We start from the raw sequence: 56,402 nt of genomic DNA, 5'->3' as shown, positions 1-56,402 counted from the left end.
GTATTTTCAGGTGGATGTCGCGGTGCCGAATGAGTGTGTGGGTTACCTGCAGCGCTTAATGCCCCATAAGCCAGCCGGTGAGCTTTACGCGGCCATTGGTTTTTTTAAACATGGTAAAACCGAGTTCTTTCGCGCGCTTAATCAGCAGGTCGCCAAGCGCGAGGATGTGTTTATTATCGCCCCCGGCGTGCGTGGGATGGTGATGGCCGTGTTTGTACTGCCGAGTGCGCGTACGGTATTCAAGATCATTAAAGACACCTTTGACCCTGCCAAGGACGTGACACCTGATATCGTGCGCGAAAAGTATCATTTGGTGAAGCGCCACGACCGGGTAGGCCGCATGGCCGATACTCAGGAATTTTCTAACTTTACCGTGCATAACGACCATTTCGACCCGGAATGCTTGGCTCACCTGTTGGAAGTTGCCCCCTCTACCGTGTCGCTGAAAGGCGAGAAAGTCGTCATCAAACACTGCTATACCGAGCGCATGATGACGCCGCTGAATATCTACCTGGAGCAGTGTGACGATGAGGCGCAGTTAGCGGTGCTCAAGGACTATGGCGATGCCATAAAGCAGATGGCCGCCGCCAATATTTTCCCAGGCGATATGCTGCTCAAAAACTTTGGCGTTACGCGCCAGGGGCGGGTGATTTTTTACGACTACGATGAGGTGTGTTACCTCACTGAGTGCCACTTTCGCGCTATCCCGGCCTCGAGTGGTGACGATTACCTGAGCGGTGGAAATGAAAGCTTCTCCATTGGTCCGAACGATATCTTTCCCGAGGAGTTTGGCCCATTCATGTTTGCTAACCCGGAGCGGCTGCGGGTGTTTACACAGCTTCACCCGGAGCTGTTTGAGGTTAGCTACTGGCAGGGCCTACAGCAGGCCATTGTCGATGGCCGTATCATTGACGTGTACCCTTATGGAAACGAGCAGCGCTTTGTAGACGCTGAACAGTAACCGCGGTAAAGCAGCGAGGTAATCATGACGACAGCGCGCCATCTGGTGGTATTTACCGGCTCGGGGATCAGCGCCGAAAGTGGTATCAAGACATTCCGCGCAAGTGATGGCTTATGGGAAGACCACCCGGTTGAAGAGGTGGCAACGCCGCAAGGCTGGCAGCGCGACCCCCAACGCGTACTGACGTTTTATGATCAGCGCCGAGAGCAGATTCGCAGTGCCCAACCCAATGCCGCGCACAGGGCGCTGGCAAGCCTGGAGCAGGCGGGGTTCAAGGTCACCGTTATCACTCAAAATATTGATGACCTACATGAGCGGGCAGGTTCCAGCGATGTGATCCATTTGCATGGCGAAATTTTAAATGCCCGCTCCAGCGCGGATGAGTGCATGCGCTATCCGCTCGTTAAAGGCGGTATTGCGTTGGGTGATCTGTGCGATAAGGGCAGCCAGCTGCGCCCTGACGTGGTCTGGTTTGGCGAGGCCGTGCCGCTGTTTGAAGAGGCCTGCGAACTAGCCAGCCAAGCGGATTTTTTGCTGGTCGTCGGAACCTCGCTTGCGGTGATGCCCGCCGCCTCACTGCTCTCGTATATCGACTACGACACGCCCTGCGCACTGGTTGACCCGGATGCCGATGCCTTAAGCCCACCCGGTGTACTGGCGATTAATGCCACTGCCGGGGAAGGCGTGCCCGCGCTGGTAGAGCGCTGGAAAAGAGAAGGCGCGCTAACACTGCCTTAACGCTTTAGCCTGACAAGCGGGGTGACGATTTCAGAAACCAGGCCTTCATGACATCAGTAATGTGGGTTAGCTGCTGCTCAGAAGTAATATAGGCGGGCATGGTATATAGCCAGCGCCCAATCGGGCGTAGCCAAACACCCTGCTCGCGAGCAAATGTGGCAACGCCTGTTAACGCTGCTTCCGAGTGCGCTTCAATAACGGCCGTGGCGCCCAGTACGCGTACATCGGCAACCTCTGGGTGCGCCATGAGCGCTTGATCCTCCAGTAAGGCGCGGCACAGTAACCGGTTTAAGAGCGCTATTTTGCCAGGATAGTTTTCCTCTTCAAATACCGCCAGGCTTTCCAGCGCTACCCGGCACGCCAAGGGGTTGCCCATAAACGTTGGGCCGTGCATAAAAGCGTGCTGTGCGCTGTCACCGATAAAAGCGTCGTGAATGCGGTCGGTCGCAAGCGTGGCGGCGTGGCCCAAATAGCCGCCAGTTAGCCCTTTGGAAAGCACCATGATATCGGGGCTAACGTTGGCGTGATCGGCGGCAAATAGTTTGCCGGTGCGGCCAAACCCCGTGGCAACCTCATCAAAGATCAGCACCACGTTAAATGCGTCACACAGGGCCCGGGCGCCGCGCAAGTAGTTCGGGGAGGTCATGTTCAGCCCACCCGCAGCCTGCAGCAGCGGCTCCATCAGCAGCGCAGCAATGTCCTGATGGTGACGCTCAAGCACCTCGCCTAGCGCATCTAAATCGGCGGCGACCTGCGCTTGCGTTGCGTTAAAAGGAGCGGTTGGCGCAGGCGCAAAATGGTGCTGGGGCAGCAGGCTTGAAAACAAGCTGTGCATGCCTTCTTCTGGGTCGCACACGGCCATGCAGCCCGTGGTATCTCCGTGATAGGCCTTCATTAGCGAGAGCATTTTGCGCTTTTTGGGTTGTCCAGTAAGCACGTGGTACTGCAGCGCCATTTTCATCGCCACCTCCATGCCTACCGAGCCGCTGTCAGAGTAGAAGACGTGATTAAGCCCGTCGGGCGTGACGCGCACCAGCTCACGCGCCAACTGGTCGGCGGGGTCATGGGTGAGCCCGCCGAGCATCACATGGCAGAGTGTTTCCGCCTGCTCGCGAATGGCCGCCACCAGGCGCGGATGGCCGTAACCGTGAATCATGCACCACCAGGAGCAGGTAGCATCCAGCAGGCGCTCGCCGCTTTCCAACTCAAAATAGGCGCCGCTACCGCCGACCACCCGGGGGGCGGGCGGTTGGGTTTTAAGGTGTGCGTAGGGGTGCCAGACTGGCGAGTTCATAATGCCTCCAACGAGAGATAGCGGTGGGCGGTGGCCGCATCGGGCGTTGTCAAATGCGGCACAATGCCCAGGCAGGGCGCTGCCAGCCTGGCGTTAAGGTGGGCCATGTTGGCCGTGAAACGGGTAGTATCCGCCGCAAAGGCGGGGTCAATCACACTGCCTGCCCAGCCCGCAAGCGTCAGACCATCGGCGCGAATGGCGTCGGCCGCTAAGCGGGCATGGTTCAGGCAGCCGAGCTTTAAACCAGCCACCAGGATCACCGGCAGCCTCAGCGCGATGGCGATGTCGGCAAAATCCTCCTGTTCGTTGATCGGCACGCGCCAGCCGCCCGCACCCTCAATCAGAGTGAACGCCCTCGGCGTCTGGCCAAGGGTGTCACGCAGCCAGTGGGCAACCTCAGACACGCTTAGCATCTGGCCTGCCTCCTGTGCGGCCAGGTGAGGTGCTATCGCAGGCTCAAAGGCCATTGGGTTAACCGTGGCGTAGTCAACCGGCGGTTCACACTGCTGCTGCAGTGCCAGCGCATCGCCATTGCGCAGCCCTTTCGTCGTTAGTGAACTGCCAGAGGCGATGGGCTTAAGCCCTAAGGTGCTCAACTGCTGGCATCGGGCGGCATAAAGAAGCGCGCTCCCGACCAGCGTTTTTCCCGCATCGGTGTCGGTGCCGGTAACAAAAAAGCGCTTCATCGGGGTTTCTCCAGCTGCAGGTTCAGGCAGTGATAGCTGATCGGAAGCCCTTGGCGCTTACGAAGCTGCTCAAAGCGCGTGGCAGCCGCTGCCAGGTCCGCCCGGGTGAGCATGGCGTTGGGCCTGGCCACTTGTGCGCCAACCCCCTTGATGGAAGCCATAACGGCCTTGATGTCAGGATAAAAGAAGGTTTCCACGCGGGTCGCTTGGTGAGTGCAGCGCAGGCCGCTTTTGTGAATAGCACCGTTAACCAGGCGGTAGGAGGGCGTCGTTAACAGCGCGCTTGAGCGCTGCCAGGCGAAAGCCACTTCGGCCAACGTGCCGGGTAATAGCGTACTGATGTACGCCAGGCCGCCTGGCGCCAGCACTCGATACAGCGACTGCATAACGGCCAGAGTGTCGCGACACCACTGAATGGCCAGGTTGGAAAACACCAGGTCGAATAGGTAGCAAGGGATGGGCAACGACTCGGCACTGCCTGGCTGCCAGGCAATGTGGTCGCCGTGGCGCGAGCGAGCGTGCTCCAGCATGCCCGGCGCAATGTCCAGCCCCGTGACGTGTCCATGGGGGTAGCGTTCGGCTAGTCGCTGCGACCAATAGCCAGTACCGCAGCCCAGGTCGAGTATATGGCTAGCCTCAGATGGCAAGTCGTTCCATAGCGTTTCACCGATATGGCGTTGGGCGCTGGCCAGTGCATCGTATTGCGGTGCTGCCCGGGAGAAAGCGTGCGCCACTCGGGCCTGCCAGTCGGCGCTGGGCCGCCGTAACTGAGGGGGGATCGAACTCATGCCATTTCCCTGGCAGATAGCGCAGTGGCTTGAGCGGCGAGCAGTGACGCCAAACGCGCTGGTTGCGAGAGCATTGGGCAGTGGCCGCCGCGTTCAAGTGTTAGCGTCCGCTGGCACTCAATAGCGCTGATCAGCGGGTCATGCTCGCCCACGAGATGAACCACTGGGCATGGCGACGTGTTTAGGCGTCGACGATTATCCAGTGTGGCCAGCCAGTGAAGGCCTGCAGAAAGCGTGGTGCGGTCTGCCGGGGGCGTACTGCCAAGCAGGGCACGCAGCTGTGCGTGAACCTGATACGGAGCGGGCTCTCCTTGAGCCTGCCAGCGCAGAAAGTGACGCCACGCAGCATCGCCACGGTGCGCAAAGATGGCCTGGAAGTCGGCAAGCGCTGCTGACGTCGCGCTATCCGGCGTGCAGAACCTGGCACCTGCTCCCAGCAGTAGTAGCCCCTGGGGCGCAGGAAGATAATCAAGCAGCGCCGTCGCCAGCAGGCCGCCCAGCGACCATCCGACCCAAACCGCATCGCTGGGCAGACGGCTTGCCATGGCCGTGGCAAGCTCACTCAGGGAAGCGTTGGCAGGCAGTGCAGGAACCTCGCCGTAACCAGGCCAATCAACGGCGGCGACCTCGACGTTGGCGGGCCAGTAAGGGTGCAGCGGCCGCCAGATGCGCCGGTCAATTCCCCAGCCTGAAAGCAGTACCAAGCGCGTCATAATGCCTCCAAGTGGCAGGCCGCCAGCGTTTCGAGAAGCCGGTCGATATCACTACGCGAATGGCGAGCGCTGAGCGTAATGCGCAGGCGAGACTCATCTTTGGGCACGGTGGGTGGACGAATTGCGCCAACGTCAATTCCCGCTTGATACAGCTGTTCGGCCCACTGCAGCACGCGCGACTCGCCTCCCAGATACAGCGGTTGAATGGGCGTGCGCGATTCACCCAGCGGCAGGTTCAGCCGTAGAGCCTCTTCACGAAAGTAGTCTATATGACGCGCAAGGCGCAGGCGGTGCTCGGGCTCGCGCTGGACAATCGCAAGCGCTTCCAGCGTCGCGGCGCTAACGCCGGGCGGTTGTGCGGTGGTATAGATATAGCTTCTGGCGAACTGGGTCAGATGGTCGATCAACTGTGCATCGCCTGCAACAAACGCACCGGCCGTGCCCAGCGCTTTGCCCAGTGTACCGACCAGAATCGGCACCTGGTTACTTCCCCAGCGTGTGCCCACACAGCCGCTGCCGTTATTACCTATAACGCCAATACCGTGGGCATCATCAATCATTAGCCAGGCAGCATGCTGTTGGCTTACCCGCACCAGCGCTTCAATGTCGGCCACATCGCCATCCATGCTAAAGACACCGTCGCTAACCACTAGCTTGTGGGTACAGCGGCTGCGTGCCAGCAGGCGGCTCAAGTCGTCACTATCGTTATGGTGGTAGCGCCGCGAGCGGGCGCCGCTCAGCGCACTTCCATCCAGCAGTGAGGCGTGATTGAGCCGGTCGTGAAAAATGGCCGTGTGGGTATCGGCAAGCGCCTGTAGCACGCCCAGGTTTGCCATATAGCCGGTGGAGAACAGCACGGCTCGCTCGCGGCCTGTCCAAGCTGCCAGGGCGTCTTCCAGGGTATCGTGAATCGCGTGGTGGCCGTTCACCAGATGCGATGCGCCAGCCCCGGCGCCAAATCGGCGAGCGCCTTCGGCTTGGGCTGCCTGAACGCGAGGGTCGGTTGCCAGGCCAAGATAATCATTGTCTGCGAAGTTCACCAGGTGTGGCTGTCGGGTACGCCGAGTGCGCCACTGCTGGGCGTGCTGACGAACCGACCGCGCATTGGCCAGACGTTGATGCCACGCCTCAGACACTGGCATCCACCGCAAGCTCAGCGACGCGCTGGTTAAGCTGCTGCTGAGCCAAGCGCTCACTTTGCGCGGCCTCGCTTTCACAGGTTTCGCGCGTTTCTGGATGCAGGCCTAGCTTGGCAAACAGGGCCCGGTCTCGCGTGGCCTGGGGGTTGCTGGTCGTTAGCAGCTTGTCGCCGTAGAAGATGGAGTTGGCACCGGCCAGAAACGCCAGCGCTTGGGTGGATTCGCTCATCTGCTCGCGCCCGGCGGAAAGCCGTACATGGCTTTGGGGCATCATGATCCGCGCGACGGCAATGGCGCGGATAAACTCCAGCGGGTCGAGATCCTCCACGTTCTCAAGTGGCGTGCCGGGCACTTTGACCAACATGTTAATCGGCACCGATTCCGGGTGCGGGCTGAGTTTGGCCAGCTGTTGCAGCAGGGCGCTTCTATCCTGAGCACCTTCCCCCATGCCCAAAATGCCGCCGGAGCAGACCTTCATGCCCGCCTCACGAACAGTCGCCAGGGTTTCCAAGCGGTCACTGTAGGTGCGCGTGGTGATGATTTCGCCGTAGTAGTCGGGAGACGTGTCCAGGTTGTGGTTGTAGTAATCCAGCCCGGCGGTTGCCAAACGGGTAGCCTGTTGGTCGTTGACCATGCCCAACGTCATGCAGGTTTCAAGCCCCAGCGCCTTTACCTGGCGGACCATCTCTTCGACAACGAGCAGGTCCTTGTCCCGGGGGCTGCGCCAGGCTGCGCCCATGCAGAAACGGCTGGCGCCAGCTTGCTTAGCGGCCTGGGCCTGTTCCACCACTTTTTCGATTTCCAACAACTTCTCTTTTTCAAGCTGTGTGGTGTAGTGGCCCGATTGCGGGCAGTACTTACAGTCTTCGGGGCAGGCGCCGGTTTTAATCGACAGCAAGGTTGATACCTGGACCGCGTTAGGGTCGAAATGCGCTCGGTGTACCTGCTGAGCCTGGAACAGCAAATCGTTAAACGGCAGGGCAAACAGGGCGTTGATTTCTTCAAGCGTCCAGTCATTGCGTGGGGCAGCGGTCGCGATCATTGGTAAACCATTTTTATATAAAAAGTTGACGAGACTCTAGCGACGAAACGTTTGTTATGTCAACTATGAAAATTTAAAAGGTTTACGGTGGTGATGGATTCGTCAACGATCAAGCACTGCTTTATACTCTGCGCCCTTTTTCATCCTGTTGACGACCTTTGGAGCGCGGATGCCTGCCTCAACTGAATGTGATTCTGTCACTGGTCATCCTCGCCCACCACGTCGAGAGTTCAAGGCGCGGGGCAGTTTTGTCATACGCTGTGAGGGCTGTAATTTGCCCGCGCTAAACTGCCTTTGCCCGTACCAGGTGAAGGCTGAAAGCCATGCCCAGGTATGGCTGCTGACGCATCCGTTGGAGCACCATAAGCCGACCAATACGGGCCGCTTGATTGGCGACGTGCTGGCGCAAACGCAGGTATTTACCTGGTATCGGACAGCGCCGGATGCGCAGTTAACCGAGCTTTTGGCAGACCCGCGCTACGTGCCCTTTGTTATCTTCCCGGATGACCAGCCCGATTATGCCGACCGGGTGGTGGGAATGGACGCCGTACACAGCGCCAAACAGGAATCACGTATTCCTGTGTTTATCATTCTGGATGGTACATGGCGGCAGGCACGGCGCATGTTTCGCAAGAGTACGTACCTGGATGCGTTGCCGGTATTGCCGTTACATACCGAACGCGAAACCCGCTACCGGCTGCGTAAGCCCGCCTCGAAAGCGCATTTATGTACGGCAGAAGTGGCCATTGAGCTGTTGCGCCAAGGGGGCGACAACAACGCGGCGGCCGTGCTGGATGACTACTTCGATGTGTTTAACGATAGCTACGCCGCTAGCCGGTTCTACAAGAAAATTGCAGAACCCACTGAGGCAATGACGCGCCTTTTGGCACGCAAGGAAGGGCTAGAGGAGTTGTAACAGCGTCGTTAGCGGGCAGCGCCGGGTAGCCAGCGCAGGAGTATCTTGCGCACCCAGTACCAGCGGTTAATCAGCAGGGCGGTAAAAATTAGCCCGCAGCCGAGTAGCTGTAGCGGCGCCATGACTTCGCCAAACCACCAAGCGGCAAATAATGCGGTCCATACCGCTTCCAGCATCAATACCACCGAGGCGTGGCTTGGCGTGGTCATTCCCTGGGCGGTAATTTGCAGGAAAAACCGCAGGGCGCTTGCCAATAGAACACTGGCCATAAACCAGCCCAGAATAGACGTGTTAAGCGCCACGGGCTGGCGCTCAAACATAAAGGACACCAGGGTTAGTACGGTGCCCACGGATAACAGCTGAAGTGTGGTGAGCGGTAGGGCGGCTACGTTTCGCACGACGCGGGTATTAATATTGATGAGTAACGCAAAGCAGAGTGCTGCGCAGACCATCAAAAGCTGGCTGGTTTCTACCTTGAAACCAGCATTAAGGGAGAGCAACGCGAAGCCCAGCAGGGCAACGGGCAGGGCGATCCAGGTGGTGCGTGGAGGTCTATCGCCAAACAGCAGCTTGGCAACGATAGGCACCAGTAATATCCCCAGGCTATTGATAAACGCACTTTCGCCCAGGTGATTTGACGTTGCAAGCCCCATGATCCAGAAGCCAATGGCGCCGCTAAACAGAAAGCCCACAAAAATACCGCGCCGAATACGCCGTGCTGGCATGGCGCTTAAGGCGGGCCAGGCAAAGCCCAGCAGGATGAGCCCAGCCAGTAAAAAGCGTGTGCCGATAAACAGCATTGGCGGCATACCGGCAAGCGCTTCCTTGGAGAAAATCCATCCGGCTGCCGCCAGTATGGTTACCAGCAGTAGCAAGGCATCCGCCTGCCAGGGCGAACGTTTAAGCGTACTCACGCCGCGCCGCTACCAAACAAGGCACCTACAATTCGAAAGCCTGCGACCCAAGTGCCCACGGCTGAGCCGAGCGTGGCGAGGATAAACACCAGCAGCGTGCGCGACACCCGGTTTTTCCACCACCCTTTAAGGTGGGTGACATCCTGACGTAGCGAAGCGAAGTCGCGCACCTTGGGTTTGCGCATGTAAAGCTCCACCCCGGCGGCGACAAAACCGGCCCCAATCGTTGGGTTAAGCGAGGTAAGTGGTGCGGCAAAGAAAGTGGTAATAACGGTGACCGGGTGAGCAAGCGCAATAAGGGTCGCCCCGCCGGACAGAATCCCGTTGATCAAGAACCACTCCAGCACCAACTGCCAACCCAAATCGGTATTGCGTGAGAAGCCAATGGCAAAGCCGGTAATGACCAGCGTAGTAATCAGCCAAGGCAAGGCTTTCCAGAGTTTGGAGGGCGGCGGTGAAGCTTCCAGCGCTTCGCGTTCTACCGTTGGGTTCTCGGGTAATGGTGCTTCCAGGTGCTCAGCAGTGCCTTTCAGGTGGCCAGCACCCAGCACCACTAATACGTTCTTGAAGCGCCCAGGCGGCGCCTGTTCGGCAAGGCGTAGCACCATGTAGCGGTCGCGCTCGCGAATCAGCGGGGTGTAAAGGGCTTCCGATTCAGCGGCAAACTCGCTAAACGTGGCTTCCAGCATATCGCCTTCTTTTAGCTTTTCGATCTCTTCCTTGGATACGTCCTGGCGCGATAGTACGCTGCCAATCAGGCCTGAAAAGAGTGAAAAGCGTTGCCACCAGGGCACGTTGCGGTAGATGCGCTTAAGCGTTATCCCGACATCGCGGTCAACCAGTAAAAGCGGCAGGTTACGGTTACGGCACTCTTCAAGCGCGGCGCGCATCTCGGCCCCTGGCTCAATGCCGGACTGCTCAGCGATGCGCTGTTGAAAAGCGCCCAGTGCCAGGCTTGCCGCGACCATGCCCGCTTTGCCCTGCTTGAATACCTGGAAAAGGTCCTGCTCACCCATGGCATCCGGGTTCGTCATGCTGTGATGGCGGGCGTCGCACAGCTCAATTGCTACGGCGTCATACAGCCCGCTGTCAGCCAGCATTTTTACATCGTCAGCACTTTGTGCCGACACGTGCGCCGTACCCAGCAAAGTGTAGGTAGTACCGCCCACGGTAACCGTTTTCAGCGGCCCGCTAGTGGCGGGTAGTGCGTCAGACGCCGTGGCTAGCGGGGTGGTGTCGTCTTGGGTCATTAGGTGTCTCAACTCAAATAGTAAACGGCATCATCCGAATTAGCGCCGCCAAAAAGCGGGTGTAAATAACACTAACACGGTAAAAATTTCCAGGCGGCCCAGCAGCATGGCAAGCACCAGTATCCATTTGGCAAGATCAGGTAGCTCGCCGTAGTTGCCGCTGGCTTCTCCGAGTGCCGGGCCAAGGTTATTAAGCGCTGACCCCACGGTCGACCAGGCGGTGACCTGATCCACGCCGGTCGCCATAACGCCCATCAGCATTAAAAAGAACAGCATGACGTAGGCGGAGAAGAACCCCCAAACGGCCTGGGCGATGCTGTCGGGTACACTCACTTTGCCGACTTTAACCGCGATAACCGCATTGGGATGGATCAAGCGCATAACCTCGCGCATGCCCTGCTTGAGAATCAGGATAATCCGGATGACCTTCATTCCCCCTGCTGTTGAGCCGGAGCAGCCGCCCACAAAGGCGGCAATAAACAGTAAAAAAGGGATAGCGCCAGGCCAGGCCGAGAAGTCGGCGACGGAAAAGCCTGCTGTGGTCGCGACGGACACCACCTCGAAAAGCGCGTAGCGCAAGCCGCTTAGCGTATCGTAGGTGTGTGTCAGCCACAGGGTAATCGCGGTAATCGTGACAAGTCCTGCCAGAAACAGCATTAAAAAGCGTGCTTCCGGGTCTTGGAAGTAGTGCAGCAAGCGCTTTTCACGCCAGGCGATAAAGTGCAGGCTAAAACTGAACGCGGAAATGAGTATAAAAGCCGCGCAAATCAGCTCAATCGCTGCGCTGTTGAAGTAACCGATGCTGGCATCATGAGTAGAAAAACCGCCAATCGCCACGGTAGAGAAACTGTGCCCTATGGCATCAAACCAATCCATGCCGGCCAGCATATAGGCCACCATGCAGGCCATGGTGAGGGTGGCGTAGATGTACCAAAGCGCTTTGGCCGTTTCGGTAATGCGTGGCGTTAGTTTGGAGTCTTTCAGAGGCCCTGGAATTTCGGTGCGGTAGAGTGCCATGCCGCCGACACCAAGCGTAGGCAGAATCGCGACGGCCAACACCACAATCCCCATCCCGCCAAGCCACTGCAACTGCTGGCGATAGTAGAGAATCGATTTGGGCAAAAAGTCGATCCCTGTAATCACCGTGGCGCCTGTCGTGGTCAGGCCTGAAAACGATTCAAACACCGCATCGGTAATGCTCAGCGACGTATCGCCAAACAGCATCAGCGGTAGCGAACCAAACAGCGCCAGAACCGTCCAGAACATCGCCGCGATTAAAAAACCATCACGGATGCGTAGCTCTTTGTGGGCACGGCGGTTGGGTAGGTACAAGGTTAAGCCGGTGATCGCCGTAATGGCGATACCGATCATAAATGCGTACCAGACCCCATCGCGAAACCACAGGGAAATCAAAATGGGGGGGAGCATCGTCAGGCTGAACAGCATCAGCAACAGCCCTAAAATGCGTAAAATGACCCGCAGACTCATGGTAGGTGCATGCTCCTAAAAGAACGTCAAACCGACCTGGAACATACGCTCGACATCGCGGATGCGGCGCTTATCGATCACAAACAGAATCACGTGATCGCCGCTCTCCACCGTGACATCCCCATGAGCGATAATGACGTCCTTGCCGCGCACAATCGCTCCGATCGTGGTGCCCTCGGGCAGGCCGATCTCGCGAACGGTACGGCCGACAACTTTCGAAGAGTGTTTGTCGCCATGAGCAATGGCTTCAATGGCTTCTGCCGCTCCTCGACGTAGTGAATGCACATTGACGATATCGCCTCGGCGTACGTGGGTTAACAGGCTGCCAATGGTGGCCTGCTGGGGCGAAATCGCGATATCGATCTCGCCACCTTGAACGAGGTCTACGTAAGCGGCGTTGTTGATCAGCGTAAGCACCTTCTTGGCCCCCAGCCGTTTGGCCAGCAGCGACGACATGATATTGACTTCGTCGTCGTTGGTCAGCGCGCAGAAAATGTCGCAGTCTTCAATGTTCTCTTCTTCCAGAAGCCGCTTGCTGGTCGCGCTGCCGTGAAGCACGACGGTGCGGTCAAGCCGTTCGGAGAGCGTGGTACAGCGCTCAAGGCTATGCTCGATAATCTTGACCTGATGGCTGTGTTCCAGATGTTCGGCCAAGCGTTCGCCAATGTTGCCGCCGCCCGCAATGACTACGCGGCGAAAGCCTCGTTCGATTCGCCGAAGCTCGCTCATGACCGCGCGAATGTCTCTCCTGGCAGCAAGGAAAAACACCTCATCGTCGGCTTCAATGACCGTGTCGCCGCGGGGAATGAGGGGCCGGTTACGCCGATAAATAGCCGCGACGCGAGTATCCACGTTGGGCATATGACTGCGCAAAAAGGCCAGGTCCTGACCCACCAGTGGCCCGCCATACACCGCTTTGACCGCCACTAGCTGCACCAGGCCATCCGCAAAGTCCAGCACCTGCAACGCACCAGGGTGTTCAATCAAGCGGCGGACGTGATCGGTGACCACCTGTTCGGGGCTGATCAATACATCAATGGGGATCGCTTCGTGGGCAAAAAGCCCCTTGCGAGTCAGGTAGGGCGTGGCGCGCACTCGGGCAATTTTGGTAGGCGTGCGGAACAGCGTATGCGCGACCTGACAGGCGATCATGTTGACTTCGTCGCTGTTGGTCACCGCAATTAACATGTCAGCATCTTCGCAGCCAGCCTGCCGCAGAACGATAGGGTAGGAACCCGCGCCGGTGACAGTGCGAATATCGAGCTTGGTGTGCAGCTCGCGCAGCTTATTGGCGTCGGTATCGACAACGGTGATGTCATTTTCCTCGCGGGCGAGGTGCTCCGCCAGGGTGCCGCCGACCTGGCCGGCGCCGAGAATGATGATTTTCATTACTGAGCATCGGTTCCATTGAAAGCGCCAGCGCAATAGGTAGCGTTGTATATCTAACGTAATGCGCTGCAATAAAGACGGCGGCCAGTGTAAACCAGCCGCCGTCGAAATGCAGGTAAGGATTATTCCAGCGTGAAACCGACTTTAACGGTGACCTGCCAGTGGGCCACGCGGCCGTCTTCAATATGGCCACGTGTATCGGTCACTTCTAGCCAGCGCATGTGCTGGATAGACTCGGACGCCTTGGCGATTGCATTCTGCACGGCTTCCTCGATGCCTTTCTCGGAAGAGCCGGTGATTTCTATGTGCTTGTAGGTGTGGTGAGTCATGGTATCTCCATCCTTAGTCATGAGTTCACTGCCTTGGCACCAGAACGCGCCTAGGCAGACTGCTTCTCAAGCCTGGCATAAAAAAAGCCGTCATGACGTCCTTGCTCTGGAAATAGCTGGCGGCCCTGACCGCTTTGGAGACCCCAGGCCACATCGCTGGGCGTGGTCACTTTGGCATCAGGTGTGCGCGCCAGGAAGGCCTCGATCTGTTGGGAATTCTCCTCAGTCAGTACCGAGCAGGTGGCGTATAACAGCGTGCCGCCTTCGCGCAGCATGGGCCATAAATTGTCCAGTAGCTGCTGCTGTAGCTTGGCCAGCTTGCGGATGTCCTCTTTGCGTCGCAGCGTTTTGATATCCGGATGGCGCCGTATAACGCCGGTACCTGAGCAAGGAGCGTCAAGCAGAATAGCCTCAAACGGCGTGCCGTTCCACCAGTCGTGCTGGGTGGCATCCACATTCTGAAGCGTGGCGGATAGACCCAATCGCTCTAGCGTGCTCTCTACCCGCGAAAGACGTTGGTTATCGCTATCCAGGGCGGTCAGCGCAATATCAAACTGTTCAAGCAAGTGAGCCGTTTTGCCGCCAGGCGCGCTACAGGCATCCAATACCTGCGCACCGGGGCGAGGTGCCAGGGCAGGGCCAAGTAGCGCAGCACACAGCTGGGCTGCCTCATCCTGTACGCTAACGTGGCCCTCGGAAAATCCGGGTAGCAGGGTGACATCGCAGGGCGTGTTAAGGGTAATGCCATCCGGCGAGTGGGCGCAGAGTTCACCGCTTAAGCCTTGCTCGGTCAGCCGTTCTATATAGGCTTCGCGGTCATTGTGATGCTGATTTACGCGCAGCGTCATGGGGCCAGGCTGATTATTTGCCTCAACAATTGCCCGCCACTGCTCCGGCCAGGCGCTGCGTAGTGCGTCCAGCAGCCAGCGGGGGTGGGCCAGCGCAATACTCTCATCCTGATCAACCGCCGCCTGAAGTTCATCGGACTCGCGCTGTAGGCGGCGCAGGCAGCCATTCAGTACGCGGGTCGCCCACTCTTTACCCAACAAGCGCGCGGCACCGGCGGTTTCGCCGACGGCTGCGTGGGCGGGAATACGCATATACAGCAACTGATAAATACCCAGCAGCAGCAGCGCGTGAATATCACTGTCACGTTTTTTAAAGGGCTGCTTTAGGAGGCTGTTAGCCAGCGCTTCCAAACGTGGAAGCTGGCGACAGGTGCCAAAGCAGAGCTCTTTTAAAAGGGCCCGGTCGCGGGCAACGACACTGTTCTCATCCAACGCGGCCAGTGAGCCTTGCTGAGAAATAACCGGCGCTAACACACGGGCGGCGGCGGCGCGCACGTCCTGGCCGCTATTGCCTGATGCACGTTTACCGTGTTGTGAGCGTTGCTGACTCATAAAGCGTCTCCTTGCTGGGATTCAGGCTGACCAAGGCGGTTACCGGACGTCAATCGGGCATGGCGGGCGTTGAGTAAGTCGCGCACAGCCATGGCCTTGCCGCCAGGAAGTTGGGCGCTGCTGATACATAAAACCTCTCGGCCTTCCGGGCCACAGGCAATACGCAGATGGTCTTCACCGTTTTCAAGCAGCGTGCCGGGCGGCGTTGCGCCCTGTTCACCGGCTTCAGCGCTTGCCATGAGTAAGCGTAAGCGGTCATCACCCATCTGACACCACGCCACCGGCCAGGGGTTAAAGGCGCGGATTTTACGCGCAAGGCGTTCAGCAGGCTGAGTGAAGTCCAGCTCGGCCTCTGCTTTGCTGAGCTTGGTGGCGTAGGTAACGCCTTCTTCCGGCTGGGGTGTCGCACTGGCGTTACCGTTGGCCAGTTTATCCAGCACGCTGGTGAGCGCAGTGGCGCCTTGAAGCGCCAGGCGGTCATGCAGGTCGCCTCCGGTGGTTTGCTCGGTGATCGGGGTGCGTACTTCGTGCAGCATGGCGCCGGTATCAAGCCCTGCGTCCATTTGCATGATGGTAACGCCTGAGGCGTTATCACCGGCTTCAATCGCGCGCTGAATCGGGGCGGCACCGCGCCAGCGGGGTAGCAGTGAGGCGTGGACGTTAATGCACCCCAGGCGCGGTGTGTCCAATACTGCCTGAGGCAGCAATAAACCGTACGCCACGACCACCATAATATCGGCGTTTAAGGCGGCAAGCTCCGCTTGAGCGGCCGGGTCTTTTAGCGTTTGTGGCTGGTAGACCGGAAGCGCATGCTCAAGAGCAAGCTTTTTAACGGGGCTTGGCGTGAGTTTGCGACCACGACCTGCCGGGCGGTCGGGTTGGGTATAAACCGCCACTACCTTATGTTTGCTGGCCAGTAGGGCCGCAAGGCTTGAGGCAGCGAAATCAGGCGTGCCAGCAAAAACAACGCGCAACTGTGACATGACAACAGGTACCTGGTAACAGGGGAAATGAGAAAGCCTGGGGCAACAATAAAGGCCGAGAAGCAGGGTATACAACGGCTGTTGTACCGTTGTATGGAGTACCAGGCTTCTCGGCCTTAAGCGTTTTAAATACGCTCATTTACAAAACTTCTACAAAAGCCGAAGTAAACTGTGCTAAAACGGGTGGCTGTTAAGCGTCGTCTTTCATCAGCTTATGACGTTTCTGCATTTTTTTCATGATGCGGTCGCGCTTTAGCGGCGAAAGATAATCAACAAACAGTACACCTTCAAGGTGGTCGTACTCGTGTTGAATGCAGTGCGCCAGCAGGCCATCGGCCTCAAGCTCATACGCCTCGCCGTTACGGTCAAGCGCGTTGAGTTTTACCGTAAGGTAGCGCGGCACTTCCGCGTAGTGCTCGGGAATCGACAAGCAGCCTTCAGAAAGCGGCTCTTGGTCTTCGCCGACCGGCGTATAGCGAGGGTTGATCAGCACCAGCGGCTGCGAGTTATCTTCGCTTACGTCCATGACGACGATACGACGATGGACATCAATTTGGGTGGCTGCAAGGCCAATGCCACGTGCGTCGTACATGGTCTCTAACATATCGTCGACAAGCTGGCGGACCTCGTCGTCAACGGTTTCCACCGGTACCGCCTTGGTGCGCAGGCGCTCATCGGGGAATTCGAGAATAGGAAGTTTGGCCATGGGGATTACCGTCATCGTTAAGCTAAATCTTGGATAATCAGGCCGGATAGCGGCGGCCTGGTACTTTGCTAATCGCCACTATATCACGCTGGCAGCGCTCCTGGGCATCAGCACATGCGGTGAAGCGCCATGAAAATGATCGAAACATCCTCCACGGAGTACGGGATAGTGCTAGCCAACTTTATGCGCCGCGCGGCAAGACAAAACGCGCTTTGTGACGTGCTCAAGAGGGTAGTAAGCCTGCTGTCTGGGTTGTTAATAAGTCTTCACGCCGTTGGCGCTGAAACGCTGCCGGTGGTGACGCTTTCTCCCCAAATACGCACCTTGCCAATGCCCGATGGAGCGCTAGACGCGAGGGTAAGTGAGCTCGGCACACTCTCGCTTGAAAGCCTTAACGCCTTTTGGCGTGAACACCGAGTAATAGAAGCCGGAGCGCGCCAGCCTGAGATGGCCTATGTGTTGGCTGGCGAGCACCAGCGATTGATCAACGGTGCAGGTGACCGGATTTACGCCCGTGGCGCTATGCCGAGCCACGCACTGGAAAGCGTACCGAGCAGCGTAACGAATAGAGCAACGACGGGCCTTGCCACCTTCGGTATTTATCGTCAGACACAGACCTATACCGCTGACGACGGCGCGGTGTTGGGGCAGGCGTTAAGTCACATCGGCGAAGCTCGCCTTGTACGCAGTGAGGGGGATATTGCCCTGCTGGAAGTGCTTAGCGCTCATCAAGAGGTGCGTAGTAACGACCTTATTCTTGCCCTTGAGCCTGATGCCCCCCAGGCTGCACTTCAGCCGCACCTGCCGCGCAATAACATTAGAGGTCGTATCCTCGCCGTACCTGGCGGCGTACGTTTTATAGGCACCTTGCAAATCGTTACGTTGGATTTGGGAGTGCAGGATGGCCTTCAGCCAGGGCATCTGCTTCAGGTTAATCAGCTGGGTAAAACCGTTTTCGATGCGCGCACCCAAGAATTAACACCATTGCCACCGACCCCGTCGGGTTGGGTGATGGTGGTGAAACCTTACCAGCAGGTGAGCTACGCACTGGTAATGCAAACGTCCAGTATGCTGGAAGTAGGTGATCTCGTGGTGAGCCCGGATTTATAGCGTAAGTTGAATGTTTAGTATGCACGTTAAGGAGCGTCGATGAATACCAGTGAGTGGTTAGTGGTCAACGCCTTGCCGGGCATGGGCGCACTGCGCATTACCCAGATGGTGGCACGCCAGCCGCGCTGGCCGGAAGGTTGGCTGGCGACACTGCCCGCTAACGCCGCCAGTGCCTTACGGCTGTGGCTTGAACACCCCGAGCGCAGCCCGCTTCAGCGATGCGTAGACGATGCGCGGGCATGGCAGCAGAGCGGACCAGCGCGACATATTCTACATCGTCACCACCCGGCCTGGCCTGAGCTGCTCAACGAGTTACCGGACCCGCCCACCATTCTTTGGGCTCAAGGGGATTTACAGGCGCTTGAAGGGCCAAGGATTGCCATGGTGGGAACCCGCAAACCCACCTCGGAAGGTAATGCCAATGCCCAGGGCTTTGCGCGGGAACTGGCTCGCCGAGGCTGGTGCGTGGTCAGCGGTATGGCGCTGGGCATTGATGGCATCGCACAGCGTGCCGCGCTGAGTGCCGGTGGAAGCAGTATTGCGGTGTTAGGCTGTGGCGTGGACGTTATTTACCCGGCTCGACATCGCGACCTGCATGAGCAACTGAGCTGCGCGCCTGGCGGGTTATTGTTGTCAGAGCATCCGCCGGGCACCAAGGCGCGCCCTGCGTTCTTCCCGCGCCGCAACCGGATTGTGACTGGGCTTTCATTGGGGACGTTAGTGATCGAAGCCACCGAGAAAAGCGGCTCGTTGGTCAGCGCTCGCTTGGCCCTAGAGCAGAACAAGGAGCTTTTTGCCCTGCCTGGGTCTTTGCACAATGTTCAGGCTCAAGGTTGCCTGCACTTGTTGCGGAATGGCGCAACGCTGGTGCGCCATGTCGACGATATGCTTGAAGAGTTGCAGCAGTGGGCGGGTAGCTTTTTACCCGCGTCCGTGAAGGCTTCGTCTCCCCCTTCAGGGTCAATGGCGCCATCAAGCGAACCACTGCCTGATGAGCTGCTTAACGTTTTATCGGCAACGCCGGTGCCGCTTGATTCACTGGTTCAGCATACCGGGGAGTCTGTCAGCAGCTGCCAGCAGCGGTTATTGATGCTGGAGCTTGATGGATGGGTCGCTCAGCAGGTGGGTGGTTGGGTACGCTTACCCAGGCCATGATAGGATGTGAGCATTCTCTTATCGCTAATTGCTTGTAGAGCAGGAGAGCCAATGAAACCGGCTGTCGACCTCGAAGTTGCCATTCATGCACTGCATGCTGGCGGTGTTATTGCGTGCCCCACCGAAGCCGTGTGGGGGCTTAGCTGTGACCCGGATAATGATGAAGCGCTTACCCGGTTAATGCGCATGAAAGAGCGCGACCCTTCCAAAGGCATTATTTTGGTGGCGGCCAGTATCCAGCAGTTTCAGCCCTGGCTAAACCAATTGCCGCTTGAACTGCATGCTCCACTTGCGGCCAGTTGGCCTGGCCCTAACACCTGGCTGGTGCCGGATAACGGTCGCAGCCATGCGCTGGTTCGCGGTGCTCATCAACGCGTGGCCTTACGCGTGACCGACCACCCCTTAATGAAAGCGTTATGCGAAGCGTTTGGCGGGCCACTGGTATCGACATCGGCCAATCGTGCGGGTGAGGCACCTGCCATGAGCGATGAAGAAGTCGCCGCTATTTTTGGGCAGGAAGTCGCCGCGATAGTAGCGGGCGAGCTGGGCGGGAATCCACGACCCAGCACCATCCGTGATTTAGCCAGTGGCCAGGTAATGCGCGCTTAAATAGATAAGTAAACGGCTTAAGTACCAAGTGCTTAAACGCGCTATGGTGAAGATTACTGTGTAGTAAGAATTTTGAACGGGAGTCATCGTGGCGCACGAGCATTTAGACGACGTTAAGCAGTACCTGCTCGGCCTTCAAGACCGGCTTTGTGAGGGGCTGGCCGCGGCTGATGGTAAAGCTGCGTTTAAGGAGGACAGTTGGCAGCGTGAGGAGGGCGGTGGCGGACGCTCACGCGTGATTGAGCAGGGCGGTGTCTTTGAAAAAGGCGGCGTCAACTTTTCCCATGTGTATGGTGCTCAACTGCCGCCCTCGGCAACGGCAGCCCGGCCGGAGCTTGCCGGTCGCAGCTTTCATGCGGTTGGAGTTTCCTGGGTGCTACATCCTGAAAACCCGCATGTCCCTACCAGCCACGGCAATGTACGCTTTTTTATTGCTGAAAAAGAGGGCGAAACGCCTGTCTGGTGGTTTGGTGGAGGCTTTGACTTAACGCCCTATTACCCGGTGCTTGAGGACGTGGTGCACTGGCACCAGGTGGCCAAAGCCGCCTGCGACCCTTTTGGCGATGATGTTTATGACCGCTATAAAGCGTGGTGCGATGAGTACTTTTATTTAAAGCACCGCGATGAGACCCGTGGGGTGGGCGGGCTGTTTTTCGATGATTTGAATGCTGGCAGTTTCGAGGAGTGTTTCGCCTTTCAACGCGCCGTGGGCGATAGCTTTTTAGAGGCTTACGTGCCGATTGTTAAGCGCCGCCAACAGGATGATTGGGGCGAGCGTGAGCGAGCGTTTCAGCTTTACCGTCGCGGCCGCTATGTAGAGTTTAACCTCGTATGGGACCGAGGAACGCTGTTTGGCTTACAAAGCGGCGGGCGCACCGAGTCAATTTTAATGTCGATGCCACCACTGGCGCGCTGGGAGTATGCCTATACGCCTGCCCCTGGCAGTGCTGAAGCCACGCTAAATGATTACCTGGTGCCAAGAGACTGGCTCAACGTGTCGGATAGGGCTTAAACATCGTGATCCACAGAAATATAAAACAGCGTACAGGAACGAGTTGATGAGTGACCTTTATTGCGTATTGGGTAATCCCATTGAGCACTCAAAATCACCCCTCATTCATAACGAATTTGCCCTGCAAACACAGCAAAAAATTGAATACACAGCACAACTGGCGCCGTTGGATGGCTTTACCGATGCCTGGCGAACGTTTGTTGGTAACGGCGGGCGAGGGGCCAACGTTACCGTACCCTTTAAGGAGGAGGCGTTTGCGCTCTGCGATACCCTGAGCAGACGTGCTCAGCGGGCTGGCGCGGTGAATACGCTGATAGTCGGAGGTAATGGTCTTACTTACGGCGATAATACCGATGGCGTTGGCTTGTTACGCGACCTTGCATATAACCGTGTAGCGCTTGCCGATAAGCGCATCCTGGTGGTGGGCGCTGGTGGGGCCGTGCGGGGAATTTTAGAGCCGTTACTCGCAGAAAAGCCTGGCGAGGTGGTGGTCGTTAACCGAACGGCTGAAAAAGCCCAACAATTGGCCGACGATTTTGCTGATTTGGGCGAGATTCACGGCGGAGGGTTTAAGGCAGCAAAAGGCCCTTTTAGTGTCGTGATCAACGGAACCAGTGCCAGCCTAACGGGCGATTTACCCCCTCTGCCGGGTCATCTGTTTGCAAACGATACCTGGGCCTACGACATGATGTATGGCGCTACGCAAACGGTTTTCTTGAAGTGGGCAGGAACGCATGGTGCCCAGCGGTTGGATGGCCTGGGAATGCTGGTAGAGCAAGCCGCTGAAGCATTTTATCTATGGCGAAATGTACGCCCCGAGACGACTCAGGTACGCCAGATGCTGCGCAGAATGCTCAACGCGGGTTAGCCGCTTGCATGTGTTCATCAAAAAAGGGCCGAGATGGATCGGCCCTTTATCGTTACAAATTAAAGCAAAGGGTTACGGACGCTGGCAGTTAGGTGTGTGCCCGCTGTTGCGCGCCTGCTCGTAGGTGGCAAGCGCTGTGTCCATATTGGCTTGTAGGCCCTCAATGCGCTGCCCCTGGCTTGGGTGCGTCGACATCCAGGCCGGTGGCGCGCCACCGCCCGAGGCGGCCTGCATGTTTTCCCAGAGCGTAACGCTTTGACGCGGGTCAAAGCCTGCCTGTGCCATCAGGTCCAGGCCAATCACATCCGCTTCGCTTTCATGGCTACGTGAGAACGGCAAGGCAATGCCGTATTGCGCGCCCATGCCCAGCACGCCCATCAGCTGTTGTCCGCCAGGGGTTTGCATACCCGATGCGCTGGAAATAACCGAAAGCCCTAGTGACGTAGCGTTTTCGGTCGATGCCCGCTCATTGGCGTGGCGGGCAAGTACGTGACCAATTTCATGGCCTACCACGGAGGCCAGTTGATCCTGGTTGGTGGCAACATTCAGCATGCCGGTGTTGACCCCCATATAACCGCCAGGCAGTGCGAAGGCGTTGGGCTGTTCGGCTTCAAATACCCGGATTTGCCAGTCAAGGTTACGCTGTTCAGCCGGTAATACATCCACGATGGCATTGGTGATGCACTGCACATAGCGGTGGCTTGCCTGGCCTGCGGTAGGAATATCCTGCTGGTACTGGGCGAATGCCTGTTGGCCCATCTCGTTAAGCTGGTCATCAGAAAGCAGCAATAATTGCGAGCGTCCGGTAGGGGACGTTGAACAGGCCGCTAAAGAAGCGCATAGCGCAGTAACAGCAAAGGGACGAAGCCAACGCATGAGATGATTTCCTTAAAGATGATTGAATTCCATGCACACAAGATAACCACTGTGCAGGGTAAATCAATCCCCTTGTTGCCACTTAATGCACTTGAGGACAGTGATTAAGGACAGGGATTGAGGCTAGGGGGAAACGCTGAACTGAGCCGACATTTAACCAGATGACTTGACCACGTGGAGCATTGGCTAGCCTCTGTTGCCATGCTGGGCAGAAACAGCTTAACGCTGAGGGATTAGCTGACCATCTTCACCCACATTAAGGCGAATGGTCGGTGTGAGCAGCCCCGCCGGTAGTGTCATGCCTAGGCCGCGTAAATCGCCTGGCGTGATCGCAAGCTCACTGCCTGCGGGTAGTTCGCCTTGAGAGGCGAGCTGCTGGACCAGGTTCAGCATTGGCGCCATTTTTTGGGCATCGGTGCCCAGGATATCAAATGCCACCGGCAAGCGTAGATTGGCGCCGTCGCCCGAGGTTAATGAAACATCCTGGGTATACTCCCCTTCCACGGGGTCAACGCCTGGCATGTCCAGCGTCCAGTTAAAGCCTGACATGGCTACTGCCGGCATTCCCGCAGGTAGCCCAAGGCCCATCGCAAGCGTCGCCTGAACCGGCAGGCTACCCATGCCCAGGCTTGAAGCCAGCAGGCTGGTCAAATCGCTGGTGTCCAGGCCTGCGTCAACGGAGTAGGGGCCAATACGCACATCCTCCACGCCGAGTGAGGTAATGGCCAAGCGAAAGGCAAATAGCCCCGTTTGGGGGAGTGCAAGGCAGCCGGTAAGCAGGCTTGCGACACTGAGAAGTGCTAACCAACGCCAACGGCGCATGAGATAAAGCATGAATGTCCCTCCCAAGAAGGGCAAAAGATGAGCGGAAATGCCCAAAAGCGCGGCTATTTGAGATAAGGCAGCGCCTTTTGTCAATGGTTTTTGGATTAACGGCTGGCGTTGCCTTCGCCGAATAAATTCAGCTCCCACAGAATGGGGTTGGGTTTGGCTCCCAAAGTGATTGATAGCGGCGGGCTATAGGCCCTTTAGAGGATTAAGAGAGCCTTGTTGTGGGGGCGGGCTTCAGCCCGCGATGCAGTGCGAAGCGCTGTCGGGGTGAAGGAGAGGAGCGATGGACGACACCTTGTCCTGTGGTGAGTAAGGGCGGCTGGCGCCGCCTTCGCCGAATAAATTCAGCTCCCACAGTATGGGGTTGGGTTTGGCTCCCAAGGTATGAAATTAGTTCCCCAAAGTGATTGGCTGGGTGTTTTTTCAAGAGTGCCGTAAAAAAACGCCTGCTTAAACAAGCAGGCGTTATTACTGCGGGATAGCGCATAGAGCGTTTAGCGACGGCTTTTCCGTGCATCTTTAGTGCGGGTAAGCTCGCGCTTTTTGGCTTTCTCTTTATCACTGGCCCCGGCCATAGAGTCAAACGGGTTATCGCCTGAGCGGAACTCAAACCGCATGGGCGTGCCGCGCACCTTCAACACTTTACGGAAAGTATTGATCAGATAGCGGCGATACGCTTCAGGAACCGACGCGGTCTGATTACCGTGCACAACGATAATCGGCGGATTACTGCCGCCTTGGTGGGCCATACGCAGCTTAATACGCCGCCCGTTAACCATCGGGGGCTGGTGCTGGCTGACCGCATCCTGTAACAGGGTCGTCAACCGGTTGGTCGACCAGTGTGCATTGGCCGCATTAAATGCCCGCTCAATGGAGGGGTATAAATCACCCACTGCCGTACCGTGCAGAGCTGAAATAAAGTGCATTTCAGCGTAGTCGGCAAAGCCCAGGCGGCGCTTGATATCGGCACGCATCTTGTCTTTTGCTTCGCTCTCCAGGCCATCCCACTTGTTGATCGCCAGTACCAGCGCACGCCCTGTTGTCAGCACGTAATCCAACAGGTGAAGATCCTGCTCAACCAGGCCGCTGCGGGCATCCAGTACCATCACCGCCACATGACACTCTTTAATCGCGTCAAGGGTTTTGATAATGGAAAACTTCTCGGCAATCTCGCTAACGTTCTTGCGGCGGCGAATACCGGCGGTGTCGATCAACACATACGGCTTGCCGCGGCGCTCGAAAGGAATCTCGATAGCATCACGCGTGGTACCGGCTTCATCGAACACCACGACACGATCTTCACCCAGTAGGCGGTTGACCAGCGTGGATTTTCCCACGTTGGGGCGACCAATGACCCCAATGCGGATGCCTTTGGAACCGATATCTGCTGGAATGCTGGGGTCGCGCTCGGGAAACGGCTCAAGCACGGTATCAATCAGCGTTGAAACGTTACGTCCGTGCGCGGCAGCAATGGCCCAAGGGTCGCCAAGGCCCAGCTTCCAGAAGTCGGCCATGGCCGAGTGCTCTTCCAGACCATCGGTCTTGTTCACCACCAACCAGGTTTTTTTCTGGTTAACGCGTAGGTGGTTGGCAATCGCTTCATCCGCTACGTTAAGCCCGGCACGGGCATCGACCAGGAACAGGACAATATCGGCTTCATCAATCGCGGCAAGCGACTGTTCTGCCATCGCCGCATCAATGCCTTCCTCATCACCACTGATACCGCCGGTATCAATCACCGTATAGGCTTTGCCGCCCAGCATGCCGTTGCCATACTTGCGGTCGCGGGTGAGGCCGGGAAAGTCGGCCACGAGTGCATCACGCGAACGCGTTAGGCGGTTAAACAGTGTCGATTTGCCCACATTGGGGCGACCGACCAAAGCAATGACGGGTGTCATGGAGTGACTTCCAGGGTTTCCAGACGACCATTGTCGGCCTGGACATGAATGGTGCTGCCATCAGTAATGGGGGACACGCTAATGCCGGATTTATGCACCCGGGTGCGGCCCACGATGTTACCTTCACGCGCGTCGATCAAATGGACATAACCTTCAAAATCGCCAACCACGATACGGCCATCAGCAAAGGCTGGGGCGGTAAGCCAGCGATCTTCAAGTTCATTGTTACGCCATATTTCTTGGCCATTTTCGGCATCAAGCGCGACGAGGTGGCTGTCGTCGGTAACCACATAAAGATAGTTACCTACCATCAGCGGTGAATGGCGGCTAGAGAGATTACTTTCCCAGAGTACGCTGCCGCGTGTGGCTTCCAGTGCCACCACGCGACCGTTGTAACTGGTGACAAACAGGCGGCCGTCAGGCGTAATCAGCGGCTGGCCGGCAATATCGACCAGTCGCTCAACTTCGCTACGGCCACTGGGGGTGGCGATTTGCATATCCCACAGCGGCTGGCCGCTACGGTTATCAAGCGTGGCCAGGCGTCCGTTTGCGAGGCCGACGAAAGTGACCGGGTCAATGACCATCGGCGTCCCGGTACCGCGAAGGGTAAGGGCAGGCTGAGAACTGGTATAAACCCAGCGCTCCTGGCCGTTGGTGCGGTCTAGCGCCGTTATCTGACCATCAACGCTTTGTACGACCAGCAATTGCTGGTTGGCTTGAGGCGCGGCCAGCACTTCGCTGGATACTCTGGAGCGCCAGCTGACGCTGCCATCGCGTTGATCCAGTGCAATTACTTCACCGTTGCGAGTGCCCAGGTAGACCTGGCCTGCAATCGCGGTCAGCGCGCTGGAGATCGGTGTATCAAGCTCTACGCGCCACTCACGATTACCGGTATTAGCGTTTAACGCCATGACCAGACCTTGTGCATCGGCAGCAAAGATCGTGCTGCCTTCACGGGAAGGGGCGATAGGGTAACGCGCACGGCCCAGGCCGCTGCCGATATTCTGGCGCCACTGGGTGGTCAGATTGGATGTTTCATCAAAGCTACGCAGCTCTTTGGGCGTATACGCGGGTTCGCCTTTATTGGCACAACCTGCCAGTAGAGCAATGGCTACCGCACCTAGCGTCACGCGCATGATCTGTTTGGAAAGACGCAGATTCATCATTGTGTCGCCTCCTCGGCGCCAAGATCGTCAAGCTTGAATGGTACGCCGTAAAGCGTTTGGTCGAGGCTCTCTGCAAGTTCCTGCGCGTTTTGCCAAGCGCTCCGCGCCTGGTCGGTTTGCCCAAGAGCTGCGTAGGCGTCACCGCGGACGTTGGCTTGCTGCGCCGCCAGGGCTTCGCTGATCGGTTCATCCAGTAAAGCAAGTGCCGCGTCAGGATTGCCGTTGGCGACCTCAATGCGTGCCAGACGCAGCCAGGCCAGGCTTTGCACATAGCGACGCGATGAGTTATCGGCTACCTGTTCAAGAGAGACCTTTGCCGCATCGATATCGCCCTGCTGTACGGCTAACCGAGCGTCCATAAGCAGCGCCAATTCAGCATAGAGCGTTTTGCCATAATCGTCGGTAAGCTCGCTAATGAGCTCGCGGGCGCTGGCCGTTTGCTGCTCATCCAGCTCGTTGGCCATGGCAACGTTGATCAATTGCTGGTAGCGCACCGAGGCGGCTTCCGACTGGCCTTGCTGATAGTTTTGCCATGCATTCCAGCCAAAGACGCCCGCAGCAGCAAGAGCGGCACCTGCAATCAGAGAGGTTCCATTCTCTTTCCACCAGCGCTTAACGATGTCCAGCTGCTCTTCTTCGCTTCGATCCGCCACGGGCGGCCTCCTATTGCATAAAATCGCCGCAGCACAGCGGCGATTAGTTATTTGTAAGCGCACAGCGCCTGTTCGGTTGGCTTAGTGGGCCAGCAGGTCGCCTAGCGTGGCAGAAAGTGCCGCTTGGCTCACGCGTTGCTGTTCGCGGTCATCGCGCAAGAACTTAAGCGTGGCGGCGTGTTCGGCCAGTTCGTCCTCGCCCAGCAGGATGGCGATGGGCGCAGCGCTTTTATCGGCCTTTTTCATGCGGCTCTTAAAGCTACCACCGCCGCAGTGCAGTTGAAGGCGCAAGTCGGGAAGCTCACTACGCAGCTGTTCGGCAAGCGTGAGCGCGGCAATCGTTGCGTTATCGTCCATAGGCAGGAGATAGACATCGCAGCCGCCCAGGGCTTCGTCCGGTACCAGGTTTAGCGTCTCCAGCAACAGGATTAACCGCTCAATACCCATGGCGAACCCAACCGCCGGGGTCGGTTTGCCGCCCAGCTGTTCCACCATGCCATCGTAACGACCGCCAGCACATACCGTGCCTTGGCTACCCAGCGCACTGGTGGTCCATTCGAACACCGTACGGCAGTAGTAGTCGAGCCCGCGCACCAGGCGAGGGTTGATTACAAAGGGGATACCCGCCGCATCCAGCATGGCTTTCAGCTGCTCGAAGTGTTCGCGCGACGCATCATCAAGATGATCCATGAGCTGCGGGGCGCCGTTAAGCATGTCCGCCATGGCCGGGTTTTTAGAGTCCAGAATGCGCAGCGGGTTAGTGATCAAACGGCGCTGGGAGTCCTCGTCGAGAATCTCGCGGTGCTGCTCAAAGTAGGTCACCAACTTATCGCGGTAGGCGGCGCGCGCCTCGGACGAGCCCAACGAGTTAAGCTCAAGCGTGACATGCTCAAACAGACCTAGCTCTTTCCACAGGCGTGCCGAGAGCAGAATCACTTCGGCATCGATATCCGGCCCTTCAAAGCCGTACGTTTCAACACCTACCTGATGAAACTGACGATAGCGGCCTTTTTGAGGGCGCTCGTGACGAAACATCGGACCCTGGTACCAAAGCCGTTGGGTCTGGTTGTAGAGCAGGCCGTGTTCCATCGCTGCGCGCACGCAACTGGCGGTGCCTTCAGGACGCAGTGTCAGGCTATCGCCGTTGCGGTCGTCGAAAGTGTACATCTCTTTTTCGACGATATCGGTCACTTCACCAATCGAGCGGGCGAACAGCGCTGTTTGCTCGACAATCGGCGTGCGAATTTCATCGAAGCCGTAGCGATGCATTAACTGACGTACTTTGGTCTCAAAAAATTGCCAGCGAGGACTATCGCTGGGCAACAGGTCGTTCATACCACGGATGGCTTGAATCTTTTTAACAGCGGACTTGCTCAATGAAAACTCCTCGTTCTGCATCCTGGCTGATGCATGGCCCCGGCATTAAACGCTGCGGGCGATCATGTCATCTTCTTGCTGCTGTTTTTGGCGCACTTTTTCGCGGATCATCCGCTCAAGATCATCCACCAGGTGGTCATTACGCAGTTTGCTGGCCGGTTTGCCGTCGATATACACCAGGTTGGCGGGGCTGCCGCCGGTCAGGCCAATATCGGTCTCTTTTGCTTCACCCGGGCCGTTAACGACGCAGCCAATCACCGAAACATCCAGCGGCGTCATGATGTCTTCCAGACGCTCTTCAAGCTGATTCATGGTGCTGATAACGTCAAAGTTTTGGCGTGAGCAGCTGGGGCAGGCAATAAAGTTGATGCCCTTGGCGCGCAGGCGCAGGCTTTTGAGCATATCAAAGCCGACTTTAATCTCTTCTATCGGGTCGGCGGCAAGTGACACACGAATCGTGTCGCCGATACCATCCATCAGCAGCATACCCAGGCCAATAGACGACTTAACGGTGCCCGAGCGCAGCCCGCCTGCTTCGGTAATCCCCAAGTGAAGCGGCTGCTCAATGCGCGTGGCAAGGTCACGGTAAGCCGCAACGGCCATAAACACATCAGAGGCTTTGACGCTGACCTTGTACTCTTGAAAATCGAGCCGATCCAGGTGGTCGATATGGCGCATGGCGGATTCCACCAGCGCGGCAGGCGTGGGCTCGCCATACTTTTTCTGAAGGTCTTTTTCCAACGAACCGGCGTTAACGCCAATGCGGATAGGAATGCCGTTATCACGTGCGGCACTCACCACCGCGCGCACGCGGTCTTCACGGCCAATATTGCCGGGGTTGATGCGCAGGCAGTCAACGCCTAGCTCAGCGACGCGCAGGGCGATCTTGTAGTCAAAGTGAATGTCGGCCACCAACGGCACACCCACCTGCTGCTTGATTTTGCCAAAGGCTTCCGCGGCGTCCATGTCCGGTACGGAGACGCGTACGATGTCAGCACCGGCTTTTTCCAACTGCTGAATCTGCCCAACGGTAGCCGCCACGTCCAGCGTGTTGGTGTTGGTCATGCTCTGTACGGAAATAGGCGCATTTCCGCCTACCGCCACATTGCCGACGTGAATCTGGCGGGACTGGCGGCGTTTTATCGGAGAAGGGGCGTGCATAAGACGGGTCACTCTCCCAGGGTGAATCGGGCGACATTGTTGGCGCCTGCGCGTTCTGCAAGGTTGATCTGCTCACCTTGGTAACGCAGTACGACGCCAGTGGCGTTTCCTACGGTTAAACGAAACGGCGGCACACCTTCAACGGTTACATTGGTGCCGGGCGTTTGTAAGCCAACAAATACACGTTCATTGTTGGCATCGAAAATTTCAGTCCAGGACTGCTCGTTAAACGTGAGCTCCATCTGACCTGGGTTGTCTGCCGGGGCCGTTGCCGCTTCCTCGGGGGCACCTTCATCAGCGTCTGCTGCATCAGTATTGGTCGCATCCGTATCTGCCGCAATATCAAGCGCGGCAGACTCGTCGACTGTCGCGGTCTGCTCCGCGTTATCAGTAGGCAGTGTTTCACTATTACCAGCGGTACCACCCGTGGCCGTATCGTTTTCCGGCTGGGCAGGCGAGGTGATGGCGGGCTGCTGAGGCGGCGTGGGCTCAGCGCCAGTATCCGATACCGGCGGTACTTCGCTACCTTCTTCAACGCTGGACGTCTCATTAAAGCCAGGCGGCTCGCTGCCACCACGGCTCTGCCACCACATGACGGTTACGCCGATCAGGCCAGCAATCACCAGCAAGGTCACCAGCTTAAATAGCCAGGCGCCCAGCTTTGAGGGGGGCCGACTAACCGCCACCGGAATAACTTTTCGCTCGGCATCCGCGGCGCCATAGCGCTCCTGGTAAGCGTCCAGGATCATATGCTCGCTCAGACCCAGGTATTTGGCGTAGGAGCGCAGGTAGCCACGACGGTAAGCAATAACCGGAATTTCGTCATAATGATCATGCTCAAGGCCATCAACGACGGCCGGGCGTAAATTAAGCGCGCGCGCCGCCTCTCCAATGGGCACGCCGAGCTCTTCTCGTTGGCGCAAGAGCATCTCGCCGGGAGAGGAGGTGGTACGGGAGGAAGTAACGCTATCTTGTAACTGTGTGTCGCTCATGGCTGAGCATCCTTAAAAATTAAGTGGTCAGGGCGTCAGTTCATAAGGCCAAGCTGGCGCTGGTAATCGGCTGCCGTGGCATGGTCGCCTTGGGCATGAGCGATATCAATTGCCATTTCCAGCGCTGCCCGGTCTGGCCCGGCCAACTGCAAATAGGTGTGCAACGGTGACCAGGCCTCATGGTAATTGCCCTGTGAAACTTCCAGTTCGGCTAACGTCAAGTACCCCCGCGACTGCCGCGGGTCGATACGCTGCGCGCGGGCTAAACGCCCACGCGCTTTATCAAATTCTTCCAGCGCCAAATAACATTGGCCCAGGTTGGTAAAAAGCTGGGCACGGTTGGCGTACTGGGCATCGTTAGATGCGTTTTCCAACTGATCGCAAGCGGCAGCAATATGCCCCTGCTGATACAAAAATGCCGCGTAATTATTGCGGGCACGGGTAAATGTCGGGTCGGCGTCGATCGCTTGTTTAAAATATTGGTCGGCAAGTTCGATGTCGCCCTGCTGTTGATAGACCATGGCCAAGGCCTGCAATGCTTTGGCATGGTGCGGGTCGATCTCCAGCGCGTGACCCAGGGCGGCGCGCGCCCGTGGGAGGTTGTTGCGCTCCAGGTAGGCAACGCCGAGCTGCGTATACGCATCCTTGGCGTCATTGCTTGCCTGAGAGGGTAACGTGTTTGATGTGGCACAACCGGCGAGCCATACGCTGCTCAACAGTACAGCGAACATGGGCACCCTAAACGGGTTAAAACGCCTGTAGTGACAGATCATGTTGATCCTCATGGTGTAAATAGCTAACTAACCGCCGGCACAACGAATAAACCGTGTCCATCAAAGCGCTGTGCTCGTCGGAAGTCAAGATAAGCACCGTTTAGTCAGCGTCAATCTGTACCGATTGGATATAGCGAGCGCTGCGCTTTGTTCGGTCTTTCACGCGTCCCACTAACTGACCGCAGGCTGCGTCGATATCCTCACCCCGAGTCATACGAACCGTCGCGTTATACTCCAAATCATACAGCCACTGTTGAAAGCGCATGACCTGGTTGCGTGATGGTTTTTCATATCCTGAGTTAGGAAACGGGTTAAACGGTATCAAATTAATCTTACAGGGCAACTCTTTAAGCAGCGCGGCGAGCTGTTCGGCATGCTCTTGCTGGTCGTTAACATCCTTGATCAGGGTGTATTCAATAGTGACCTGGCGATTGTCCGGGCACTTGGACAGGTAGCGATGACACGCATCCAGCAACATTTGGATGTTGTATTTGCGGTTGATCGGCACCAGTTCATTGCGCAGCTCGTCAGTCGAGGCATGCAGCGAAATAGCCAGGCTTACGTCCATCTCGTCGCCGAGCTTGTCGATCATCGGCACAACGCCTGAGGTCGACAGCGTAACGCGACGCTTGGAGAGCCCGTAGCCGTTGTCATCCAGCATTAACTTCATGGCCGGCACTACGTTGTCAAAGTTGAGCAGGGGTTCGCCCATGCCCATCATGACCACGTTGGTAACCGGGCGGTTAGCGGTGTCACGGCGCGGCCCGACGCTGCGTTGTGCAACCCATACCTGGCCAATGATTTCGGCGGCGGTAAGGTTACGCTGAAAGCCCTGTTTGCCGGTGGAGCAGAAACTACAGTCCAGCGAGCAGCCCACTTGAGAAGAGACGCACAGCGTGCGCCGCTTGCCGTTTTCAGCGGGAATCAGCACGGTTTCAACGTAGCTGCCATCCTCTACTTCTAATACCCACTTACGGGTACCGTCGGCTGAGGTGCCTTCGTAAATAACGCTGGGACCACGAATTTCGGCCACTTTTGCCAGCTTTTCGCGCAACGGTTTGGACAGGTTGGTCATCGCGGTGAAGTCATCGCTACCTTCCTGGTGGATCCACTTCATCAACTGAGCGGCGCGGAATTTCTTCTCGCCAATCGACAAAAAGAACGCTTCCATCTGTTCGCGCGACATGCCAAGCAGGTTCTGGCGCTCAGGCGCTTTTGCCGCTGGCGTTTCACTGTCAGGCGCAGATTGGGGAGCGGGCGTATGTTGGGCTACGGTGGTGGTCATGGTGGTCAGCGTTCTAGAAAGGGCGGGGGCCAGGCCCCCGCGAAAATGGCCGGCAACGAATGTTGAAACGGCGCCGCTAAAAATTAGCGCGGGCAGATTTCGTCATTACCGAAGAAGTAGCTAATTTCGCGCGCAGCGCTTTCTGCAGAATCGGAACCATGGACAGCGTTAGCGTCGATTGTTTCCGCGAAGTCAGCACGAATAGTGCCCGGGGCCGCTTCTTTAGGGTTGGTAGCACCCATCAGATCACGGTTTTTGGCAATCGCGCCTTCACCTTCAAGTACTTGAACAACCACCGGGCCGGACGTCATGAAGCCCACCAGGTCTTTAAAGAACGGACGCTCTTTGTGCTCGGCGTAGAAACCGCCCGCTTTCTCTTCAGAAAGGTGGGTCATTTTAGCAGCAACAACCTGCAGGCCGGCTTTTTCAAAGCGAGCGATGATGTCGCCAATGGCGTTTTTGGCAACGGCATCGGGCTTGATGATAGACAGAGTGCGTTCAGTAGCCATGTAAATATCTCCTTGAGGCCTTTAGAGAAAGGGATAAAGCAGAAATTGCCGCCTCGGCAAACCGGGGCGGCGAAGGAAAATCGTTTCGGCAAAATGACGGTAGTGTCCACCGATTACCGAGTGGGCGCGATTATAGCGCCTCAAGCGGGGGTTGAATACCGATGATGACATTGGCGCCTACGGTTTACACCGTAAAGCTTTCACCGCAGCCGCATTCATCTTTAACATTTGGGTTGTTGAACTTGAAAAAGCGGTTCAGCCCTTCGCTGACATAGTCCACTTCGCTACCATCCAGCATCTCAAGTGCATCAGGTGCTACATAAACGCTGGCGCCGTGATCTTCAAAGAGAACTTCGTCACTGCCGACTTCATCGGCAAAGTCCAGCACATAGCTGTAGCCTGAGCAGCCGCTGGGCTTGACCGACACACGTAGGCCTAGGCCTTGGCCGCGTTCATCAAGCACATGGCGGATCTGTTGTGCGGCAGCTGGGGTAATGTTGAGTGTTGCCATAAGGCGTGCTCCTTGTAAAAGCGCTAGCCGCTTAGCGTGGCAGTGTTCGTAAACCGCTCACCGCATGGCGAATGAGGGTTAGCGCGTGATCAATATCGTCTTGCGTGGTGAAGCGTCCAAAACTAAAGCGTAGCGATGAAAGTGCTAGCGTGCGCGGAACGCCTACCCCGAGTAAGACGTAAGAGGGGTCAACGCTTGCCGAGTTGCAAGCGGAGCCGGTAGAAACGGCCACATCGCGCAGGGCCATCAACAGCGACTCACCGTCGATGCCTTCAAACGCGAGGTTCAAGATATTGGGTACTGCGCGGTCAAGCGGAGTATTGGCCACCACGCCATCCAGCGTTTCAAGCCCCTTTAAAAAGCGCTGCTGTAGATGCGTGATATGTGCCTGATCGTTAGCATGCTCTTTTTGCATTAACAAAAATGCTTCACCCATCCCGGCAATTTGATGCGTTGGGAGGGTGCCGGAGCGCATGCCGCGCTCATGCCCGCCACCGTGAATCAATGCCTCAAGGCGGATGTCCGGGTGGCGTTTTACATACAGCGCGCCCACGCCTTTGGGGCCATAGGTTTTATGCCCGGAAAGGGACATTAAATCGATCTTCTGCGCCACCACGTCCAGCGGGATTCGACCAACGGCCTGAGCTGCATCGGTATGGAAAACCGCGCCAAATTCATGAGCGACCTCGGCGAGTGCGGCAATATCGTTAATACTGCCTAGCTCGTTGTTGACCGCCATTAACGAAACCAGTGCGGTGTCATCACGCATGGCAGCACGTAGCATCTCCGGCGAAATAGTGCCGTTGTGCGCGGGTGTAAGCCAGGTAACGTCAAAGCCTTCGCGCTCAAGCGCAACCGCTGTATCAATGATTGCCTTATGCTCAATAGTAGAGGTAACCAGGTGCATGCCGCGTTCACGGTTGGCACGCAGGTAGCCAATCAGCGCCAGGTTGTCAGCTTCCGTGGCACCGCTGGTCCAGACAATTTCACGCGGGTCGGCGCCAATGGTATCGGCTACCTGGCGACGCGCCTGCTCCACCACCTGTTCAGCCTGCCAGCCCAGCATATGGCTGCGCGAGGCAGGGTTGGCAAATAGCTGGTCAGCGGTCAGGTAGCGCTGCATAACCTCGGCCACGCGGGTATCCACCGGCGTAGTGGCGGCGTAATCCAGATAAATAGGCAGTGAAGGTGTGGTTGTCGTCGTCATGAAGACCCGCTTAATTCAATAGCGCCAGGGCAGCGGTAATAACGCCCTTGGCCATTACGGTGATGAGGCGAGAATACCCGCTTCAACGCGATTTTTTTGCCGTGAGGCAATACGTAGAACATCGGGGCGCTGCATCAATTGGGCAAGGGTGATGTCATCAAGAAAATGCCGAATCTGGCCGGATAGTTCGCACCACAAGTGGTGAGTCAAGCAAGTGTTTCCCTGCTGGCAGTCGGATAACCCTTGGCAGCGGGTAGCATCTACCGTTTCATCAACGGCATCAATGACTGCTGAAACGCTAATATCGGCCGCCGGTTTGGCCAGCAAATAGCCGCCGCCCGGACCGCGAACGCTGCGGACAAGCCCAGAACGGCGCAGGCGCGCAAACAGCTGCTCAAGGTAGGAGAGGGAAATCCCCTGACGCTGCGAAATATCCCCCAGACTGGTCGGGCTGAGTTCGCCGTTCAACGCCAGGTCGAGCATGGCGGTAACGGCGTAACGGCCTTTGGTAGTTAAACGCATGACAGGCACCTCGACACTGAACGTTCAGCGTGCTCCCGGCAAATGTGCTGCCATTATGGGAAAGCCTGAGTAGTTTGGTCAACCTTTAGCCGGAGGCGGCGTGTTGTCATCCGAGCTTTTGGGGGCGCAACCGGTATCGTTTTCATCCAGGATATCGGCGAAGTCTTCATCACGCAGCGCGGGCAGGCTTCCTTCATGGTAACTGCCATCAAGCTTACGCAGCGTTGAGCACATGCGTTCAATGCGCTCATCCACCGCGTGCATGTGATCCAGCATTGCCTGCATGGAGCGGGCCACCGGGTCGGGCATGTCCTGGCTGACACCGTAGGCGTCAAAACCAAATTTTTGGCAGATGGCCTCGCGACGAACCGGGTCTACCTCTAGCGCTTCTTCAACATCGGGGTCGGTGCGTTTAACAATCTTGCCGGGAATGCCCACCACCGTTGCGCCAGGCGGTACTTCCTTGGTGACCACCGCGTTCGAGCCAACCTTTGCACCCGCACCCACGGTAAAGGGGCCGAGAATCTTGGCTCCCGCGCCGACAATGACGCCATCCCCTAGCGTGGGGTGGCGCTTGCCCTTGTTCCAGCTGGTGCCGCCGAGTGTGACGCCCTGATACAGCGTTACGTTGTCACCAACCTGCGCGGTTTCTCCAATCACGACCCCCATGCCGTGATCAATAAAAAAGCGCCTACCGATAGTGGCTCCTGGGTGAATTTCGATGCCGGTCAGCCAGCGGGAAAACGTCGACAGCGTACGGGCCAGCCATTTCAGGTTTTTTTTCCATAGCCAGTGACCGCAACGATGAATTAACAGCGCGTGAAGGCCGGGATAGTTGGTCAGTACCTCTAAAAAGTTGCGGGCCGCCGGGTCGCGGTCAAATACGCTGTTAATGTCTTCACGTAGGCGTTGGAACATGAGTGATCCTTGGTCAGGGCTGGCACGCGGTCATTTAAGGCATCGCGGATGACGTAACGCATCGTTCATCGTTAGCAGGATAGCGAGGTTGGGGCGCGGGTGCGTAACTTCAAGTTATGCCCCACCCCAGGTTTGCGGATGCCGGTTACTGTTTGTCTGCTGATTTTTCCGTTGCGGTTAAAATGCCGCGTAAAATGTTCATCTCCATTTTTTCGGGGCGGGCGCGCAAATAGAGCCTGCGTAGCCGCGCCATCAGCTGACGAGGTTGGGCCGGGTCATGAAATTCAATGGTAATCAGTGTGCGCTCCAGATGCTCGAAATAACGCTCCAGCTCTTCGTGGGGCACTAGCTCATCATCAGCATCAGGCGTGGGCGCTGCGTCCTGCTGGCTTAACCAGGCCATGCGGCTCTCGTAGGCAAGCACCTGTACGGCGGCGGCCAAATTTAGCGAGCTAAAGTCAGCATTGGTGGGGATATGGACATGGGCATGGCAACGCTGCAGCTCGGCGTTGGTCAGGCCGCTATCCTCCCGGCCAAACACCAGTGCGACGCGTGATGTTGATGCCTGGCATTCGCCGGGTAGGCGGTCTGCCAGTTCGCGCGGTGACAGCATGGGCCAGGGCAGGGTGCGTGAGCGCGCACTCGCGCCAACGGCCAGCGTGCAGTCGGCAACGGCCTCTTCAAGCGTTGCATGTACGCTGGCCTGATGGAGCAGATGATCCGCGCCGGAAGCGCGCGAAATACTGTCCTGAGTAATGATCTCGCAGCGCGGAGCTACCAGCGCTAAATCGGCCAGACCCATGTTGTGCATGGCGCGAGCAACGCCGCCGATGTTGCCTGGATGGCTGGTGCCGATTAAAACGATACGAATGCGCTCAAGCATAATGATAGGGCTCGATAAATGTGAACAGGGCTTGATGAAGAACAGGGCTTGATACAGAACATAGCGAACAAACGCGGAAAACGAGCAGTTTAGCACGAGTCGATAGCGTGCCCGAGAGGGGTCTGCTAGAATTGCGCGCCATAGGCAATTATTCCTTCGCCTAACGTTCTTTAACATCACTGTGACAAGGCCCGATCATGAATCCGATGGTCCAATTTACGTTGCGCGCAGCGCGCAGCGCAGTTGAACAGTTTCAACGTGTTCGTGAGCGTATTGAAAACGCTCATGAAGAATCCAATCTTGACCGTCTGCTTGAAGACACGGCGCGCAAGGCCGAGGCGACCATTATCCACCAGTTGGAGCGTGGCTACCCCCAGCACGGCTATGTGGGTCGTTACACCTCGCATAAAGCGGGTGAAGGCGAAGGTAGTGAGACCGTTTGGAAGATCGAACCCATTCATGGCTACTCTAATTTAGCGGTAGCGGGTAAAGGCTTTGCTCTCTCAGTGGTGTGTCTGGTTAAAGGCCGCCCGGAACACGCGGTGGTGATCTCACCGTTTGGCGATGATGAATATATCGCTAGCCGTGGTCGTGGCGCTCAACACAATGGCAAGCGTATGCGGGTTAGTAAACCCACCGCGATTACCGGTACGCGTTTGGCCATGAGCCTGCCCGAAGCGTGGCTGCGCCCTGGCAACTTGCCGGCATTTCTTACCGTTACCCAACAGCTTGCACCTCAGGTAGAAACCCTTGTCGCGACGGGCTGTGGCCTGCTGGACATGTGTGAGCTGGCAAGCGGCCGAGTGGACAGCGCCTTTGTGCTGGGTATGGAAGAGCAGGATATGCAGGTGGGCTCACTGTTTTTGAAAGAAGCCGGCGCGCTAATGGGCACACCCGATGGCCAGCCGAGCGTTAAGGTAGAAGGCCAACTGATGGCCGCAGGCCCACGTCTTTACAAGGCGCTGATTAAACAGCTGGCGCCGCATTTTTGATGGGCCGGTAGTGAATGAATAGTTGAAAGTGAATGGCTGGTAGTTAATAGCACGTTGTGAATGTTAAGTGATGGACGTTCCAAGGTTGCCAGCCACTTACTAAAAAGGCTCTGTCGGGTTAACCCGGCAGAGCCTTTTTGCGTTATACCAGAACGGCTTGTTACGGCAGCTCTTCTTCCTCTTCATCAAGCTCTTTTTTGGTGGGGATCAAGTCCTCACGCGAAAGCTTGAGCGGTATAAGCAGCGCGCCCGAGATGTAAATAGAGGAGAACGTGCCGACGCCAATGCCGATCAGCAAGGCGATAGCGAAGTTCTCGATCATATCACCACCGAGGATTAACAGTGCAATCAGTACCAGTATGGTTGTGCCGGAGGTTGCCAGCGTGCGCGATAGCGTGGCGTTGATGGCTTCGTTGATGATCTGCGTCATATCGTCGATACGTGACGTACGGATATTCTCACGAATACGGTCATAGACGACGATTGTGTCGTTCAATGAGTAGCCGATAACCGCCAGAATCGCCGCCAGCACGGTCAGGTCGAACTCAAGATGAAAGAGTGCGAACACGCCCACGACGATAATCACATCGTGAAGCAGCGCCAACAGCGCACCGATGGCAAACTTGTACTGGAAGCGGAAAGCGACATACAGCATGACCACACCGAGCGCGACCAGCAGGCCAAGGCCGCTTTGATCGCGCAGCTGATCGCCCACCTGGGCGCCAACAAATTCAGCGCGCACCAGAGTAACGCTGTCTCCGCTGGCACTTAGCAGGTTGACAACGTCGCTGCCAACGTCAGGATCAAAGGCCTGTTGCAGGCGAATAAGCACCTCGGTTGATGCGCCGAACGTTTGTACAGAAACATCCTGGAAGCCGCTTTCTACCAGCAGAAGGCGAATGGCATCCAGCGAGGGTGCGGCGCCGTAGCGAACTTCGATCAGTGTGCCGCCAGTGAAGTCGAGCCCCAGGTTGAGCTGTTGGAAGAGCAGGGCGCCAATCGACACGATAAGCATCACTGCCGAGGCGATAAACGCAATGTTGCGCCGCCCCATAAAGTCGATTTGCAGTTGTGATAGGGGTTTCATTGCCACCTCTTACATTCGGGGCTGAGCACGGGGTTCAGATCCATGTTCTTCAGATCCATGTTTTTCAGATCCATAGCTTTTTGACGGGTCGGCTGCCATAGGTCAGGTTGACCAGGGCACGCGTCACCATTAGCGCGGTGAACATGGACGTCAAGATGCCGATAGACAGCGTGACCGCAAAGCCTTTGACGGGGCCGGTACCAATCGAGAACAGAATGATCGCCACTAACAGCGTGGTGATATTGGCATCGACAATCGAGGTAAAGGCACGCTCATAGCCTGCATGAATGGCCTGCTGAATCGACAGCCCGTTACGCAACTCTTCACGTATTCGCTCAAAGATCAGGACGTTGGCATCCACCGCCATGCCCAGCGTTAGCACGATGCCCGCAATGCCAGGCAGGGTGAGCGTGGCGCCCAGCATCGACATGACCGCGACCAGAATCGTCAGGTTAAGGGCGAGCGCAATGTTGGCAAAAATGCCAAACACTTTATAGCGCGCCAGCATAAACAGCACGAGCAGCAGTAGGCCCACCTGAACAGAGAGCAGGCCGCGCTGAATGTTTTCCGCACCCAGGCTTGGGCCGATAGTGCGCTCCTGTACAAAGTAGATCGGCGCCGCCAGCGCACCTGAACGCAGCAGCAGCGACAATTCGGCAGCTTCAGTGGGAGAGTCGAGCCCGGTGATTCGGAAGCTGTTGCCCAGCGCGCTTTGAATGGTGGCCAAGCTTATCAGGCCGCGCTCTACATAAGGCTCACGCTCAATCGTCTCTTCGCCGGTCTCAGGATCAATGACGACCGTATCTTCGCTTTTATGCTCGATAAATAGCACCGCCATATTGCGACCAATATTGGTGCGCGTGGCGCGGTTCATCAACGTGCCGCCAGTGCCATCCAGGTTGATATTCACCTGCGGACGACCGTTTTCATCAAAACTGTTACTGGCGCTAGAAACGCTGTCGCCGGTAATGATCACATCGCGCATTAGCTCGGCAGAGCGTGATGCATCATTACGGAATACGTGAGTTTCCGTTTCCATACTCGGCGTGTCGTTACGAGCTTCCAGGCGGAACTCAAGGTTGGCGGTCGCGCCCACGATCCGCTTGGCGGCCACTGTGTCCTGTACGCCGGGGAGTTCAACCACAATCTGGTTAGGGCCTTGGCGCTGCACCATCGGTTCGGCAACACCCAACTCGTTCACCCGGTTACGCAGGGTGGTCAAGTTTTGGTTGATGGCATAGTCCTGAATTTCGTTAATGGTCTGATCGCTCAGCGCCATCACCAGCCTGGAGGAGCGGCCGCTGCCTTCATTGGTATAGTCAAAGTTGGGGAAGTCACGGCTGATCAAACGGCGTGCATTGTCGCGGTCTTCAGTGCTTGCAAAGTCGATGGAGAGGGAGCGGCCTTCAACATCGGTATTGCGGTAACGAATACGCTCGCTACGCAACAGCTCGCGCATGGCGCTGGCATTTACTTCCAGGCGCTGGGTGAGTGCCGCTTCCATATCCACTTCCAGCAGGAAGTGAACGCCACCGCGCAGGTCAAGCCCCAGTGTCATGGGGGAGGCGGAAAATGCTTGCAGCCAAGCCGGCGTGGCTTCTGCCAGGTTTAGTGCGACCGTCGCGTCATTGCCTAAAAGGTCGGCGGCAATATCGCGAGCATTGAGCTGGTCGTTGTCGTTACGCAGGCGAATCAGCCACAGGCCGTTAACTTCTTCGACGCCTTTAACAGCGATGCCGTTTTCGCCGAGTGCGTTCTCAACGCGTTCAATTTGGCGCTCATTCAGCGTTTCGCCTTGGGCGCTACTGAGCTGAATAGCGGGATCTTCGGGGAATAAGTTGGGAAGCGAATAGATAAGGCCAACCACCAGGACGACCAGTATCAGCAGATACTTCCACAGGGGGTAACGGTTGAGCATGCAAGCCCTGCCTTCAATTACAAACGGAATTGCTGTGCGGGGAGCCCCACGCACAGCAAAATTTACCATCGTATCTACCATGGCACCCCTGCCGGGGTGGCTGGCACTGAATCGGCAGGGGTGTTTTAAGCGTTAGATGGACTTAATGGTGCCCTTCGGCAGCACGGCAGCAACGGCGTTTTTCTGTACGTTGACTTCGGTGCCTTCAGATACTTCCAGGGTCAGGAATTCATCACTGACTTTGGTGACGCGGCCAACCAGGCCACCACCGATCACGACTTCATCGCCTTTGTCCAGGCCGGTGACCAGCTGTTTGTGCTGCTTGGCACGTTTAGCTTGGGGGCGCCACAGCAGGAAATAGAAAATCAGCACAAAGCCGACCAACATAACGATTTGTGCGATGCCACCGCCAGCTGCCCCTTCCTGGGCATGGGCTGATGAGATGAAGAAATCCAGCATTGCAGAGAACTCCTGGGTTAAGACCCTTAATGGGTGAAAGGGTTAGAGGGGGCGCTAATTAACAATTATGTTGATAAGCGGCCCTTGATTCACCCGCCAGAGCGGGTGATGACTATTCGGCCAGGGGAGGCACCGGCAGGCCGCGCCGAGCATAAAAGCCTTCCACAAAGGTCGTCAATGTACCCGCTTCGATTGCCGCGCGCAAATCAGCCATTACACGCTGGTAGTAGCGTAAGTTATGGATGGTATTGAGCATCGAGCCCAGCATTTCATTGCAGCGGTCCAGGTGATGCAAATAGCCGCGCGAGAAATTCTTGCAGGTATAGCAGTCACAACCCTCTTCAAGGGGGCTGGTGTCATGGCGATGCTTGGCATTACGAATCTTGACTGTACCGTCAGCGGTAAACAGGTGGCCATTACGTGCGTTGCGGGTCGGCATGACGCAGTCGAACATGTCGACGCCCCGGCGCACGCCTTCCACCAGGTCCTCAGGCTTGCCCACGCCCATCAGGTAGCGTGGTTTATCGTCTGGCATCCAAGTGGGCAGGTAATCCAGTACCTTGATCATCTCTTCTTTGGGCTCGCCAACGGAAAGCCCGCCAATTGCCAGACCGTCAAAGCCGATCTCCATAAGCCCTTTGAGCGAGCGCTCGCGAAGCTCCGGGTGCATGCCGCCCTGAATGATGCCGAAAAGTGCGGAAGGCGAGTCACCGTGGGCATCGCGTGAGCGTTTGGCCCAACGTAGCGACAGCTCCATGGATTTCTCGGCTTCCTCATACGTGGCCGGGTAGGGCGTGCACTCGTCAAAAATCATGACCACATCAGAGCCCAGCGAGCGCTGCACGGCCATGGACTCTTCCGGCCCCATAAAGACCTTGCTGCCATCCACCGGCGAGCGGAAGTGCACGCCCTGCTCGGTGATCTTGCGCGTCTCGCCTAATGAGAACACCTGAAAGCCGCCGGAGTCGGTGAGGATCGGCTTGTCCCACTGGGCGAAGTCGTGCAGGTCGCCGTGGGCTTCAATGACCTCGGTGCCGGGGCGCAGCCACAGGTGGAAGGTGTTGCCCAGAATGATTTCAGCGCCGATCTCCTTGATGGAGTCCGGCGTCATACCTTTTACCGTGCCGTAAGTGCCCACCGGCATAAACGCAGGGGTTTCGACCGTGCCACGGGGGAAGTGGAGGCGACCGCGACGAGCGCGGCCGTCGTCGGCCAAGCGCTCAAAGCGCATAAAGCATTCGTTTCGCATTGTGGTAACTCGTCAAAAAATCATCGGTAAAACGCTAAGGGCAACGTAAAGGCGCTTAGCGGGTGAGCAGCATCGCATCGCCATAACTAAAGAAAGCGTAGCGTTCGGCAACGGCTTCACGGTAGGCGTTCATCATCGTGTCATAACCGGCAAACGCCGACACCAGCATCAAAAGTGTCGATTCCGGCAGGTGGAAGTTGGTAATCAACGCATCCACACAGCGCCACTCGTAGCCGGGGTAGATGAAAATATCCGTATCCCCGCTGTAGGGCGCTATCTGCCCATCGCTGCTTTTCTGGCAGGCGCTTTCCAAACAGCGCACGCTGGTGGTGCCCACGGCAATGACCCGGTTGCCTGCAGCTTGCGCCTCGCGTACCTGCTGGCAGGTGGCTTCTGACACCTCGATCCACTCACTGTGCATATGGTGTTCAAGAATATTGTCCACCCGCACCGGCTGAAAAGTACCCGCGCCCACATGCAGAGTGACAAACGCGCTGTTGATGCCTTTTTCAGCCAGGGCATCCAGCAGCGGTTGGTCGAAATGTAGGCCCGCCGTGGGAGCGGCCACGGCGCCATCTCGGCGGGCATAAACGGTTTGATAGCGCTCGCGGTCGCTGAGTTCATCTTCCCGGGTGATATAAGGCGGCAGTGGCATATGGCCGTGCTGCTCCAGCAGCGCGATCATTGGCGTCTCGCCTAAAAAGCGCAGCTCAAACAACGCGTCGCGGCGGCCTTCCACCACGGCGTGAATATCACCTTCAAAGATCAGCTCTGTGCCGGGCTTGGGCGACTTGCTCGAGCGGATATGTGCCAGGCCCCGGTGGCTGTCCAACGGACGCTCAAGCAGCATCTCCACTTTGCCGCCGCTGGCTTTATGGCCGTGCAGGCGGGCAGGAATCACTCGTGTGTCATTAAATACCAGCAAATCGCCGGGGTTTAAACGCTCAAGAAGGTCCGTAAACTGGCGATGCTCAAGCGCGCCGCTCTGGCCATCCACGCACAGCAAACGACAGTCGCTGCGCTGCTCAGAAGGGTAGCGAGCAATCAGCTCATCGGGTAGCTCGAAATAAAAGTCCGCGCGCTGCATGGGTTGGCTCTTAACGGTGGTCAAACAGGCGGCATAGGATACCCCCTTCGCTAGATAAAGTCAGTCAATGTGATTGACCTGCGTGGTTATCTCCGTATAATGCGCATCCATTGCCGGTGTGGCGGAATTGGTAGACGCAGCGGATTCAAAATCCGCCGCCTTTACGGGTGTGCCAGTTCGAGTCTGGCCACCGGCACCAAATTTTAGGGCTTAGCGTTCATCGCTAGGCCCTTTTTTGGTTTTGGCATTCCAAAAAATACCATGAAGCGTTGGCAAACATTGCTCATACCCTCCTTTTCTCACACCATCCATTGGCTCGACATCTAACATTTGATGACACCCACCTAAACTACACTCCACAGTGACAGCGCCGTTGTTGTAGACGGCTATTGCATGCCATGGATACAGGTGCTTCATTTGTTGCCTGAAAGGCTTTATAGCGAGCAGGGAGCTCAATAATGGCCGAACACACGACGCGGGCACTCAGCGAGGTTCTGAATCACCTTGAACACTCGGTTCAAGGGCAAAAAGTAACGATCGGGTCGCTTGTGGACGAGCTTGGTGCGCACTCCTTTGCGTCACTGATGCTCATGTTTGCCCTCATTTCGACGTCTCCTGCAAGCTCGATTCCGGGGGTTACTGCCATTGTGGCCTTCATTGAGTTTATTCTCGTGGCGCAGATAATGCTGGGGCGGGATTGCCTCTGGCTGCCAGGCTTCATTTCACGCAAAGCGCTTTCTACCCATAAGCTCTGTAAAGGGATTAACTGGCTGCGCAAACCGGTGCATTTTGTTGAGCGTTTTCTCAAACCGCGCTGGGTATTTTTCGTCAAGCCGCCCTGGTTGTACCTGCCTCTCGCCGTTATCCTGGCCGTGACGCCCTTCATGCCGTTTATGGAAGTCATCCCCACGTCGGGTTCAATAGCATCTGCGGCTATCGCCTGCTTCGCGGCCGGGCTCTTAACCAGAGACGGGTTGCTTGCCATGGTCTCTATTCTGTTTTTGGCCGCGGTGCCTTTCGTGATCGGGTATGTAGGGTTCAGTGGGTAGGTAAATCGCTTGCCTGAATGCAGCAAGAAGTTGGTGTATTTGCAGGCAAGCATTTTAAATGTAAACGCGGTAATCTCAGCTGTATTTCTTATGACGGAGAGACTCCATGAGCGTTACTTATTACGAAAGCAATGCACGTATGAGCCAAGTGGCTATTCATAACGGCACGGTTTATCTAGCAGGCCAAGTGCCCGCCGACGCCACGGCAGATATGCGTGGCCAGACCGAACAAGTGCTTGCGCGCATTGATGAGTTGCTGGCTCAGGCAGGGTCCTCAAAAGAGCACCTGATTTCTGCTCAGGTATGGGTAACCGATATGGCCGAGTTTGATCAGATGAACGCGGCATGGGAAGCGTGGGTAGTCGCAGGGCGTACCCCGGTTCGCGCCGCGCTTGAAGCCAAGCTTGCCAAGCCTGAGTGGAAAGTGGAAATCATGGTTATCGCGGCACTGCCTAACGCTTGATTTGTAACGTTCGGGGAGCAGTTCACTTGGCAGGGGCTTTCCTGTAAAAAGAGTTGCCTTATCAAGCGTGCGCTTTAATAGCCTGCTCAAGCGTCGCCAGCCGGCCCGGCACCAGGGCATCCGCTACGGCGGTAATGCGTATCACGTTGGCGAGCGCCGGGTGCGCCAGGCGAGCGACAAGCACACCTTCTGAAAGAAGTTGCTGATGTACGTGGACGGCCAGTTCCTCACTGGGCAGGCGAATGCCGATAAAGTTGGTGGCACTCGGCAGTACATCGGCCCCTAAAGAGCGAAAGTGCTCGGCCAACTGCTCTCGGCGGGCTTTTACATCCGCCACGTGCTGGCGCACTTCTTCAGGATGGTCGAGTACTACTTCGGCGGCGGCCAGCGTCAGCGCGGAAACCGCGTAGTGAATACGCACCTTCATCATCATGGCCAGTACGTCAGGCTCTGCAATCGCATAGCCAATGCGCAGCCCCGCTAAGCCGTGGGCTTTTGAGAGCGTGCGCAGGCGAATTACGCCGGGCAGTGCTTGGGCCGCAAACTCGCTCCCCGCATCATCACGAAAATCGCCATACGCTTCATCCAGCAGCAGCCAGCAGGTATCTGGCAGCGCCTCGCGAAACTTGATAATGGCACTGTCGCTGTGCAGGTGGCCGCTGGGGTTATCCGGGTTGGCTAGGTAAACGAGGCGGGCGTTTTCCTGTTGCGCGGCGGTGGCTAGCGCTTCCAGGTCCGGTGCCAGCACGCCGGGCGCTTCATGATAGCCACGTTCAATCAGGCGGCAGCCTTGGCCTTTCGCAAAGTAGCCAAACGTGGGGTAGGTGCCCGCCGTGCACACCACCGTAGCGCCGGGCTCGCAGGTAGTGCGTAGTGCCAGCGCAATCAGGCTATCGGCACCCGCATCAACCAACAGGTGATCAAAAGGCGTGCCCAGCTGGGCGCTTAACCGGGTACGCACACCAAACGCCTCGGCGTCGCCATAGCTGTAAGCGTGCGCCGCCAGTGCATCACCAAAGTGCTCGCGCAGTGCCTGGTGAGGCATGTCCAGCCCTTCGTTGGAACCCAACTGATGGGGGATCGCTCGGCCCAGGCGGCGTTCAAGTACTTTAATTCCCGGAAAGGGGTTAACCGGGCCTTCGCCGGTAAGGTGCTCGGGGTAGCGGGGCATGGCGGTTTCCTGCAATGAAAGTGAAGCGTGGGCGTGAATGTAATCGCTGAGCGTTTAAGTCGCTAGTGGGTTAATGATTACATAAAGCGTTTGGGAGAGTGAATCGGTGAGTCGAGTCATCCAGTAGGTGTCGCCTTGCATTGTGTCTGGCAAGATAGTCGTTTTCGAAACCCTATCGATCAAGGACACGGCATGGCCCACCTGCTACGCATCGTGATGATTCACGGCCACCTTGAAGGCGTGGTTGAACTCAGTGTGGACGGCCACACCAATATTTGCGGCACCAACGCTTCGGGTAAAACCACGCTTCAGCGCCTGGTGCCGGTGTTTTATGGCGAGCTGCCCAATAAGGTAGTGCCCAAAACGCGCATGAAGTTTGATGCGTTTTATCTGCCGCACCGCAACAGCTACCTGGTGTATGAATACCGCCGTGAGGCGGGCAACATCTGCCAGGCAGTGTTGACCCGCAAAGCTGAAGGCGGGGTAGAGTACCGCTTTGTGGGCGGGCCTTATCAGCCAGAAGATTATCTGGTTGAAAGCGAGGCGGGTGTGGCCGCACTCGACTACAGCCAGTGGGCCAGTGGCCTGCGCCGCAATGGTACGCCGGTGTCGTCCAAGCTGGGCGCGACCTCTGAATTTCGCTCGGTTATCCAGAACGACTTTACCCAACTGCACGGCAATAGTCGTGATGGCCTCAAGCTGCGCCAGATCGCGGCACAGTTCAGCCTGGTCAAACCCGAGCGGCGTATTCGCCATATCGAGAAGCTGGTGTCGGCGGTGCATGCCAAAGAGGGCAAGATGGATACCCTCAAAACCATGCTGGCAGCGATTTTCGAAGAGGATGGCGTTGAACTGCCGGTCACGCGGATTCGTAACACCAAGGCGCGTGAATGGATTGCCCAGATACGCCAATCCATGCGCCTGGAGCCCCTTCAGGCGTCGCTCGCCCGGCTTGCGGGAATTGATCGCGAGCTTGCCCATTTGGATGCCACTCTCTGGCAGCTTAAGCCCCAGCTTGAAGATGACCGCCAGCAGGCTGAGCGGCGCATGGCCGATGTGGACGCCGAACTGGCCCGCCATCAGCGCGATTTTCAGCAGCGGGAAAGCGACTACGCCCAGGCGCGGGATGAGCTTAACGACCGCCACAGCGAAGTGGTCAGCGATTTACAGCAGACCCAGCGCCGCCTTAATGATTTACAAACCCAGTACGAGCACTATTCTGAGGCGGACATGCCCGCCCTGGAGCGCGATATCAATGCGCTGCCCCAATGGCGGGAGCAGCGTGATCAACTGCGTGCCCATCTGAACGTGATGCAGGATGCGGTAAAAGAGAGCCAGGCACGGCTTGATGGCCGCCTGCGTGAGCTTTCCGAGGCGCTGGCCCGCCAGACCGGTGAAGCCCAGGAACTGATCGACGCCCTGGTGGAAGAGAAAGCCCTGCGCCGTGAACAGCAGTGGGAAGCCGAGCAGCAGCTCAATGAGCGCTATCAACAGGAGCGCCAGCGCCTGGAAGGCGAGTATCAGGTGCAGCTTGAATTGGGCGTTGAGCAGCTGGCCGAGCTAAAAGCCCAGCTCTCACTTTCAACACAAACCGCCGAAGAAGCTGCTGATGCTGAGCTTGCCCAAGCGCGGCTGGATCAGGCCCAGCAAGAACGCAACGCATCGGCCGCCACGCTAGACGGCCTGCGCCGCGAGTTTGAAAGCAACCGCCGTGCCCGTGACGATGCCGAGCAGCAACTGGTTCAGCTTCGCCAACAGCTTGAGCGCGCCGAGCAGCGCTGCTATGCGCTTTACCAGCAACGTGACCCTGAGCAGGGCAGCCTGCGCCATTTTCTACGCTACCACCGCCCCGGTTGGGAGCAGCAGTTAGGCAAAGTGATTGCCCCGGAGCTGTTGGAGCGACGCGATTTAGCGCCTCAATTAGCCGACGGCGGCAGCGATGACCTGTTTGGGCTGGCGCTGGATCTCTCGGCCATTGCCTTGCCCGATTACGCCCAGGACGAAGCCACGCTGCTTGCCGCCATCGAAGAAGCAGATAGCGCCAAACGGCGCGCGCAGGCAGAGTGCCAAACGGCCGAGAAAGCGCTTAAGCAGCATAACGAGCGCGTCCAACAGGCCGATGAAGCTCAAGATCAAGGCCGTATGGCCCATAAGCGTGCCGAGCAGGAAGTTGAGTTTGCGACCGAGGCGCGCCGCCAGCAGCAAGAGCGCCACGCCAAGCATCAACAGGAGCGCCGCGCCACTCATCAAGCCGCGTTAGCCCGCTTGGAACAAACACAAACCGAGCTGCGTGAAGAGAAACAGCAAGCCCTTAACGCGCTGGGTGAAACCCATCAAAGCCAGCTGCTGGAGCTAAAAGCCGACGGCCAAAGCCAGCTGGATAGCCTGGATGCCCAGCTGCGCCAGTACAAGGAGCAGCTAAGCGACGCCAACACTGAACACCAGCGCCAGCGGGCGGAGCTGGAAGAAGCCTTTAGCCAAGAGCTGGCCGAACAGGGCGTCGACCCGGCAAAGCTAAAAGACACCAAGGCGCGGCTGACAAGCCAAGAGGAGCGCATCCGCGTTACCGCTGCGCGTCAGGATGAACTCACCGAATACACCCGTTTTATGCGCGTGGAGTGGGGGCAGCACAAGCCGCAGCTGGTCATCCAGGAAGCCGAGCTGGAGCAAGCCGAACAGCAGCTTCAACGCGATAAAGAGCGTTTGAAAAACGACTTTCAGGCCGCGCGCAAAACTCACCAAAGTACAGTAAGCACGCTTAAAACGAAGCGAGAGAGTGAACACGCCAGCTTGGAAGCCTTAAAGCCTCTGCTAACCCAGTTGGAAGGCCTCGCCATCGAACCCGACGACCAGACCCCGGCGGCGCCGCTGGGCGATGTGGACGAGCGCATTGAGCGCGCCCGCCAGGCATTGGGCAATCGCCACCAGCTCATCGAACAGCTGCGCCGTGGCTGCCTGGACGTTGAAAGCCAACTGATCAAGGACGCCAGCAGCGGCTTTGCTGAAGCGTTGGAGAGCGAGCGCAGCAAGCTACAAAGCGACAACCCGCGCCTCCAGCTGCCGCTACTGCGCGACATGCTCAAACTGCTTGAAGACCAACAGCAGCAGTTGATTCAGGAAGGCCGCAACCTGAGCGACGACCTGGATAAGTTCTTTACCGTGTTCCGCGATTTGAACCGACGCATCAGCGCCCAGAGCCGTCGGCTTTCGGAAGAAGTCGCCGACGACCTGCGCCTGGAAGGCATCACCAAAGCCGAAGTGCGCATTCAGTCCACCATCGACGAACTGGGCTTCTGGGAGCCGTTGAAGCTGTTTGCCCAGCGCTATAAAGAGTGGCGCGAATCCGGCCAGACGCTGCCCAGCGACGACTACCTGAACACCCTGGCCGACGTGGTCGATCTGCTACGCAGCGACCAGCAGTACAGCTTTGAAAGCCTGTTGCGCCTGGAACTGCACCTGAACGAAGGCGGCACGGACCTGGTGATTAAAAACGACCGCCAGCTGCTGGAGTCTTCCAGTCACGGCATGGCCTACCTGATTCTGTGTAAATTCCTGCTCGCGTTTACTCGCCTGCTGCGTGGTGACGCAGAAATCGCCATCCACTGGCCCATTGATGAGATCGGCACCTTGGCCTACCACAACGTCGAAAAGCTGTTTGAGGCCTGTGACAGCAACCGCATTCATATTGTCGGCGCGTTCCCCAATCCTGAATCCGATGTGCTGCTGCTGTTCGCCAATCGCTATTTGATTGACCGCGATAACGCTAACGCCAATAAACGGGTGTTAAAACGCATTGAACCGCGCCTGAGCCGCTTGGCCGAGCGGCTTCAGGAACGTCAGCAGGAGGTGACGGTATGATCGAACATGGCCCATTGCTTGAGCGTTTACTCGCCGGGGAATTTGTCTGCCCGGTCAGCGATGAAAGCGGCTATCGTCACTTGAGCAACGCAGAGACCCGCGAGGAGATCGACACCTACCTGCGCCCGCTTAACCGGCGGCTGGCCAGCAATGAAGAGGGCAGCGTCTATTTTCTGGCTTGGCGTCAGCTCAATGACAGCGCCCGGGATCAGCTCTCGCGCCAACTGGGCGAGACGCTCAACAGCCTGCTGCCGCTGTTGGAGTGGCTACAGCTGGTTCAAGAAGCGCTGGGCCGCGATACCTTGGCGGCCCCCGGTGATGTACTCAAACCGGCCGAATTCAGCGCCAAGTGTGAAGACAACCAAAGCCTGCGCGAGCGCCTGGAACGCCTAGCCACCGACAGCTTTTTTGGTTCGCAAAGTGACCAGCTGGATGCCCAGGTAAAGCAAGTCTTCAAGCGCCTGAAAGAGCACGGTTATTTGCTGCAGCCGCATTCCGAGCGCCAGGTATTTGTGATCACCGGCAAGATTGATTACCTGGTGGACCTGGTGCGCTTTATTCGCGATGAAGAGAACCTGCCGATTGATGCCGAAGGAGAAGAAGGCACGCAGGAGGCCCTGTTGTGAATAAAAGCGTGGGCAAGAGTGTGAATGAGTTGGAGAGCCGCCTGCTCAAAACCGGCGCTGAGCGTTTGGCGCTACTGGGCAAGCATTCTGAAACGCTGATGCAGGCCTACACTCGCGATGAAGTACCGCTGGAATCGCTCAGCGATAGCGCGCTGCGCAAGATGCTGGCAGCGCGTATTCTGTGGCGCCCGGATGAACAGAGCGGCGTGAAGCTTGCCCCAAAGGTGCGCGAGCTGATCGCCGAAATGCTCGCCGATGAAACCCGCCGCCATGTGAATGCCGATGTGGCGGAAACCCTGGAGCTGATTCGCGCATTGGTACACAGCTACCGCGAGGCGCGCAGCCGGGGCGAGCACTGGCGGTTAGAGCAGCAGCTAATGCGCCTGCGCCAGGAAGTTGACGACCTTAACGGCCGCTTCGCCGATGCCATCGACAGCTTATGGCAGCGGTTAAATAGCGACTTTGGTTTCGTCAGCCAGCTTAACGATAAAATCCGCGAAAACGACCGCGCCCAGAAACAGATCGCAAGGCTGCTGGATGGCCTGGCGCTGATTAACTTTGACGAGTTGATAGAGCTGGTAGGCAGCGACGGCAGCTTGCGCAAACTATTGATCAGCCAGCTTCAGCAGCAGTTAAGCCACCACTACACCGGTTTGCGCGAAGTGCAGCGGCGCTTGATCGAACTGATGGCGCGCTTTCGTAAGCAGCAAGCGCGCAGCCGTCTGATTAGCGGCATGGCCGCGTTTATGCGCGAGCACCCAGGCTTTGTGCCCGGCAACTACGCTCGGCGCAGCGAGGTGCCAAGCTTGGTCAACCAGGCCGCCCCGCTAAATGCGGCGGCCGCCCCAGCGCTGGACCGTAACCTGGAGTGCCAGGTACTCGCCGACCTGCTCCACCAACTACCCCAGCCGCGCCACACCACGCAAACGGTAGAAGCAGCGGCACCCGCCCAAGCCCAGGAAAGCAGCCTGGCGGCCGCCCGCCAACAGGCGCTAAAGCAGGATGTCGAACACTTCTATTTAAGCGTGATTGACCAGCCCCAGGCGGAGCCGGTCAGCGCCCTTGAATACCTGCACCAAAGCCCGCTGGAGTGGCAGGATGAAATCTGGCTTTTCCAGGTGATTGCCGAGTACCAGGGCCTGCCGCGCAACGACCAGCGCGCGTTTCGACTCAAACAGCAGGAGAGACAGGCGAGTGCCTTCAACTACCTGCGCCTGATCCACGACGTTGAGCTGCAGCTGGCCGTATGAACCTACCCAGCCGCGCACGCAATGGGCTGAACGGTGTAGCCCGAGAACTTCTCCGCCAGCCCACAGTGGAAAAGCCCCGCGGCCAATGGGTAAACGACGTGGTTGCCTGGTGCCATCAGCATGATATTGACTTGGCCACACGAATAACCAGCAAAACGCTGCGCTTTGACGCCGCCTTGCTCGCGCAGATCAACGATGTATTAGACAGCGCCCGAATAGCGCCGCTAGGCCGATCCCTCAGCGGCCTGACCAGCAGCGCCCAAGCAAAAGAAGGCGTGGAAGAGGATAAAGCCACCCGCGAACGCCCCCGCGCCCGACGAGTGCTCGTAAGCTTTCCCCCTCAGCCAATAGCCGGGCTCGCCATCGAACCACGCGCGATTCGCGATGTGGATGTACTGGGGTTAAAGCTGAGCGCGTTTAGCGCACTAATCCAGGTCGAAAACCTGGATAGCTTCTACGAGTTTTCGCCGGAACTGTCAGCGTTAAGCGGCTACGTAAACCCGTTGGTCGTCTACCGCGGCGACAGCCACTACGGCGGCGGCTTTGCGCAACTGGCCGAGGCGTGGCGCAAAACCCATCGACCGCATATCTACGCCGGTGATTTTGATGTTAAAGGCGTGACGTTGGCGCTCGACAGTAGCGCTACTCACTTGCTGCTGCCCACTATCGAATGGCTCACCCAAAACGCCACGCCGCTGCACGTGCCTGCCGAACAGTTCGCGAGCCAACGCAGACTACACAAATACCTCGCTGCGCTATCGTCCGACCAGCCTCTTTGTGGCTATTTAAGGCTACTGTTGGAAAAGCAGCGGGGGCTAAAGCAGCAGTGGTTTGGAGGGGAGATGGTATGTGTGGAGCTGTTGTAATTGCATATCTATTTGCCGCGAGACCCACGCTATTTTGCCCTTCGATCGCATGCGCATTACCGGATGATGCGCTTGCGTCAGTATGATGGAAACCGGCAAAACGAGCAGGCACGCGAATTTTGGATATGCAGCCAAATTTTGCTTTGCTCACAACAGAAACAATGGGGTAGAGTCAATTATTGCGGCAGCATAACCTCAATCAATATGCCGTCTCGTTTATTGAGGTTATGTAGCCTTCTGTATAATCACTGTTAGCTGAAAATAACCTATGGAGCATCAAATGATTTGGTACTGGGTAATTGGCATCGCTTTAGTGTTAGGAATTGTCTACAAAGTAGTTTCTGCAAAGCCGAGATCAGTTGCTGTCAGCATTGGGCAGAAGATCAACGTCAAGGCACATTTTATTGAGAGCATGATTACAGCTATGGGAGCTCAGCGGGGGCACATGTTTGTAGAGCATATGTCCCGAGGTGGGGAGGAGTATCTAGAGAAAGGTGTATATACATTTGTCATATTTGAGATCTCAAAAAACGATCACGAGAAGAACATCAGCTGGTGGAAGTCAAAACTGAAGGAATCCGGCTTCGACCCTCAAATCGATGAAGAAAAAGCAGAGGCCGCATTTACTTATCTTAAAGATGCGGGTGCAGATCATTCACAAATCCCAAATTTCATTAATGTATACAACTCAATAAGCTAACAAGGCCAAGCACTGCGACGTATTTTTCGTTGCGCCTGCGGCTCCACAAAAAATATGCGCGTGTTGGCAGCGTTAAAGCTCCGTATTACCCAAGAAAAGCAGAAATGAAAGGACCATTTTATGGCGAAGAATGAAGAAGGTAGATCAGCCCCCTTACTAACCCTGAAGAATGTTAGAGATCTTGTGATTCTGATTTTCTTCGGTGTAATGTCATTTAAGCTATTTAGTATTGATTTAAAGTTAAATATCGAAGAATTTGGGTTTACCGATCTGCTCTCAATTGTCGTTGCCTTTTTTGCCATTGGTCTATCTGTAGCCTTCTACTTTAAGGCCACAGATACTAGCAACAGGTTTTACGATAACTCCTATGTTTTTACTAAAGATGTATCGGAAATATTGGGAAGAATGGAAGCAGGCTTCGGCGAGCGTTTAAGGCACTTGGATGAAGGGTATTCTGGTATTAGAGATAAATTTGATCGTCTCCCTTTTGACTCAGCTAAAGCACTTGAGGATATTGAAAAAGAAAATGAAGAAATAAAAAGGAAGGAAGCCGAGCAAAGGAAAACTTTAGAAGAACTAGCGCAGAAAGCCCATTTGGCAGAAAACGAAAAGATAGCCTTATTTGAGCACATGGAAAATCTTAATAGAGAGCTTGAAGAGTCAAAAATTGAGGCGAGAAGGCTTGAGAAAAGGTTAAAGAGTAACGAAAGTCGACATTCTAGCGATTCGTTTGAAATTCTGGAATTTCTAGTTAGGCGCCTGAAAGATGTTAGAGATCCGAGAGCCTCTATGAAGTCACCTGCGTCCGGCTATCGCTATTTATTCAATAAAATAAAGGAAGACTTGCCTCGTGGTCTGACTCGAGAGCTGGAAGCGTTTGGCTATCTTGATGAAGAAGGTGAACTATCCAGGTCGGCGGTAGAAAAAATGCGAATAATCGAGCGTAATATTGCATAGCTTTAACAAGTTGCTGCACACGGATAAATTACTCGCTGCGCTCCTAATTTACCGGTGAGCAAGGCGTTATATTTTCAGTCAAATTTGGTGCCTTGAATAATTATGAATGATGTATTTAACAAGATTAATGAGCTGAGACTTGAGAAAAGTGAGTTATGCATGCTTGGTCAGTTTTGCAGAGCTTTTCTTGAAAGAGACCCCGTCATCACAGAAGAACTATTTCCTTACATTAAGAATTCAATTAACAATAGTGATTTTAAAAATAAGATCATGGGGTTATACACCAAAAGCTACGAAAGTGAAAAACAACAGATAATAGAGAGAATAAAAGACCGCTCAGCTCACCCTGGAGCTATAGCTTTTTATGCTCCTCAATTGGACTCTGTAAATAAAAGACTAGAACTAAAAACATTTGATTCATTGTTGACGTATGTAGAAGGAGAGCTGGCTGAATACCCTGGTATTTTAGAGGTATTAGCTAACTCATATAAAAACATTCATGGAAGCGAAGATCTTGATTATATCTCTACGAACTACAAATACTATTATATAGGATCAATGTTATATAATTCGTTCATGTCAATGAAAGGTCGGACCGAAGTTTTAGAGCAGAAATGCGCATCGATTGTTTATGATGAATATGAAAATATATCTGTAGATTTAATAAAAATAGATAGCCAGTTTTCAAAATATAAGTTACTAAGTAAAAATGAATATATAAGAATAAACAATGATAAAGATAGTCAAACTATCGTGGATTCTAGGATTGGAAAATATTTCTGGATTGATATACCAAGAAAGCTGCTACTTTCAATAGAAGATTTAATTGATAAAGATCTTATTGCTAATATATCCTTTAGAGTTGACTACATTTCCGAGTTTATTCCTGCCATGGAGGAAATGGAATTCGGTTCAAAGCTAAAATTCGATGTTTCAGATCTCCCAGAACTGTCAAAGTTTTATTCCACAGAAAAATACTCTAATAACTTATGGGTTACTCATGACAAATCTAAAGGTAGCTTGACTTTTGAAGAGCTCGTAGAAGATTTTGAAGTTTTTGAAGTTTTTGACGAGCGTATTGTCACTCAAGTAGTTCATCTTGAGTATCAGATAGAAAATCAAGAGTTTTTTATTGGTCATTTAGATCATGAGTTCATTGTCTATACTTTAGAAGAATATAGCGAAAGGGAGGCAAATCATGAAGTCAAAGGACATAAGAAGATAAAGACATTCAAAGTTGATGATTCTAAAATCCCTTTCACATACAAAGTCAATAATGAGTTCTTCTTGTGTCAGGTCCTTGATTCATATTTGAAAAATAAAGATCTGATTTCAGAGTACTTTGAAAATATAACAAGTGCCAGCACGGCGACCAACTAAAGCTTGGCTTGAAAACAGCCAAGCTTTAGTTAGCGCATGTGGCCGGCGTTGGGCGGAAAGCAGCATCGAGGAGAGTTTTTAATGAGCTGCATGATTTGTGGGCGTGAACCCACAATAAAATCCCATCTCATACCAAAGACCCTTGCCCGAGAGGTGCAAGTGGGAAAAGCACATGCGTACGCTAGAAACTCAGATGACTTCGATCATACCCAATCGGGAATATATGAGCGCAATATAC

The 56,402-nt window shown here is 56.3% G+C and carries 54 protein-coding genes and 1 tRNA gene (1 of these 55 running past the window's edge); 19 read left to right on the top strand and 36 right to left on the bottom strand.

The window, feature by feature from the left end; translation table 11 throughout:
- Both aceK and ACT3TJ_RS14075 read left to right on the top strand, forming a co-directional pair.
- Positions 1-961 carry the 3' portion of a bifunctional isocitrate dehydrogenase kinase/phosphatase gene (gene aceK, locus ACT3TJ_RS14080; RefSeq protein WP_444622292.1) on the top strand. Its footprint begins 794 nt before the window's first position, so 961 of the gene's 1,755 nt are visible here — the last part of the coding sequence; its start codon lies beyond the left edge, outside the window; it ends in the stop codon at positions 959-961.
- A gap of 24 nt (positions 962-985) precedes the next feature.
- Complete coding sequence (locus ACT3TJ_RS14075) at positions 986-1,699, top strand: SIR2 family NAD-dependent protein deacylase (protein WP_444622293.1); 714 nt, start codon at positions 986-988, stop codon at positions 1,697-1,699.
- 4 nt (positions 1,700-1,703) lie between these two features.
- On the opposite strand, the gene bioA is transcribed toward ACT3TJ_RS14075, so the two are convergent.
- From bioA to bioB, 6 genes are read right to left on the bottom strand one after another with little or no spacing between them, the layout of a single operon-like run.
- Positions 1,704-2,993: an adenosylmethionine--8-amino-7-oxononanoate transaminase gene (gene bioA, locus ACT3TJ_RS14070; protein WP_444622294.1), complete on the bottom strand. Its 1,290-nt coding sequence runs from the start codon at positions 2,991-2,993 to the stop codon at positions 1,704-1,706.
- The gene (bioD, locus tag ACT3TJ_RS14065) at positions 2,990-3,679 is read right to left on the bottom strand and encodes a dethiobiotin synthase (RefSeq protein ID WP_444622295.1); all 690 of its coding nucleotides are present in this window, start codon (positions 3,677-3,679) and stop codon (positions 2,990-2,992) included. Before bioD ends, bioA begins: the two co-directional genes overlap by 4 nt.
- Positions 3,676-4,467 (bottom strand): methyltransferase domain-containing protein, encoded by a 792-nt coding sequence (locus tag ACT3TJ_RS14060; RefSeq protein WP_172118593.1) that lies wholly within the window; start codon positions 4,465-4,467, stop codon positions 3,676-3,678. The genes bioD and ACT3TJ_RS14060 overlap by 4 nt, the downstream gene beginning before the upstream one ends.
- On the bottom strand, positions 4,464-5,180 hold the full coding sequence (locus ACT3TJ_RS14055) for an alpha/beta fold hydrolase (protein WP_444622296.1): 717 nt from the start codon (positions 5,178-5,180) through the stop codon (positions 4,464-4,466). Before ACT3TJ_RS14055 ends, ACT3TJ_RS14060 begins: the two co-directional genes overlap by 4 nt.
- Positions 5,177-6,322, bottom strand: a complete 1,146-nt coding sequence (gene bioF / locus ACT3TJ_RS14050; RefSeq protein WP_444622297.1) for an 8-amino-7-oxononanoate synthase — start codon at positions 6,320-6,322, stop codon at positions 5,177-5,179. The genes ACT3TJ_RS14055 and bioF overlap by 4 nt, the downstream gene beginning before the upstream one ends.
- A complete protein-coding gene (gene bioB / locus ACT3TJ_RS14045; protein ID WP_444622298.1) occupies positions 6,309-7,361 on the bottom strand; it encodes a biotin synthase BioB in 1,053 nt (350 codons plus the stop codon). The genes bioF and bioB overlap by 14 nt, the downstream gene beginning before the upstream one ends.
- 169 nt (positions 7,362-7,530) lie before the next feature.
- On the opposite strand from bioB, the gene ACT3TJ_RS14040 reads away from it, so the two are divergent.
- Positions 7,531-8,277, top strand: coding sequence for a tRNA-uridine aminocarboxypropyltransferase (locus tag ACT3TJ_RS14040; protein WP_444622299.1), 747 nt, complete (start codon positions 7,531-7,533; stop codon positions 8,275-8,277).
- An 8-nt stretch (positions 8,278-8,285) separates the two neighbouring features.
- On the opposite strand, the gene ACT3TJ_RS14035 is transcribed toward ACT3TJ_RS14040, so the two are convergent.
- The 8 genes from ACT3TJ_RS14035 to def form a co-directional block, all read right to left on the bottom strand.
- The gene (locus ACT3TJ_RS14035) at positions 8,286-9,191 is read right to left on the bottom strand and encodes a DMT family transporter (protein WP_193055264.1); all 906 of its coding nucleotides are present in this window, start codon (positions 9,189-9,191) and stop codon (positions 8,286-8,288) included.
- A complete protein-coding gene (locus ACT3TJ_RS14030) occupies positions 9,188-10,441 on the bottom strand; it encodes a TraB/GumN family protein (protein WP_444622300.1) in 1,254 nt (417 codons plus the stop codon). Before ACT3TJ_RS14030 ends, ACT3TJ_RS14035 begins: the two co-directional genes overlap by 4 nt.
- A 39-nt stretch (positions 10,442-10,480) precedes the next feature.
- Positions 10,481-11,929 carry a TrkH family potassium uptake protein gene (locus ACT3TJ_RS14025; RefSeq protein ID WP_172118599.1) on the bottom strand — a complete coding sequence of 483 codons (1,449 nt, stop codon included), beginning with the start codon at positions 11,927-11,929 and terminating at the stop codon, positions 10,481-10,483.
- A 15-nt stretch (positions 11,930-11,944) separates the two neighbouring features.
- The gene (trkA, locus tag ACT3TJ_RS14020; protein ID WP_172118600.1) at positions 11,945-13,318 is read right to left on the bottom strand and encodes a Trk system potassium transporter TrkA; all 1,374 of its coding nucleotides are present in this window, start codon (positions 13,316-13,318) and stop codon (positions 11,945-11,947) included.
- 122 nt (positions 13,319-13,440) lie between these two features.
- A complete protein-coding gene (locus tag ACT3TJ_RS14015; RefSeq protein WP_172118637.1) occupies positions 13,441-13,647 on the bottom strand; it encodes a dodecin in 207 nt (68 codons plus the stop codon).
- Positions 13,648-13,697: 50 nt separating this feature from the next.
- Complete coding sequence (gene rsmB / locus ACT3TJ_RS14010) at positions 13,698-15,047, bottom strand: 16S rRNA (cytosine(967)-C(5))-methyltransferase RsmB (RefSeq protein ID WP_444622301.1); 1,350 nt, start codon at positions 15,045-15,047, stop codon at positions 13,698-13,700.
- Positions 15,044-16,030, bottom strand: a complete 987-nt coding sequence (gene fmt / locus ACT3TJ_RS14005) for a methionyl-tRNA formyltransferase (protein WP_444622302.1) — start codon at positions 16,028-16,030, stop codon at positions 15,044-15,046. The genes rsmB and fmt overlap by 4 nt, the downstream gene beginning before the upstream one ends.
- A gap of 190 nt (positions 16,031-16,220) precedes the next feature.
- On the bottom strand, positions 16,221-16,736 hold the full coding sequence (gene def / locus ACT3TJ_RS14000) for a peptide deformylase (RefSeq protein ID WP_172118603.1): 516 nt from the start codon (positions 16,734-16,736) through the stop codon (positions 16,221-16,223).
- A gap of 129 nt (positions 16,737-16,865) precedes the next feature.
- On the opposite strand from def, the gene ACT3TJ_RS13995 reads away from it, so the two are divergent.
- The 5 genes from ACT3TJ_RS13995 to aroE all read left to right on the top strand — a co-directional run bounded on the left by ACT3TJ_RS13995 (position 16,866) and on the right by aroE (position 21,490).
- Entirely contained in the window at positions 16,866-17,846 is a 981-nt protein-coding gene (locus ACT3TJ_RS13995) for a peptidoglycan-binding protein (RefSeq protein WP_444622303.1), read from the top strand.
- A 39-nt stretch (positions 17,847-17,885) separates the two neighbouring features.
- A complete protein-coding gene (gene dprA / locus ACT3TJ_RS13990; protein ID WP_444622304.1) occupies positions 17,886-19,001 on the top strand; it encodes a DNA-processing protein DprA in 1,116 nt (371 codons plus the stop codon).
- A 51-nt stretch (positions 19,002-19,052) separates the two neighbouring features.
- Positions 19,053-19,610 carry an L-threonylcarbamoyladenylate synthase gene (locus ACT3TJ_RS13985; RefSeq protein ID WP_444622305.1) on the top strand — a complete coding sequence of 186 codons (558 nt, stop codon included), beginning with the start codon at positions 19,053-19,055 and terminating at the stop codon, positions 19,608-19,610.
- Positions 19,611-19,698: 88 nt separating this feature from the next.
- Entirely contained in the window at positions 19,699-20,622 is a 924-nt protein-coding gene (hemF, locus tag ACT3TJ_RS13980; protein ID WP_444622306.1) for an oxygen-dependent coproporphyrinogen oxidase, read from the top strand.
- 46 nt (positions 20,623-20,668) lie between these two features.
- Positions 20,669-21,490, top strand: a complete 822-nt coding sequence (gene aroE / locus ACT3TJ_RS13975; protein WP_444622307.1) for a shikimate dehydrogenase — start codon at positions 20,669-20,671, stop codon at positions 21,488-21,490.
- A gap of 72 nt (positions 21,491-21,562) precedes the next feature.
- Here aroE and ACT3TJ_RS13970 read toward each other — a convergent pair whose 3' ends face one another.
- The 16 genes from ACT3TJ_RS13970 to trmJ all read right to left on the bottom strand — a co-directional run bounded on the left by ACT3TJ_RS13970 (position 21,563) and on the right by trmJ (position 37,052).
- Positions 21,563-22,366, bottom strand: a complete 804-nt coding sequence (locus tag ACT3TJ_RS13970; protein ID WP_172118609.1) for a M48 family metallopeptidase — start codon at positions 22,364-22,366, stop codon at positions 21,563-21,565.
- Between the two features lie 219 nt (positions 22,367-22,585).
- Complete coding sequence (locus ACT3TJ_RS13965) at positions 22,586-23,200, bottom strand: hypothetical protein (protein ID WP_444622308.1); 615 nt, start codon at positions 23,198-23,200, stop codon at positions 22,586-22,588.
- Positions 23,201-23,691: 491 nt separating this feature from the next.
- On the bottom strand, positions 23,692-25,095 hold the full coding sequence (gene der, locus ACT3TJ_RS13960; RefSeq protein ID WP_172118611.1) for a ribosome biogenesis GTPase Der: 1,404 nt from the start codon (positions 25,093-25,095) through the stop codon (positions 23,692-23,694).
- Complete coding sequence (bamB, locus tag ACT3TJ_RS13955; protein WP_172118612.1) at positions 25,092-26,261, bottom strand: outer membrane protein assembly factor BamB; 1,170 nt, start codon at positions 26,259-26,261, stop codon at positions 25,092-25,094. The genes der and bamB overlap by 4 nt, the downstream gene beginning before the upstream one ends.
- The gene (locus ACT3TJ_RS13950; RefSeq protein WP_444665902.1) at positions 26,258-26,914 is read right to left on the bottom strand and encodes a YfgM family protein; all 657 of its coding nucleotides are present in this window, start codon (positions 26,912-26,914) and stop codon (positions 26,258-26,260) included. The genes bamB and ACT3TJ_RS13950 overlap by 4 nt, the downstream gene beginning before the upstream one ends.
- Positions 26,915-26,995: 81 nt before the next feature.
- Positions 26,996-28,291 (bottom strand): histidine--tRNA ligase, encoded by a 1,296-nt coding sequence (gene hisS / locus ACT3TJ_RS13945; protein ID WP_172118614.1) that lies wholly within the window; start codon positions 28,289-28,291, stop codon positions 26,996-26,998.
- Between the two features lie 45 nt (positions 28,292-28,336).
- Complete coding sequence (ispG, locus tag ACT3TJ_RS13940) at positions 28,337-29,452, bottom strand: flavodoxin-dependent (E)-4-hydroxy-3-methylbut-2-enyl-diphosphate synthase (RefSeq protein ID WP_172118615.1); 1,116 nt, start codon at positions 29,450-29,452, stop codon at positions 28,337-28,339.
- An 8-nt stretch (positions 29,453-29,460) separates the two neighbouring features.
- Positions 29,461-30,444 carry a RodZ domain-containing protein gene (locus ACT3TJ_RS13935; protein ID WP_444665900.1) on the bottom strand — a complete coding sequence of 328 codons (984 nt, stop codon included), beginning with the start codon at positions 30,442-30,444 and terminating at the stop codon, positions 29,461-29,463.
- Positions 30,445-30,479: 35 nt separating this feature from the next.
- On the bottom strand, positions 30,480-31,217 hold the full coding sequence (gene pilW, locus ACT3TJ_RS13930; protein WP_172118617.1) for a type IV pilus biogenesis/stability protein PilW: 738 nt from the start codon (positions 31,215-31,217) through the stop codon (positions 30,480-30,482).
- Between the two features lie 100 nt (positions 31,218-31,317).
- Positions 31,318-32,502: a 23S rRNA (adenine(2503)-C(2))-methyltransferase RlmN gene (rlmN, locus tag ACT3TJ_RS13925; RefSeq protein ID WP_193055282.1), complete on the bottom strand. Its 1,185-nt coding sequence runs from the start codon at positions 32,500-32,502 to the stop codon at positions 31,318-31,320.
- Positions 32,503-32,585: 83 nt separating this feature from the next.
- Positions 32,586-33,011, bottom strand: a complete 426-nt coding sequence (gene ndk / locus ACT3TJ_RS13920) for a nucleoside-diphosphate kinase (protein ID WP_087106555.1) — start codon at positions 33,009-33,011, stop codon at positions 32,586-32,588.
- Between the two features lie 184 nt (positions 33,012-33,195).
- The gene (locus tag ACT3TJ_RS13915; RefSeq protein WP_087106557.1) at positions 33,196-33,522 is read right to left on the bottom strand and encodes a HesB/IscA family protein; all 327 of its coding nucleotides are present in this window, start codon (positions 33,520-33,522) and stop codon (positions 33,196-33,198) included.
- Between the two features lie 31 nt (positions 33,523-33,553).
- The gene (locus ACT3TJ_RS13910; RefSeq protein WP_444628063.1) at positions 33,554-34,729 is read right to left on the bottom strand and encodes an aminotransferase class V-fold PLP-dependent enzyme; all 1,176 of its coding nucleotides are present in this window, start codon (positions 34,727-34,729) and stop codon (positions 33,554-33,556) included.
- A gap of 54 nt (positions 34,730-34,783) precedes the next feature.
- Positions 34,784-35,251 carry a Fe-S cluster assembly transcription factor gene (locus tag ACT3TJ_RS13905; RefSeq protein WP_193055284.1) on the bottom strand — a complete coding sequence of 156 codons (468 nt, stop codon included), beginning with the start codon at positions 35,249-35,251 and terminating at the stop codon, positions 34,784-34,786.
- 78 nt (positions 35,252-35,329) lie between these two features.
- Entirely contained in the window at positions 35,330-36,169 is an 840-nt protein-coding gene (gene cysE, locus ACT3TJ_RS13900) for a serine O-acetyltransferase (protein ID WP_193055285.1), read from the bottom strand.
- Between the two features lie 145 nt (positions 36,170-36,314).
- On the bottom strand, positions 36,315-37,052 hold the full coding sequence (trmJ, locus tag ACT3TJ_RS13895) for a tRNA (cytosine(32)/uridine(32)-2'-O)-methyltransferase TrmJ (RefSeq protein ID WP_444665898.1): 738 nt from the start codon (positions 37,050-37,052) through the stop codon (positions 36,315-36,317).
- A 197-nt stretch (positions 37,053-37,249) separates the two neighbouring features.
- On the opposite strand from trmJ, the gene ACT3TJ_RS13890 reads away from it, so the two are divergent.
- Positions 37,250-38,044, top strand: coding sequence for an inositol monophosphatase family protein (locus tag ACT3TJ_RS13890; RefSeq protein WP_193055287.1), 795 nt, complete (start codon positions 37,250-37,252; stop codon positions 38,042-38,044).
- 160 nt (positions 38,045-38,204) lie between these two features.
- On the opposite strand, the gene secF is transcribed toward ACT3TJ_RS13890, so the two are convergent.
- From secF to queA, 5 genes are all read right to left on the bottom strand, one after another.
- The gene (gene secF / locus ACT3TJ_RS13885) at positions 38,205-39,131 is read right to left on the bottom strand and encodes a protein translocase subunit SecF (protein WP_444665896.1); all 927 of its coding nucleotides are present in this window, start codon (positions 39,129-39,131) and stop codon (positions 38,205-38,207) included.
- A gap of 64 nt (positions 39,132-39,195) precedes the next feature.
- On the bottom strand, positions 39,196-41,049 hold the full coding sequence (gene secD, locus ACT3TJ_RS13880) for a protein translocase subunit SecD (protein WP_087106568.1): 1,854 nt from the start codon (positions 41,047-41,049) through the stop codon (positions 39,196-39,198).
- Between the two features lie 132 nt (positions 41,050-41,181).
- Positions 41,182-41,508 carry a preprotein translocase subunit YajC gene (gene yajC / locus ACT3TJ_RS13875; protein ID WP_087106571.1) on the bottom strand — a complete coding sequence of 109 codons (327 nt, stop codon included), beginning with the start codon at positions 41,506-41,508 and terminating at the stop codon, positions 41,182-41,184.
- A gap of 112 nt (positions 41,509-41,620) precedes the next feature.
- Complete coding sequence (tgt, locus tag ACT3TJ_RS13870; RefSeq protein WP_444665904.1) at positions 41,621-42,739, bottom strand: tRNA guanosine(34) transglycosylase Tgt; 1,119 nt, start codon at positions 42,737-42,739, stop codon at positions 41,621-41,623.
- A 73-nt stretch (positions 42,740-42,812) separates the two neighbouring features.
- The gene (gene queA / locus ACT3TJ_RS13865) at positions 42,813-43,844 is read right to left on the bottom strand and encodes a tRNA preQ1(34) S-adenosylmethionine ribosyltransferase-isomerase QueA (protein ID WP_193055292.1); all 1,032 of its coding nucleotides are present in this window, start codon (positions 43,842-43,844) and stop codon (positions 42,813-42,815) included.
- A 112-nt stretch (positions 43,845-43,956) separates the two neighbouring features.
- On the opposite strand from queA, the gene ACT3TJ_RS13860 reads away from it, so the two are divergent.
- From ACT3TJ_RS13860 to ACT3TJ_RS13850, 3 genes are all read left to right on the top strand, one after another.
- Positions 43,957-44,043: transfer RNA gene (locus ACT3TJ_RS13860), tRNA-Leu, on the top strand.
- A gap of 259 nt (positions 44,044-44,302) precedes the next feature.
- Positions 44,303-44,893: an exopolysaccharide biosynthesis protein gene (locus tag ACT3TJ_RS13855; protein WP_444665894.1), complete on the top strand. Its 591-nt coding sequence runs from the start codon at positions 44,303-44,305 to the stop codon at positions 44,891-44,893.
- Positions 44,894-44,999: 106 nt separating this feature from the next.
- Complete coding sequence (locus tag ACT3TJ_RS13850; RefSeq protein WP_441679013.1) at positions 45,000-45,356, top strand: RidA family protein; 357 nt, start codon at positions 45,000-45,002, stop codon at positions 45,354-45,356.
- A 61-nt stretch (positions 45,357-45,417) separates the two neighbouring features.
- Here the strand turns inward: ACT3TJ_RS13850 and ACT3TJ_RS13845 are convergent, their stop codons facing one another.
- Positions 45,418-46,527 (bottom strand): pyridoxal phosphate-dependent aminotransferase, encoded by a 1,110-nt coding sequence (locus ACT3TJ_RS13845; RefSeq protein ID WP_444665892.1) that lies wholly within the window; start codon positions 46,525-46,527, stop codon positions 45,418-45,420.
- Positions 46,528-46,719: 192 nt separating this feature from the next.
- Here ACT3TJ_RS13845 and ACT3TJ_RS13840 point away from each other — a divergent pair, with 192 nt between their 5' ends.
- The 7 genes from ACT3TJ_RS13840 (at position 46,720) to ACT3TJ_RS13810 (ending at position 56,164) form a co-directional block, all read left to right on the top strand.
- Entirely contained in the window at positions 46,720-50,385 is a 3,666-nt protein-coding gene (locus tag ACT3TJ_RS13840) for an ATP-binding protein (RefSeq protein ID WP_444665890.1), read from the top strand.
- Entirely contained in the window at positions 50,382-51,011 is a 630-nt protein-coding gene (locus tag ACT3TJ_RS13835; RefSeq protein WP_087106585.1) for a hypothetical protein, read from the top strand. The genes ACT3TJ_RS13840 and ACT3TJ_RS13835 overlap by 4 nt, the downstream gene beginning before the upstream one ends.
- A complete protein-coding gene (locus tag ACT3TJ_RS13830; RefSeq protein WP_444665888.1) occupies positions 51,008-52,261 on the top strand; it encodes a hypothetical protein in 1,254 nt (417 codons plus the stop codon). Before ACT3TJ_RS13835 ends, ACT3TJ_RS13830 begins: the two co-directional genes overlap by 4 nt.
- On the top strand, positions 52,258-53,127 hold the full coding sequence (locus ACT3TJ_RS13825; RefSeq protein WP_444665886.1) for a DUF7281 domain-containing protein: 870 nt from the start codon (positions 52,258-52,260) through the stop codon (positions 53,125-53,127). Before ACT3TJ_RS13830 ends, ACT3TJ_RS13825 begins: the two co-directional genes overlap by 4 nt.
- 280 nt (positions 53,128-53,407) lie before the next feature.
- Positions 53,408-53,827 (top strand): DUF1198 family protein, encoded by a 420-nt coding sequence (locus tag ACT3TJ_RS13820; protein WP_444665884.1) that lies wholly within the window; start codon positions 53,408-53,410, stop codon positions 53,825-53,827.
- A gap of 120 nt (positions 53,828-53,947) precedes the next feature.
- Positions 53,948-54,784, top strand: coding sequence for a hypothetical protein (locus tag ACT3TJ_RS13815; protein WP_444665883.1), 837 nt, complete (start codon positions 53,948-53,950; stop codon positions 54,782-54,784).
- A gap of 102 nt (positions 54,785-54,886) precedes the next feature.
- Positions 54,887-56,164 carry a hypothetical protein gene (locus tag ACT3TJ_RS13810; protein WP_444665881.1) on the top strand — a complete coding sequence of 426 codons (1,278 nt, stop codon included), beginning with the start codon at positions 54,887-54,889 and terminating at the stop codon, positions 56,162-56,164.
- Positions 56,165-56,402 lie beyond the last annotated feature (238 nt).

This window comes from Halomonas sp. AOP30-A1-24, from assembly GCF_052378165.1.
Classification (GTDB): domain Bacteria; phylum Pseudomonadota; class Gammaproteobacteria; order Pseudomonadales; family Halomonadaceae; genus Vreelandella; species Vreelandella citrativorans.
This window is presented reverse-complemented; position numbering and strand designations above follow the sequence as displayed.

Excerpts from the sequence above, each read along its gene's own strand:
- ACT3TJ_RS14075 (WP_444622293.1), top strand. The coding sequence starts at position 986 with ATGACGACAGCGCGCCATCTGGTGGTATTTACCGGCTCGGGGATCAGC.
- bioA (WP_444622294.1), bottom strand. The coding sequence starts at position 2,993 with ATGAACTCGCCAGTCTGGCACCCCTACGCACACCTTAAAACCCAACCG.
- bioD (WP_444622295.1), bottom strand. The coding sequence starts at position 3,679 with ATGAAGCGCTTTTTTGTTACCGGCACCGACACCGATGCGGGAAAAACG.
- ACT3TJ_RS14060 (WP_172118593.1), bottom strand. The coding sequence starts at position 4,467 with ATGAGTTCGATCCCCCCTCAGTTACGGCGGCCCAGCGCCGACTGGCAG.
- ACT3TJ_RS14055 (WP_444622296.1), bottom strand. The coding sequence starts at position 5,180 with ATGACGCGCTTGGTACTGCTTTCAGGCTGGGGAATTGACCGGCGCATC.
- bioF (WP_444622297.1), bottom strand. The coding sequence starts at position 6,322 with ATGCCAGTGTCTGAGGCGTGGCATCAACGTCTGGCCAATGCGCGGTCG.
- bioB (WP_444622298.1), bottom strand. The coding sequence starts at position 7,361 with ATGATCGCGACCGCTGCCCCACGCAATGACTGGACGCTTGAAGAAATC.
- ACT3TJ_RS14040 (WP_444622299.1), top strand. The coding sequence starts at position 7,531 with ATGCCTGCCTCAACTGAATGTGATTCTGTCACTGGTCATCCTCGCCCA.
- ACT3TJ_RS14030 (WP_444622300.1), bottom strand. The coding sequence starts at position 10,441 with ATGACCCAAGACGACACCACCCCGCTAGCCACGGCGTCTGACGCACTA.
- ACT3TJ_RS14025 (WP_172118599.1), bottom strand. The coding sequence starts at position 11,929 with ATGAGTCTGCGGGTCATTTTACGCATTTTAGGGCTGTTGCTGATGCTG.
- trkA (WP_172118600.1), bottom strand. The coding sequence starts at position 13,318 with ATGAAAATCATCATTCTCGGCGCCGGCCAGGTCGGCGGCACCCTGGCG.
- ACT3TJ_RS14015 (WP_172118637.1), bottom strand. The coding sequence starts at position 13,647 with ATGACTCACCACACCTACAAGCACATAGAAATCACCGGCTCTTCCGAG.
- rsmB (WP_444622301.1), bottom strand. The coding sequence starts at position 15,047 with ATGAGTCAGCAACGCTCACAACACGGTAAACGTGCATCAGGCAATAGC.
- fmt (WP_444622302.1), bottom strand. The coding sequence starts at position 16,030 with ATGTCACAGTTGCGCGTTGTTTTTGCTGGCACGCCTGATTTCGCTGCC.
- def (WP_172118603.1), bottom strand. The coding sequence starts at position 16,736 with ATGGCCAAACTTCCTATTCTCGAATTCCCCGATGAGCGCCTGCGCACC.
- ACT3TJ_RS13995 (WP_444622303.1), top strand. The coding sequence starts at position 16,866 with ATGAAAATGATCGAAACATCCTCCACGGAGTACGGGATAGTGCTAGCC.
- dprA (WP_444622304.1), top strand. The coding sequence starts at position 17,886 with ATGAATACCAGTGAGTGGTTAGTGGTCAACGCCTTGCCGGGCATGGGC.
- ACT3TJ_RS13985 (WP_444622305.1), top strand. The coding sequence starts at position 19,053 with ATGAAACCGGCTGTCGACCTCGAAGTTGCCATTCATGCACTGCATGCT.
- aroE (WP_444622307.1), top strand. The coding sequence starts at position 20,669 with ATGAGTGACCTTTATTGCGTATTGGGTAATCCCATTGAGCACTCAAAA.
- ACT3TJ_RS13970 (WP_172118609.1), bottom strand. The coding sequence starts at position 22,366 with ATGCGTTGGCTTCGTCCCTTTGCTGTTACTGCGCTATGCGCTTCTTTA.
- ACT3TJ_RS13965 (WP_444622308.1), bottom strand. The coding sequence starts at position 23,200 with ATGCTTTATCTCATGCGCCGTTGGCGTTGGTTAGCACTTCTCAGTGTC.
- der (WP_172118611.1), bottom strand. The coding sequence starts at position 25,095 with ATGACACCCGTCATTGCTTTGGTCGGTCGCCCCAATGTGGGCAAATCG.
- bamB (WP_172118612.1), bottom strand. The coding sequence starts at position 26,261 with ATGATGAATCTGCGTCTTTCCAAACAGATCATGCGCGTGACGCTAGGT.
- ispG (WP_172118615.1), bottom strand. The coding sequence starts at position 29,452 with ATGCACGCCCCTTCTCCGATAAAACGCCGCCAGTCCCGCCAGATTCAC.
- ACT3TJ_RS13935 (WP_444665900.1), bottom strand. The coding sequence starts at position 30,444 with ATGAGCGACACACAGTTACAAGATAGCGTTACTTCCTCCCGTACCACC.
- pilW (WP_172118617.1), bottom strand. The coding sequence starts at position 31,217 with ATGATCTGTCACTACAGGCGTTTTAACCCGTTTAGGGTGCCCATGTTC.
- rlmN (WP_193055282.1), bottom strand. The coding sequence starts at position 32,502 with ATGACCACCACCGTAGCCCAACATACGCCCGCTCCCCAATCTGCGCCT.
- ndk (WP_087106555.1), bottom strand. The coding sequence starts at position 33,011 with ATGGCTACTGAACGCACTCTGTCTATCATCAAGCCCGATGCCGTTGCC.
- ACT3TJ_RS13915 (WP_087106557.1), bottom strand. The coding sequence starts at position 33,522 with ATGGCAACACTCAACATTACCCCAGCTGCCGCACAACAGATCCGCCAT.
- ACT3TJ_RS13910 (WP_444628063.1), bottom strand. The coding sequence starts at position 34,729 with ATGACGACGACAACCACACCTTCACTGCCTATTTATCTGGATTACGCC.
- ACT3TJ_RS13905 (WP_193055284.1), bottom strand. The coding sequence starts at position 35,251 with ATGCGTTTAACTACCAAAGGCCGTTACGCCGTTACCGCCATGCTCGAC.
- cysE (WP_193055285.1), bottom strand. The coding sequence starts at position 36,169 with ATGTTCCAACGCCTACGTGAAGACATTAACAGCGTATTTGACCGCGAC.
- trmJ (WP_444665898.1), bottom strand. The coding sequence starts at position 37,052 with ATGCTTGAGCGCATTCGTATCGTTTTAATCGGCACCAGCCATCCAGGC.
- ACT3TJ_RS13890 (WP_193055287.1), top strand. The coding sequence starts at position 37,250 with ATGAATCCGATGGTCCAATTTACGTTGCGCGCAGCGCGCAGCGCAGTT.
- secF (WP_444665896.1), bottom strand. The coding sequence starts at position 39,131 with ATGAAACCCCTATCACAACTGCAAATCGACTTTATGGGGCGGCGCAAC.
- secD (WP_087106568.1), bottom strand. The coding sequence starts at position 41,049 with ATGCTCAACCGTTACCCCCTGTGGAAGTATCTGCTGATACTGGTCGTC.
- yajC (WP_087106571.1), bottom strand. The coding sequence starts at position 41,508 with ATGCTGGATTTCTTCATCTCATCAGCCCATGCCCAGGAAGGGGCAGCT.
- tgt (WP_444665904.1), bottom strand. The coding sequence starts at position 42,739 with ATGCGCTTTGAGCGCTTGGCCGACGACGGCCGCGCTCGTCGCGGTCGC.
- queA (WP_193055292.1), bottom strand. The coding sequence starts at position 43,844 with ATGCAGCGCGCGGACTTTTATTTCGAGCTACCCGATGAGCTGATTGCT.
- ACT3TJ_RS13855 (WP_444665894.1), top strand. The coding sequence starts at position 44,303 with ATGGCCGAACACACGACGCGGGCACTCAGCGAGGTTCTGAATCACCTT.
- ACT3TJ_RS13850 (WP_441679013.1), top strand. The coding sequence starts at position 45,000 with ATGAGCGTTACTTATTACGAAAGCAATGCACGTATGAGCCAAGTGGCT.
- ACT3TJ_RS13845 (WP_444665892.1), bottom strand. The coding sequence starts at position 46,527 with ATGCCCCGCTACCCCGAGCACCTTACCGGCGAAGGCCCGGTTAACCCC.
- ACT3TJ_RS13840 (WP_444665890.1), top strand. The coding sequence starts at position 46,720 with ATGGCCCACCTGCTACGCATCGTGATGATTCACGGCCACCTTGAAGGC.
- ACT3TJ_RS13835 (WP_087106585.1), top strand. The coding sequence starts at position 50,382 with ATGATCGAACATGGCCCATTGCTTGAGCGTTTACTCGCCGGGGAATTT.
- ACT3TJ_RS13825 (WP_444665886.1), top strand. The coding sequence starts at position 52,258 with ATGAACCTACCCAGCCGCGCACGCAATGGGCTGAACGGTGTAGCCCGA.
- ACT3TJ_RS13820 (WP_444665884.1), top strand. The coding sequence starts at position 53,408 with ATGATTTGGTACTGGGTAATTGGCATCGCTTTAGTGTTAGGAATTGTC.
- ACT3TJ_RS13815 (WP_444665883.1), top strand. The coding sequence starts at position 53,948 with ATGGCGAAGAATGAAGAAGGTAGATCAGCCCCCTTACTAACCCTGAAG.
- ACT3TJ_RS13810 (WP_444665881.1), top strand. The coding sequence starts at position 54,887 with ATGAATGATGTATTTAACAAGATTAATGAGCTGAGACTTGAGAAAAGT.